The organism is Vibrio sp. Isolate33 (assembly GCF_022397895.1).
GTDB classification, from domain to species: domain Bacteria; phylum Pseudomonadota; class Gammaproteobacteria; order Enterobacterales; family Vibrionaceae; genus Vibrio; species Vibrio pomeroyi.
Map to the genome: position 1 here is coordinate 1 of NZ_JAKEUP010000008.1, position 57671 is coordinate 57671.

The 57671-nt window shown below is 44.2% G+C and carries 45 protein-coding genes, 1 pseudogene and 1 riboswitch (1 of these 47 running past the window's edge); of the genes and pseudogenes, 9 read left to right on the forward strand and 37 right to left on the reverse strand.

The window, feature by feature from the left end:
• Together L1D37_RS13020 and L1D37_RS13025 are read right to left on the reverse strand one after the other, a co-directional pair.
• Positions 1-292, reverse strand: a pseudogene (locus L1D37_RS13020) (IS110 family transposase); the annotation flags it as partial.
• A 110-nt stretch (positions 293-402) separates the two neighbouring features.
• Complete coding sequence (locus L1D37_RS13025; protein ID WP_123296866.1) at positions 403-1773, reverse strand: sodium:alanine symporter family protein; 1371 nt, start codon at positions 1771-1773, stop codon at positions 403-405.
• A 130-nt stretch (positions 1774-1903) separates the two neighbouring features.
• Positions 1904-2023: riboswitch (glycine riboswitch) on the reverse strand.
• Positions 2024-2625: 602 nt separating this feature from the next.
• Between L1D37_RS13025 and L1D37_RS13030 the strand changes: the two genes are divergently transcribed.
• On the forward strand, positions 2626-3360 hold the full coding sequence (locus tag L1D37_RS13030) for a chromosome partitioning protein ParA (protein ID WP_239848161.1): 735 nt from the start codon (positions 2626-2628) through the stop codon (positions 3358-3360).
• A 325-nt stretch (positions 3361-3685) separates the two neighbouring features.
• Entirely contained in the window at positions 3686-3862 is a 177-nt protein-coding gene (locus L1D37_RS13035; protein ID WP_239848162.1) for a hypothetical protein, read from the forward strand.
• Positions 3863-3978: 116 nt separating this feature from the next.
• On the opposite strand, the gene L1D37_RS13040 is transcribed toward L1D37_RS13035, so the two are convergent.
• The 6 genes from L1D37_RS13040 to L1D37_RS13065 all read right to left on the reverse strand — a co-directional run bounded on the left by L1D37_RS13040 (position 3979) and on the right by L1D37_RS13065 (position 11417).
• Positions 3979-5520: an alanine/glycine:cation symporter family protein gene (locus tag L1D37_RS13040; protein WP_123296870.1), complete on the reverse strand. Its 1542-nt coding sequence runs from the start codon at positions 5518-5520 to the stop codon at positions 3979-3981.
• Positions 5521-6103: 583 nt separating this feature from the next.
• Positions 6104-7291, reverse strand: a complete 1188-nt coding sequence (locus L1D37_RS13045; RefSeq protein ID WP_239848163.1) for an ABC transporter permease — start codon at positions 7289-7291, stop codon at positions 6104-6106.
• Positions 7288-8532, reverse strand: coding sequence for an ABC transporter permease (locus L1D37_RS13050; RefSeq protein ID WP_239848164.1), 1245 nt, complete (start codon positions 8530-8532; stop codon positions 7288-7290). Before L1D37_RS13050 ends, L1D37_RS13045 begins: the two co-directional genes overlap by 4 nt.
• Positions 8533-8539: 7 nt before the next feature.
• Positions 8540-9514: a biotin/lipoyl-binding protein gene (locus L1D37_RS13055; RefSeq protein ID WP_123296876.1), complete on the reverse strand. Its 975-nt coding sequence runs from the start codon at positions 9512-9514 to the stop codon at positions 8540-8542.
• 3 nt (positions 9515-9517) lie between these two features.
• Positions 9518-10975: a TolC family protein gene (locus L1D37_RS13060; protein ID WP_176681087.1), complete on the reverse strand. Its 1458-nt coding sequence runs from the start codon at positions 10973-10975 to the stop codon at positions 9518-9520.
• A gap of 214 nt (positions 10976-11189) precedes the next feature.
• Positions 11190-11417, reverse strand: a complete 228-nt coding sequence (locus tag L1D37_RS13065) for a hypothetical protein (protein ID WP_008220782.1) — start codon at positions 11415-11417, stop codon at positions 11190-11192.
• A gap of 633 nt (positions 11418-12050) precedes the next feature.
• Here L1D37_RS13065 and L1D37_RS13070 point away from each other — a divergent pair.
• From L1D37_RS13070 to gnd, 5 genes are all read left to right on the forward strand, one after another.
• Positions 12051-13703 carry a sensor histidine kinase gene (locus L1D37_RS13070; RefSeq protein WP_123296880.1) on the forward strand — a complete coding sequence of 551 codons (1653 nt, stop codon included), beginning with the start codon at positions 12051-12053 and terminating at the stop codon, positions 13701-13703.
• 69 nt (positions 13704-13772) lie between these two features.
• Entirely contained in the window at positions 13773-14468 is a 696-nt protein-coding gene (locus L1D37_RS13075; protein ID WP_239848165.1) for a response regulator, read from the forward strand.
• A 442-nt stretch (positions 14469-14910) separates the two neighbouring features.
• Entirely contained in the window at positions 14911-16413 is a 1503-nt protein-coding gene (gene zwf, locus L1D37_RS13080; protein ID WP_008220790.1) for a glucose-6-phosphate dehydrogenase, read from the forward strand.
• Positions 16410-17144, forward strand: a complete 735-nt coding sequence (gene pgl, locus L1D37_RS13085; RefSeq protein ID WP_239848251.1) for a 6-phosphogluconolactonase — start codon at positions 16410-16412, stop codon at positions 17142-17144. The genes zwf and pgl overlap by 4 nt, the downstream gene beginning before the upstream one ends.
• Positions 17145-17173: 29 nt before the next feature.
• Positions 17174-18622: a decarboxylating NADP(+)-dependent phosphogluconate dehydrogenase gene (gnd, locus tag L1D37_RS13090; RefSeq protein WP_017059712.1), complete on the forward strand. Its 1449-nt coding sequence runs from the start codon at positions 17174-17176 to the stop codon at positions 18620-18622.
• 133 nt (positions 18623-18755) lie between these two features.
• On the opposite strand, the gene L1D37_RS13095 is transcribed toward gnd, so the two are convergent.
• Complete coding sequence (locus tag L1D37_RS13095; protein ID WP_239848166.1) at positions 18756-19916, reverse strand: HD domain-containing phosphohydrolase; 1161 nt, start codon at positions 19914-19916, stop codon at positions 18756-18758.
• 389 nt (positions 19917-20305) lie between these two features.
• Between L1D37_RS13095 and L1D37_RS13100 the strand changes: the two genes are divergently transcribed.
• Positions 20306-20719 carry a VF530 family DNA-binding protein gene (locus L1D37_RS13100; RefSeq protein WP_061033489.1) on the forward strand — a complete coding sequence of 138 codons (414 nt, stop codon included), beginning with the start codon at positions 20306-20308 and terminating at the stop codon, positions 20717-20719.
• Positions 20720-20865: 146 nt separating this feature from the next.
• On the opposite strand, the gene L1D37_RS13105 is transcribed toward L1D37_RS13100, so the two are convergent.
• From L1D37_RS13105 to L1D37_RS13135, 7 genes are all read right to left on the reverse strand, one after another.
• Positions 20866-21057, reverse strand: coding sequence for a hypothetical protein (locus L1D37_RS13105; protein ID WP_017066914.1), 192 nt, complete (start codon positions 21055-21057; stop codon positions 20866-20868).
• A gap of 255 nt (positions 21058-21312) precedes the next feature.
• On the reverse strand, positions 21313-22071 hold the full coding sequence (locus tag L1D37_RS13110) for a sulfite exporter TauE/SafE family protein (RefSeq protein WP_239848167.1): 759 nt from the start codon (positions 22069-22071) through the stop codon (positions 21313-21315).
• A 216-nt stretch (positions 22072-22287) separates the two neighbouring features.
• Positions 22288-23808, reverse strand: coding sequence for a tripartite tricarboxylate transporter permease (locus L1D37_RS13115; RefSeq protein WP_176681091.1), 1521 nt, complete (start codon positions 23806-23808; stop codon positions 22288-22290).
• 10 nt (positions 23809-23818) lie between these two features.
• Positions 23819-24319: a tripartite tricarboxylate transporter TctB family protein gene (locus L1D37_RS13120; RefSeq protein ID WP_176681947.1), complete on the reverse strand. Its 501-nt coding sequence runs from the start codon at positions 24317-24319 to the stop codon at positions 23819-23821.
• A gap of 247 nt (positions 24320-24566) precedes the next feature.
• Positions 24567-25538, reverse strand: a complete 972-nt coding sequence (locus L1D37_RS13125; protein WP_239848168.1) for a tripartite tricarboxylate transporter substrate binding protein — start codon at positions 25536-25538, stop codon at positions 24567-24569.
• Between the two features lie 291 nt (positions 25539-25829).
• Positions 25830-29504 carry a response regulator gene (locus tag L1D37_RS13130; protein ID WP_239848169.1) on the reverse strand — a complete coding sequence of 1225 codons (3675 nt, stop codon included), beginning with the start codon at positions 29502-29504 and terminating at the stop codon, positions 25830-25832.
• A gap of 32 nt (positions 29505-29536) precedes the next feature.
• Positions 29537-30580 carry a two-component system response regulator gene (locus tag L1D37_RS13135; protein WP_239848170.1) on the reverse strand — a complete coding sequence of 348 codons (1044 nt, stop codon included), beginning with the start codon at positions 30578-30580 and terminating at the stop codon, positions 29537-29539.
• Positions 30581-30901: 321 nt separating this feature from the next.
• Between L1D37_RS13135 and L1D37_RS13140 the strand changes: the two genes are divergently transcribed.
• A complete protein-coding gene (locus tag L1D37_RS13140; protein WP_239848171.1) occupies positions 30902-32131 on the forward strand; it encodes a hypothetical protein in 1230 nt (409 codons plus the stop codon).
• Positions 32132-32302: 171 nt separating this feature from the next.
• Here the strand turns inward: L1D37_RS13140 and L1D37_RS13145 are convergent, their stop codons facing one another.
• The 21 genes from L1D37_RS13145 to tssI all read right to left on the reverse strand — a co-directional run.
• On the reverse strand, positions 32303-32956 hold the full coding sequence (locus tag L1D37_RS13145) for an AarF/UbiB family protein (protein WP_239848172.1): 654 nt from the start codon (positions 32954-32956) through the stop codon (positions 32303-32305).
• 82 nt (positions 32957-33038) lie between these two features.
• A complete protein-coding gene (gene tssM, locus L1D37_RS13150) occupies positions 33039-36431 on the reverse strand; it encodes a type VI secretion system membrane subunit TssM (protein ID WP_239848173.1) in 3393 nt (1130 codons plus the stop codon).
• 2 nt (positions 36432-36433) lie between these two features.
• Positions 36434-37636 (reverse strand): type IVB secretion system protein IcmH/DotU, encoded by a 1203-nt coding sequence (gene icmH / locus L1D37_RS13155; protein ID WP_239848174.1) that lies wholly within the window; start codon positions 37634-37636, stop codon positions 36434-36436.
• Positions 37636-38967 (reverse strand): type VI secretion system baseplate subunit TssK, encoded by a 1332-nt coding sequence (tssK, locus tag L1D37_RS13160; RefSeq protein WP_029223513.1) that lies wholly within the window; start codon positions 38965-38967, stop codon positions 37636-37638. Before tssK ends, icmH begins: the two co-directional genes overlap by 1 nt.
• Before the next feature lie 41 nt (positions 38968-39008).
• The gene (gene tssJ / locus L1D37_RS13165; protein ID WP_239848175.1) at positions 39009-39497 is read right to left on the reverse strand and encodes a type VI secretion system lipoprotein TssJ; all 489 of its coding nucleotides are present in this window, start codon (positions 39495-39497) and stop codon (positions 39009-39011) included.
• Complete coding sequence (locus L1D37_RS13170; RefSeq protein ID WP_239848176.1) at positions 39494-40444, reverse strand: FHA domain-containing protein; 951 nt, start codon at positions 40442-40444, stop codon at positions 39494-39496. Before L1D37_RS13170 ends, tssJ begins: the two co-directional genes overlap by 4 nt.
• A gap of 3 nt (positions 40445-40447) precedes the next feature.
• A complete protein-coding gene (locus L1D37_RS13175; protein ID WP_239848177.1) occupies positions 40448-41176 on the reverse strand; it encodes a transporter substrate-binding domain-containing protein in 729 nt (242 codons plus the stop codon).
• Positions 41163-42161, reverse strand: a complete 999-nt coding sequence (locus tag L1D37_RS13180) for an ABC transporter substrate-binding protein (RefSeq protein WP_239848178.1) — start codon at positions 42159-42161, stop codon at positions 41163-41165. Before L1D37_RS13180 ends, L1D37_RS13175 begins: the two co-directional genes overlap by 14 nt.
• The gene (locus L1D37_RS13185; protein ID WP_239848179.1) at positions 42158-44725 is read right to left on the reverse strand and encodes an MFS transporter; all 2568 of its coding nucleotides are present in this window, start codon (positions 44723-44725) and stop codon (positions 42158-42160) included. Before L1D37_RS13185 ends, L1D37_RS13180 begins: the two co-directional genes overlap by 4 nt.
• A gap of 10 nt (positions 44726-44735) precedes the next feature.
• Positions 44736-47348, reverse strand: coding sequence for a type VI secretion system ATPase TssH (tssH, locus tag L1D37_RS13190; protein ID WP_239848180.1), 2613 nt, complete (start codon positions 47346-47348; stop codon positions 44736-44738).
• A 46-nt stretch (positions 47349-47394) separates the two neighbouring features.
• A complete protein-coding gene (locus L1D37_RS13195) occupies positions 47395-48327 on the reverse strand; it encodes a type VI secretion system baseplate subunit TssG (protein WP_239848181.1) in 933 nt (310 codons plus the stop codon).
• 64 nt (positions 48328-48391) lie between these two features.
• Positions 48392-50143 (reverse strand): type VI secretion system baseplate subunit TssF, encoded by a 1752-nt coding sequence (tssF, locus tag L1D37_RS13200; RefSeq protein ID WP_239848182.1) that lies wholly within the window; start codon positions 50141-50143, stop codon positions 48392-48394.
• Positions 50136-50558: a type VI secretion system baseplate subunit TssE gene (tssE, locus tag L1D37_RS13205; protein WP_176681107.1), complete on the reverse strand. Its 423-nt coding sequence runs from the start codon at positions 50556-50558 to the stop codon at positions 50136-50138. The genes tssF and tssE overlap by 8 nt, the downstream gene beginning before the upstream one ends.
• Entirely contained in the window at positions 50558-51952 is a 1395-nt protein-coding gene (locus L1D37_RS13210; protein WP_239848183.1) for a type VI secretion system contractile sheath large subunit, read from the reverse strand. The genes tssE and L1D37_RS13210 overlap by 1 nt, the downstream gene beginning before the upstream one ends.
• Positions 51953-51990: 38 nt before the next feature.
• Positions 51991-53469 carry a type VI secretion system contractile sheath large subunit gene (tssC, locus tag L1D37_RS13215; RefSeq protein ID WP_017110738.1) on the reverse strand — a complete coding sequence of 493 codons (1479 nt, stop codon included), beginning with the start codon at positions 53467-53469 and terminating at the stop codon, positions 51991-51993.
• Entirely contained in the window at positions 53469-53972 is a 504-nt protein-coding gene (tssB, locus tag L1D37_RS13220) for a type VI secretion system contractile sheath small subunit (RefSeq protein WP_009846607.1), read from the reverse strand. Before tssB ends, tssC begins: the two co-directional genes overlap by 1 nt.
• Positions 53973-53991: 19 nt before the next feature.
• Positions 53992-54513, reverse strand: coding sequence for a type VI secretion system tube protein Hcp (locus L1D37_RS13225; RefSeq protein ID WP_086713379.1), 522 nt, complete (start codon positions 54511-54513; stop codon positions 53992-53994).
• Between the two features lie 32 nt (positions 54514-54545).
• Positions 54546-55991, reverse strand: a complete 1446-nt coding sequence (locus L1D37_RS13230; RefSeq protein ID WP_239848184.1) for a type VI secretion system ImpA family N-terminal domain-containing protein — start codon at positions 55989-55991, stop codon at positions 54546-54548.
• Between the two features lie 220 nt (positions 55992-56211).
• Entirely contained in the window at positions 56212-56511 is a 300-nt protein-coding gene (locus tag L1D37_RS13235; RefSeq protein WP_017110734.1) for a PAAR domain-containing protein, read from the reverse strand.
• 24 nt (positions 56512-56535) lie between these two features.
• Complete coding sequence (locus L1D37_RS13240) at positions 56536-57096, reverse strand: hypothetical protein (protein ID WP_239848185.1); 561 nt, start codon at positions 57094-57096, stop codon at positions 56536-56538.
• A gap of 68 nt (positions 57097-57164) precedes the next feature.
• Positions 57165-57671, reverse strand: the end of a protein-coding gene (gene tssI, locus L1D37_RS13245; RefSeq protein WP_239848186.1) for a type VI secretion system tip protein TssI/VgrG. 1476 nt of this gene lie beyond the right edge of the window; the window shows 507 of its 1983 coding nt (coding positions 1477-1983); the start codon falls outside the window, past its right edge; its stop codon occupies positions 57165-57167.

Consider the following 57671-nt stretch of genomic DNA (forward strand, 5'->3'; position numbering starts at 1 on the left):
TCGATGAAATCGTTTCGATGAAATCGTTTTTATTGCCTTTGACATAAGGCTTAACATACTGAGGAGGAATAAGTCGGGGTTGATGCCCAAACTCACTACACTTTCGAGCAAGCCAATGAGCACCGCCACAGGCTTCGAAAGCAATAGTTGTTGGTTCTATTTTACTAAGAAAGATTAAGAGTTGGTTACGATTAAATTTACGACGAAGCACCTCCACKCCACAACGGTTATGTGCGATAGCATGGAAGCAATGTTTACCTAGGTCGATACCTAAAATATGAATAGAAGACATATGGTTCACCTCATTCTGAAAGCCTACTCTAAGCTTAAGGGCTTGAGAGTGAGGCGGACCATATAATTAAGCCCGCATTTGAAAGCGGGCTTGTGTTCAATCAATTCTGATTATGCTTTAACAGCTTCACAATCGTTTGAAGACGTTAAAGGTTTGAAGAACAGCTTTGTTTCTTCGATAACCACGTGGCGTAGCAAGATAAGGCCGATTAGGTTTGGAATTGCCATCAGGCCGTTCACGATATCTGCCATTATCCAGATCATGTCGAGCTTCAAGAATGCACCAGAAGCCACCAACGCGATGAAGATGATCTTGTAAGGTAGGACTGCTTTTGTACCTAGCAAGAAAACAACACAACGCTCGCCGTAGTAGTTCCAACCTAAAATCGTAGTAAACGCAAAGAAGATTAGGCCAACAGAAACCAGCATTGGGCCAAGCGTGTCTGCGTTCAGACCAACAGCAAATGCATGAGTGGTCATCGCAGCACCTGAAAGGTCAGTCTGCCAAGCGCCGGTTAAGATAAGTGCCAAACCAGTCATCGTACAAATGATGATGGTGTCGAAGAAAGTACCTGTCATAGAGACAAGACCTTGCTTCACACATGAATCTGTTTTTGCAGCCGCCGCAGCCATGGGTGCGCTACCTAGACCTGATTCATTAGAGAATACACCACGAGCAATACCCGATTGGATAGCAAGCATGATGCTCGCACCAAAGAAACCGCCTGTTGCCGCTGTATTAGTAAACGCAGAGGTAACAACGAGGGTAATGGCATTCAGTAGTTGGTCTGCATTTGAAACCAGAACGCTCAAACACGCGACAATGTACATAACCGCCATGGTCGGAACCACTTTTCCTGCAACTTTAGCGATAGATTGAATACCACCAAGCGTTACTACTGCTACCAATATCGTTAGAACAACAGCAGACATCTCACGTGAAGCGCCAAATGAGATTTCAGTAGCGTCCAAAATAGCGTTAACTTGTGGGAAGGTACCAATACCGAAGCAGGCAACACCCAAAGCGAACACAGCGAACATTACCGCCAAGATTCTTGAGCCAACACCGTATTGAAGGTAGTACATAGGGCCGCCAACCATTTCACCATTGCTATCGGTTCTGCGGTATTTAACAGCGAGTAGACATTCTGCGTATTTGGTCGCCATGCCAAATACAGCGGCAAGCCACATCCAGAATAGGGCACCAGGGCCACCAATCTTGATTGCGGTCGCTACACCAACGATGTTACCTGTACCAATGGTTGCTGAAAGAGCGGTACACAAAGCGGCAAAACTGGATACGTCACCCGTACCGGATTTGTCTTTGCTGAATACCATTTTTAGCGCGGTTGGGAGGTGTCTAAACTGGAGTAAGCCTAAGCGAAAAGTAAAGTAGATACCTGTACCCACTAGCAGAATAAGCAGTGGTGGTCCCCAAACGAATTGGTTGATGGTTTGTAGTGTAGCTTGTAGGTGGTTCATAGATTCCCCTTAATAAATTAAAAAATTTAAGGAGAAGAGGGAAGGCAGTGCAGATCACAGGGATCGGTAGCACTACTTAATACATACGGATTTCTAGATAGAATTCTTTTGTTAATTAAGGCTTGTTGCTTTCCACTCCTCTGTCCTTTTGCCTGAGAGTTTCACTTAGCGAATCACTTATAGATAAGTAACGGGCACTAAGCTTGCTCCTTCGGCGACCGATCTAACGGTTCTCTCCAGAGGTTCCTCCAACGACAGTCCTCACTTTTCTGGATTTCTCCAGCATAAAGCACCTGAAAGATTTACTTCTTCGGCGGGTCAATCTAACTAAATGTTAAAATTTAGTTAAAAACCACTCTCCTGCAGTCTTCATCGGAACAATTACCTAAATAATTAGGTAATCTGTAGGCGTATCCTAGATCATATAAAATGTGATGTCAGCTACAAAATATCTGTTTGCACAAATGTTGTTCAACTAAATGATCAAACAACGCGACTCTGACGTAACTTGCTTATTTAAATGGTATAAAATAGGGAAACAAGGAGGAGTTATGACTCGACTAATAGCGATTGTTTTTTTATTGGCTTTGGCATTTGTATTGTTTCGTTACCGGACCAACGAAAAACTGCAAAAATGGGTAGTGATAGTTATCGTTAGCAGCTTCCTTTTGTATACTGCCAGCTTGATGATTTCGGAGTTAACTCGTTAGACTGTTTGTAAGAAGATGGGATGAACGTGTTAGTAAAGCTCAAGTGCTTCTGACTTGAGTGACAGGTTTAACTGAACCTACACAATCAGTATTAATGCCAGTGACCGCGTAACGTTAAACATATTTTTGGGAGTGCCCGCTAGTGAACCAGCAATCTGGACAAAGCGAACAAGATGAAGTGGTTGTTATTGAAGAACGCGATAAGCGCAGTCAGCTCTATATCGGCATTGCGGCGGTTATAGGTTTAGCACTGGGTGGCTTAATCGGTTCGACAGTGACGGCTTCGAAGTGGGAGTCCACTTATCAGGTACTTGAAACCCGTTATCAAGAAGTACGCGACAGTAAAACAGAACTGATGACGTCGGTTGAAGCTAAGGTGGCAAAAGTCGATACCGAGATCGACGCTAAAGTAGAAGTTGCGCTAGCTAAGCAGGCTGAAGAGCATCAAAAAGAACTTCAAGAATTAGCGAAACAATCTGCGGTTTTAGAGAAGGCGAACTACTCGTTAGAGCAGCAGTTAAACGATCAAAAGCAAACGCTAGACAAAACAGAGCAAGATAACCAAAAGTTAAACCGTCAAGCGGATATGCAGTCGACCTTGTTTGAACGCTCTCGTGAGCTGTTCCGTAAAGAATTACAAATATCTCAAGAGCTTGAAAAGCTTGAGAAGGAAAGAGACGAGCTTGGACAGAACCTTGGTTCACTTAAGAAAGCGTGTGATGTGTTCTTAGATGGTACTTCATGGGATGCGAAATCTGACGCGTGTGAGAAGCAAGACAACGCGAACTCTCGTCTAAGTGACATCAGACAAATGATTGAAGTTCACACCATGGACCTCAAGCAAATCAAAACGCTAACCGAAGAGATGGGTTTATAAACTCAAATCTTTAATTCATTCGTTTTTAGCTGTAACTATTCAAACGCCCACATCATGCAAATGGTGTGGGCGTTTTTCGTTCCAGTTGGTTTATTTCTGCTACTAATCGGTTTCGTAGCGTGGCTAATAACCGTTTTCACACCATTACCAAGCTATCCGTGATTAGAGCCGTAAAATGGTTTTAATATGTGATCAATTGAATATTTGGTGACTTTGCACGCATATTTATAAGGTTGAGAAACAGCATAATAGCGATGTTCTAGGATGAACACGCGGTCTGTTGTCATTCTGTGATGAGACCATCTCAATGGACAGGGATTAAACCATGAATGAATATCTGTGTGAGAACTGCACCGTCGCCTATTGTTTTGATGATTGTAATTCGCCATTAGCGCAACGCGAAATGATTGAAGTAGAAAAGCTGGTGGATCGTAAAAAAGTAAGCCAAGAACCTGAACAGCTTGAACAAGACAATCCAGATACAAAAATCCCTACGAGCTAAACTATTAGCCAGTAGGGATTTTAGGTTAATTGCAGTACTGTTCTCGCTTTCTCAAGCAAAGGGTATTACAAAAATTTTTAGAACAGTGTTATTTGACGATAAGCACCGAAGAGAAGTTACTTCTCGTAAGTTTTGATTTCGCCAGATTTCACGCGAGCAACAAATGATTGCAGTTCTTTCTTAACAACAGGCATCAAGAAGTATAGACCTAGGATGTTAAAGATAGACATTGCAAAGATAGCTGCATCAGAGAAGTCGATGACAGCGCCAAATTGAATGGTTGCACCAATCACAACGAACACACAGAACATCACTTTGAATACGAGTTCCGTTGCCTTTCCTTCACCAAATAGGTAAGTCCATGCTTTAAGACCGTAGTATGACCAAGAAATCATGGTAGAGAACGCAAACATGATAACGGCTAGGGCTAGTGTGTATTTGAAGAAGCCTGCAGTTTCAGTGAATGATGCCGCAGTTAGGGTTACACCCGTTAGGCCTGTACCATCGAATGGACCTGTGTTTAAGCCTGCGATAGTGATAACCAATGCTGTCATTGTACAAATGATTACCGTATCAACGAACGGTTCTAATAGTGATACTAGACCTTCAGTGATTGGCTCTTTTGTTTTAACCGCTGAGTGAGCAATAGCTGCTGAACCAACACCTGCTTCATTCGAGAACGTTGCACGTTTCAAGCCTTGAATTAACGCACCAATGAATCCACCAACGACACCTTCGCCAGTAAATGCACCTGTAAAGATTGCACTGAACGCAGGGCCAACTTGATCAAGGTTAGAACCGATAACAATCACAGCCATACCGATATATAGCGCAGCCATCCAAGGAACAACTTTTTCTGTTACCGATGCAATAGAAGGCATACCACCAACAATTACAGAGAAAACTAAAGCAGCCAGCACAAGACCAGTGATAACACCGTATTCGCTAGGAATATCAAAAGCGTAAGTTAACATTGCATGAGCTTGGTTGGCTTGGAACATGTTACCGCCGCCCAAAGAGCCCAAGATACACATTAATGCGAAACCGATAGCCAGTACCTTACCGAGTCCACCTAAACCTCTTTCACCAAGACCTTGGCTTAGGTAGTACATAGGACCACCTGAAACAACGCCTGACGGTAAGATAGTTCGGTATTTCACACCTAAGGTACACTCACAGAACTTAGAAGCCATCCCGAGGATGCCACACAAGATCATCCAGAATGTTGCGCCAGGACCACCAATCGCAAGTGCAGCACCCACACCAGCAATGTTACCTAGGCCAACTGTTCCTGAAAGAGCGGTTGTTAGAGCTTGAAAGTGAGAAACCTCGCCATCTTCTTTCGATTTAGGGTCGGTGTACTTACCTTTAATGATGTCGATAGCCATGCCGACACGTTTAAATTGAACGAAGCCAAAATAAACAGTAAAGATCAGTGCAGCAAGTAATAGCCACCCAACAATAATCGGGAAGTTGGCTTCACCTACTGGCACGCTTTTAAATATTAATCCAACGAACCATCCTGTGTACTCGTTGAAAAATCCATCAACACTTTGGCTTAAGTTGCTAATGGCTTGATTAAATGACCCTTCTTCTGCAAATGCACTGGAACTAAACAATAATATAAACCCAAAAAATAATTCTCTTATGTTTTTCATGGTTTTCCCTGCTTTTTATTAAATTATGTTTGTTGCTGTTGTGTTTGTTTTTTATTTCAATAGCTTATATATTTCTTTGGTAGCGACAAAAGCTCTGTTGCTAAGTCAAAATGCGAAATAAATATAACTACTAATCACGTTTTATATGGAGATCCTTTCGGTACGTCCATTAATCAGACTATGATATTCGGCCTATCAAGTCTTATTGATAACCCTATACATAAAAATAATGCCATCAAAGAAATTTTTACAATAAATTTACAATTATTCGGGTTTTGTCATCATTTTGGAATAAGTTGATGATTTTCGGGTTTGAAAAGGCATATGCAGTGATAGCAATAGCGGTAGGCGAATTCTATTAGGTAGGCGGTTTATTCTTGTTTAGAACGATTCCTTAGATCTTGAGGGGGGGATTTACGATCAAATCGCTTTAAACCTGATGGAAGAGAGTGAATGAAGTTTGAATACTTGATGTGTTTTTGGCGGCTTCTAACCATTCGATGGTAAATAGGCATCAAGTTTGAAGGCATTAAAAAAGCCCTTAATCAGAGCTTTTTTAATGGTTTTCGATGAGTCAAACAGCTCAATGACTGTTGCTGTTGCTGTGGTTGGTACTCGTACTACTGCTAACAACGCTTTTACTCGATTTGTGGTAGAGCTTAAGTGCCAGCAACGAACCCCACAGAGCAACTTGTCCCCATAACAGCGTCCATTGAGGTGCGACTTCTTGCCATGAAGCGCCCATCTGATTCAGCGCCAAGAAACCTTGAATTGCAGGGGTACTTGGAAATAGCTCTGATAGCAGTACTAACCACTGTGGCATCATTTCAACCGGCCAGATAAATCCAGACGAGAAGATAAGTGGCATTGAACTGATTAACACCACAACCGTGACTAGCTCTCTTCTTGGTACTAACTCACCGATAAAAATCCCGATCAAGCAACTGGCCAATAAAAAAGGTAGCAGCAGGGTTAGAATTTGAGTCGTAGAGGCGAGCAAGTTAATCCCATACATCGAGAAACTGGCACCGAAGTAGTACATGGACAGCAAATAATAAATGCCGACTAAGGTACAACAACGAGCAAGGATCAGTTTGGCTGGTGGCGTTTTACTCCAATAACCAAAGGTCGATTGAGCATTTTGTGTTGCGCCAACTAAACCAGAAGCCATGGCTAAGGTTTGTTGCAGAATCAACACAAATACAGCAGGCACAACATAATCGATGTATCCCATGCGACTATTGAAGGTTGGCTTTAGGTTCAAGCTAAACGCGCTGTAGCCTTTGGCTGCAGACTCTAACGGCACACCTTCGACTAGCAAATGGCTGACTTTAACTTGTGCGGCTAGTGTGCCTCCGGCTTTGGCTAACCCTTCAACAATGGTTCCGTACACCAAGAAGTAAGACGCATCGCCGGCATAAGAGAGCGTAGGGCTCTTTCCAAGAAGTAGATCTTTATAGAAATCTTCTGGGATGACGATGAAACCGCCAATCTCTTGGTTCAGCACAGCTTGTTTCGCATCTTCGATGGTGGAATCTCGACGAACCAGATCGATTTGAGAGGTCGCATCGACCATTCTCTCTAACTGGTAGCTGCTTTGGCTCTTATCCAAGTTCACCACGGACGCTTTCAATTGTTGAGGCACTTGATTTGCGTAAGGTAGCGGATACAAGAATGAATAGAAGACCACGCCACCAAATACGGTGAGCAAGACAACCGGGTTGCGAAGTACCGCTAACAGTTCTTGTTTTAGCAGTTGAGTAAAGCTCATGGTTTTACTCCTTGTTCTGCATCTTGTGCTTTAGCTGAGAGTGATGCTTTTGCTAGATGTTTCTTAATTAACAACATAACCACCAACGCTGGAATTGCATACCAAAACATAGAAGTGAGGCTGATTAACGATTGTGCTGCGCTCACGCCATAACTAGACTGAGCCGTTTGTACTTCGATGTAGTGACTGACCGGCAATAAGCTTCTCCAAACTTGAGCCGCCGTGTTCATGTCGGTTACAGGGAAAGTAATCCCCATGAAGGCAAAGCTTGGCGCTGTGAAGGCACCGGCGAAACTCATCGCCCTTGCTGGATCGAGTGTTAAAAAGAAGAACAAGCAACCCATGATGATACAGCTGATAACCGTAAGTAGCTGGGCAATAGTCAATGCCATGAAGCTGCCGTTAAATGGCCAGTCGAGTAGGCGATAGAACCAAAAGCTAAACGCAATACCAAACGCTAAAAACAGAGCCACGTAAGGGGTTAACGTTGAAACTAACGACTTCGCAGGAGAGTGTGACAACCAAGCTTTTAGCCCACGAGTTCGAACGTTTGCAGTCAAAACTAAGATCGTGCCGACCACAATCATGATTTGCCATAAAGCCGGAATAACAGCAGACACCAAGAACTGTGCATAGCTGGTGTTCTTGTTAAACAAAGGCGTGATCTGACTTTGTACAGTGACTGCTTGGCCTAATGCTGATTGCACCGTGGTATCACCGTGTGAAAGCTGTTTAACGACTTCAAGCTGAGCGTTAAAAGTCCCTTGAGCTTGTAACAGCGCTGAGTTGACCAGTTTACCTATCAAGATAAATTGACTGTTGTAGAACACAGACACTTGAGGGTTCAAACCTAGGTAGAGATCACGGTCGAAGTGTTTTGGTATCACAACGTAACCGTAGATATCGCGTTCAATCATTGCTTTAGCTGCTTCGCTCACTGAACTGTATTTCTGAGTCACTTGTAGGGTAGGTGACGCATCAACAAGACGAGTGAATTGTTGCGAGATTTGGCTATGTTCAAGATCAACCACTGCAACGGGTAAATCACGGGCAATGCCTTGCGAGAAGATCAGCCAGATACTTGCTGCAAGCAGCAAGGGTATCCAAGTTAGACACGACAACAACCATTTGTCTTTGCGAACTATCGCCCACTGCCTAAGCAAGGTACTCTTCGCTCTATGATGCTCAGGTGGTTGAGAGGCTGTAGATTGTGCTCCTGTAGATCGAAAGTTAGCAGACATAAGTCACCTAAAGCTCAACCACAAGGCTCATACCCATGCGCAATGTTTCGTCTGTGTCGACAGGGCGTGCTTCTACTTCGAATGTACGTAAGTCAAAGCCTTGCGCTGCATCGGTTGAACGCCAAGTCGCGAAATCGCCCATTACGGCAATATGAGTCACTTTAAAGGTCAGTGATTTGTCTAAAGCAGGAAGGTAAGCGTCAAACTGCGTGCCTTTTTCAAAGTGCTTCAACATGTCTTCACGAACGTTAAGTACCGCCCATGCGTCTTGAGTATCGATAACGGTGACAACAGGGAAACCTTGCGGCGCTAATTCACCACTGCTTAGCAATACTTGAGACACTTCACCACTGAACCAGCTGTGAATCTGTGTGTCTTTTGCGTAGGCTTCAACTTCTGCCACGGCGCCTGCAGCCATTAAGGCTTTTTGAGCAGCAGCAACTTTAGTTTCATCACGAGCACCTTCTTGTGCCAGTTGGTACATTTGGAAGGCAGCACTTTCTGTGTATTTCGCGGCTTGCCATTGTGTTTTGGCTTCATCACGTTTTTGTTCAGCGACAACACCATCGTTGTAAAGGTTATTTACACGTTGGTAGGTTTTGTTCATGAGGTCTGCAGCAGCTTTAGCTTTTAGCCATTGGTCTTTAGCGGCTTGGATTTGCTGAGTACGTGCGCCATTTTCGGCTTCTTGAGCTAATGCGCCAGCGGCTTTCTGGCCAGCTTTCGCTTGTTCTAATTTAGCGTCGATCTCTGGGCTAAGTAGAGAGAAGATCAATTCACCTTTCTCAACAGAGTCGCCTTTGCGCACGAATACTTGGTCAATTCGGCCTGGTACTTTAGAAGAGATGCTGTATTGCTGCGCATCGATTTGGCCTTGAAGCTTAACCGGTTGAGGCTGATACGCTTGGTAAAAACTGTATCCGACCCAGCCAATAATGCCGATACCAACTATAGATAGAAGAAGGGGCTTAATAGGTTTCATGAGTTATCCTTTTGACTGGCTAGCGGTGTCTGTTTTTGAGTCGAAATCAGACGTAACAGAAGAAGTTAAGTAACTTGAGTAAGCATTCATTTCGCTGGTGAGCGCCAAAAGCTTGTTGAGGGAGATAAGATATTTGAATCGCGCAGCAGATTGCTGTGTCTTAATGCTCGCAAGGTATAGCTCTGCATCAACCACTTCTAACGAGTTAGACAGCCCTTGAGTGAACGCTTTTTTTCGAAGAGATAGATTCTCTTGAGCTAACGACAAGCTAGAGTTGAGTCCTTGAACCTCTTCAATCGCTTGCTTTGCTTCAAGGTAGGTCTTTTGTACCAACACGGTTAAGTCTTGTTTGGCTTGTGACTTAAGGAATTGCACCTGTGAAACCGCACTGTGCGCAGCGGCTACCTTATCAGAGCGACCAGAGGTATCGATCAGCGGTACGTTCACACCAATGCCGACTAACCAATCCGGTTTCATTTCACTTGCTAGCGAGTCGTCTTCATAAAGGCTGTAATCACCGTAAAGGTACACTTCTGGGTAGTATTTGCCTTTTTCAGCTTTGATTAAGCTGCTCGCTTGTTTCTCTTTCGCATCAAGGATCTTAAGGCCGGGGTAGGTCATCAGTGTTTGGTCAATGAACACATCCATATGAGGCAGGTTCTTGTTGATAAACAGTTGCTCTGAAGGTTCAACACTCTGGCTTTGCCCAAGAATTTGAGTCAGTGCTAACTGAGCAATTTTGAGGTCATTCTCAGCCTTAGTACGTTCAACGACTGCTTTATCTAAAGAAGCATCCGCTTGTAGGCGTTCGACGCGTGCGATTTGCCCTTGTTGTTCCATCTTGATGGCGAAATCTCGGTGCTGAGTTAAGCCTGCTTCTACGGCTTGACGCGTTTTCACAACGTCTTCCGCTAAGATCACTGAGAAGTAGTATTTGCTTAAGTCTTCGTAGCGAGCCTGCTTTTCCATCAAGAGTTGGCTCTGCGCTTCTTCACTTTTACCTTCGGCTGCGGTTTGTGCTGCGTTAATTCGTCCGCCAGTAAAGATAGGCCAAACTGCGCGAATGGAAGAGCTGAAGATGTCTTGTTCGGTGATGGTGGAGGTGATACCTCCGAGAGATGAAACTAGCCCGGGAGCAATGGCTCCAATACCAGATAAGCCAGCTGGGACGCCACTTAGACTATCTGCAAACTGTTCGCCATTGATGGTAACGTCACTATCAAGGTGAGTGTAGTTAGCGCCAAGCGTCACAGAAGGTAAGTTAAGGCTTCCAGTTGCATTTTGAAGGTGTTGATAACGCTCAACGTTAGCTTGTTGAGCCGCAAGAGAGTTGTTGTTCTCTTGGAGTATTTGCCACGCCTCAGAAAAAGTGAGCGGGGCAGCATAGCTTGGCGAACTGATAGCACCGATAAGAATACTGGCAATCGCAAGGCGTCGGAATGTCGGTTTGGTCATCTGCATTAAATACCAAATTAGAGTATTAGCTCTAATGTTAACAGGGGGATAATCATTTGTCTTGAACAGATTACCTCATATGAACAATTAGCATAGCCGCTCGTTAATATAATGTGAATGCTATTAAGGGTTTAATGGCTGGCACGAAGAAACAAAAAGAGCACGACGAATCGTGCTCTTTAAGTTCAGTATAGAAGAGGTTACTACAAATTGATTGGCGCTATTTAAAGCTTGGACAATGGTGATCGGCGCGCCACACCAATTGTCTTGAACCTTGCATCGTTTGTAATAAATCTCTACCTGACATTTGCGGGAAAGCTAACAATACTTTTAGATCGAGCGGGGATGTCTCGTTCTTCTCATATGCTCTGACATGAGTGAAAGTAGATTGTAAGTTTTTGAACAACATAGCCTTTGTTAGGCAGATTCCAAAATTATCGCGTTTCATTGCCTGGTTTCCTTTTCAACAATGTTTATACGTTATGTTTTTTATCCTGTTTCTATTGGACGTTGCCACTGATCGATACTTCCTGCTCATCAATGCTTTATTATTGGATGCTGCTTTTATCAGTCACCTCTTCGTTGTCTAACTAGCCTGTTGTCTAACTATCCGAGTGTGAAATAGCGATGGATGAATAGGGGAGAATACTTAATCCGTTTGTTCATCATTCGTAACGGCGAGCGCGCAACTTTTACTTATCGATACGTCCAGTGAGTGAAGAGTTGTTGCTTTTGTGTTAACCGAAATTCCGGTTTAAAACGCTGTCTTAAAATTGCAACGTATAGCTTGGCAACAATAAACTCCTTCATATGCAACCATTATAATTGTATTTATTTTAAACAACCTAAAAAACACCTAAAAGCTTAGTGATCTAGCTCAATATTTATTCGTTTATTTGTCTTTTTAAGCTAATCCGTTCTAAAAGTGAGCGATTGTTTGGGCCGTATAACGTAAAGGAATATCAATTAATAATCTGGTCAATTATTTAGTTGAGTAACAGTCACAAATTCGTATCAGCGCAAAGGTCATAAGATTAACTTGGTGTTAACATTAATCGTTAAGCACTAGGGACGGTTTTATATGAAATGGAGTAGCATCAGTTTCCGTAAAAGGTTGCTGATTATCATGACGGTCACTGGCCTCGTTGAGCTGTTGATACTCTCAGCGGCAGGTTTTTCTTATATCAAACAATCTCAAGAGCAAGAGATGGGTTTGAAAGCGCTCGGCGTGGCTGAATTTCTCTCCGAATCACCGCTAGTCACCCGCATTATTCAAGAAAATGGAACCTTGGATGCTGATGGCATTCCTCACGTTTTATCTGAAGAGACCCAAGTAAAGTTTCGAAACCTCACGCAGTTAATTGGTGCGGCGTTTATTGTTGTCGGTGATGAGAAAGGCATTCGCTTAATTCACCCATACGACGACAGGTTGGGGAAACCCATGCGTGGTGGTGATAACCAGAAAGCATTGGTGTTGGGCGAGTCTTACGTGTCGACGGCAAAAGGTTCACTCGGGTTTTCAGTACGTGGTAAATCGGCCGTCAAAGACTCGAATGATGCTGTCATCGGCGTGGTATCGGTTGGTTATCTCTTAGATTCGCTGCAAGACAGAATTGAACCTTATTTAGCCTTTTTGATCGTGATGGCCTTGCTGGTGGTTGCGGTTAACGCATTGATTTCAAGCTATGTGTCTCGTCGCTTTCAGCGTGCTATTTTGGGCTTTGAGCCAGAAGAGATAGGCCGTTTATACGTTGAGCTCGATGTGACCATGAGTACCGTGAAAGAGGGTATTTTAAGTATCGATAAGAACGGTATTTTGCGTTCGATAAACAAGAGTGCCTGCGATATTTTATCTATTGATAGAGATAAAGCGCTCAACCAGCAACGCCTTTCTGATGTATTAGCTGGCAGTGATTTAGAGCAGCTGCTATCAACGGGTGATACCGACCATGATGTTGAGCTTTACCTGAATAACAAACGAATCATTGCTAACCGTAGTCCGATTATTGTGGCTGGTGAAGTGGTTGGTGCGGTGTCCAGTTTCCGTTTACGAGATGAGATTAACGACTTAACGGATCAGCTATCTCAAACTAAAGAGTATGCGGATCTGCTGCGTTCACAAACCCATGAACACCAGAACAAGTTGAATACCATTAGCGGTTTGATTCAAATGGGTGAATTGGAATCTGTTCAGCAGTTGATCGGACAAGAAACGGCTCACTATCAAAGCCTGATCGAGTTCTTGAGAGAGACGGTCAAAGACCCACTGATCGCGGGCATGTTACTAGGCAAAACAGAACGCGCACGTGAGATTGGTTTAGAGCTCAAAGTCGAAGAGGGTTCGAGGCTTGAGGCGCTGCCAAGCCGTTTAAATGCGGATGACGTTGTCACTATTCTCGGTAACCTGATTGATAACGCGTTTGATGCCACCATGATGGCGATTAAACAAGAAGGGCAAATTGCCCCGGCGCGCCGCGTGATTGATGTGTCTATCAGTGATTTTGGTAATGAAATCATCGTTGAAGTAGAAGATAAAGGCTGTGGTTTACCAAAACACTTGGCAACCAATGACCTCACTGAAAAAGGCGTATCGAGTAAAGCGAAACAGAACCGTGGTGTCGGTTTATATTTGATTAAGCAGTTAGCCGACCGTTATCAAGGGCAATTAGAAATGGTTGATAACCCTGACTTTGGTTCACGCATGACGGTTTATCTACCAAAAGAAGAACAATAATAATTAAGCACGAAACGATTGAGTGACGCTCATCGTGACAGGAATACAATGGTTAAAGGAAGAACATTAATGAACGCAATCACGAGAGTCATGGTCATTGAAGATGATATTGCGATTGCAGAGCTTCACCATCGTTATTTAGAACAGATGGGAGGCTTTGATGTGGTTGGTATCGCGACCACACAGTCTGAAGCCTTAATGCAGCTCGATATCTTGAAGCCTGATTTGGTGCTTTTGGATGTTTATCTGCCGGATGGTTGTGGGCTCGACATTCTCAACCACGTTCGTGGAAGCAATCAAGGCTGTGATGTTATCTTGATTACCGCAGCACGCGACGTCGACACTTTGCAGCAAGCAATGCGTGGCGGAGTGGTCGACTATCTACTCAAACCCGTGATGTTTCCTCGCTTGGAAGCGGCGCTGAAAAAGTACCAATCGCAGCAGCAAGAGTTTGAAAGCGTGTCTGACCTGAACCAAGGCTTGGTCGACAAGATGTTGCAAGCCAATGCGAAGGCAGACTCAGCGAAAGTATCGACGTTACCTAAAGGGATCGACGGTGTAACGCTCGATAAGATTCGTGCGATATTTCAACAAGCAGACGCGACGAATATTACGGCTGATGAAGCGGGTGAACGTATTGGCGCAAGCCGAACCACTGCCAGACGCTACCTAGAGTTCTTGATCACGACCGGTGAGTTGGTTGCCGATTTAAACTACGGCACCGTTGGTCGTCCTGAACGTTGTTATAACAAAGCGAAAAGATAAGGGCGCGCAAGATGCTCTCTTCATCCGAAGGTGCCTTTACATTCCAAATAAACTGTAAAACCAGTTGAATAAGCTGGTTTTAGTTTACCTTTTAACATCCACAAGTCACTCCACAGACCAGATGCCATTCTTTCTTGACTACAATGTTTGAGAATGCCGATTTGCTGCTATTTCTACCTTTGCGAACTGAGCTATCGATTAGAATTTGTTCGAAATGAGTCAATATTTAATCGATTGCTTTCACAGTGGTTGATGTAAATCAAATACTCATAGACAATACTGTCCCGAATAGAGGTGATAGCATTCACCCTCGTTTACCAAACGCATTCTCAAGTGTAATAGGCACTCGCTATTGATGTAATAGCTAAGACCTATTATCTATTTTCGTATGTCGCTGATACCGTTGGCGAATACTAAAAACCTTGTTTTTATAGGAAAGATGATGGTAATACCTGAAAACAGCAGCATCGTTATTTTTGGTGCGTCGGGAGATCTAACTTACCGCAAGTTAATTCCTGCTTTGTACCACCTGTATGCTAGCAATCAACTACCAGAATCCTTTGCGATTCTTGGAGTGAGCCGTACTGAGTACAGCGATGAGTCTTACCGTGAGAAGCTGAAGAAGTCTCTTCAGGAAATGGAACAAACTGAACCTGAGACGCTGAATGCATTTATTGAACATTTGCATTACCAAGCGATCAACACTTCAGATGTCGAAGATTACGCTCGTTTAGCACAACGTCTAGACAAGCTTGAGCAAGACTACCAATTCGAAAACCATAACACACTGTTCTACTTGGCAACGCCGCCAAGCCTGTACGGTGTTATCCCAGCAAACCTTGCTGCGCATGGCCTAAACGATGAAACGAATGGCTGGCGCCGTCTTATCATCGAGAAGCCATTTGGTTACGACTTAGCTTCTGCTCAAGCGTTAGATGAAGAGATCCATCATCACTTCCAAGAACACCAGATCTACCGCATCGACCACTACCTTGGTAAAGAAACGGTACAAAACCTTCTAGTGCTTCGTTTCTCAAACGCGATGTTTGAACCACTGTGGAACCGTAACTTTATTGAATACGTAGAAATCACAGGTGCTGAGTTCCTTGGCGTTGAAGAGCGTGGCGGATACTACGACGGTTCTGGTGCAGTTCGTGACATGTTCCAAAACCACCTGCTACAAGTGTTAGCGATGGTTGGTATGGAACCACCTGCTCAAATCAATGCTGATTCTATTCGTGACGAAGTCGTTAAAGTACTTCAGTGTCTGAAACCTCTTGAGGAAGATGACCTGCGTAAAGATCTCGTTCTTGGTCAATATACAGCTTCAGACGTTCGCGGCCAGCACTTGCTAGGTTACCGTGAAGAGCCGGGTGTAGCAGACGATTCTCGTACTGAAACGTACATTGGTCTTAAAGCTCACATCAACAACTGGCGCTGGAATGGTGTTCCTTTCTACGTTCGTACGGGTAAACGCTTACCAACGCGCGTAACGGAAATCGTGATTCACTTTAAGAACACGCCACACCCAGTATTTGGTCAAGATGCACCAGAGAACAAACTGATTATCCGTATTCAACCGGACGAAGGTATTCAGATGAGCTTTGGCTTGAAAGAGCCGGGCGCAGGCTTCAAAGCAAAAGAAGTGAAAATGAACTTCTCTTACTCTGACTTGCCTGAAACTCAAATGCTAACGGCTTACGAGCGCCTTCTTCTTGATGCACTAAACGGTGATGCAACTCTGTTTGCACGTACTGATGCAGTGGAAGCATGTTGGAAGTACGTTCAACCAATCTTAGACTTCAAACAAGATCCTCAAGCACTGTTTGGCTATGCTTGTGGTACTTGGGGCCCACAGGAAGCGGATGAACTTCTGCAACGTGATGGCCGCGCATGGCGTTTCCCATGCAAAAACTTAACAGACACGGATTACTGCGAACTATGATCAATCACAAGATCTTTGCAACGCCAGAATTGGTTGTTGAAACTCTAGCAAACGAAATGAAAGCGTACAGCGAGCAGGGTAAACCTGTTCACATTTCATTGTCTGGTGGCAGCACGCCCAAAATGCTTTTCAAGCTTTTAGCTCAAGCACCATACGCAGAAGGCATTCAATGGAATAACCTTCACTTCTGGTGGGGCGACGAACGTTGCGTGGCACCAGACGACGCTGAAAGTAACTTCGGTGAAGCTAACGCGCTGTTATTTTCGAAACTAAAAGAGTTTACTCAAGTGAACCTTCCTGCTGAAAACATCCACCGCATTCGTGGTGAAGATGAGCCTAAAGCAGAAGCTGAGCGTTTTGCAAAAGAGATGGCAGACGTAATCCCAACAGAAAACGGCACGCCAGTTTTCGATTGGATTCTGCTAGGTGTTGGCGCTGATGGCCACACAGCTTCACTATTCCCGGGTGCAACCAACTACCAAGATGAGAAACTGTCTGTACTGGCTTCTCACCCTGAGTCTGGTCAAATCCGTGTTTCTAAAACCGCAAAAGTTTTAGAAGCAGCTAAACGAATCAGCTACCTAGTACTGGGTGCAGGCAAAGTTGAGATCGTTAAAGAAATTCATACTACTCCTGCTTCAGAGTTGCCTTACCCGGCAGCGAAAATCCAGTCTAAAACTGGCGAGACAGAGTGGTTCCTAGATTCAAATGCAGCAAGTGCTATCGCATAAGTGCGAATAGCCGCAAGGAGATATAAATAATGAAAGGTGATATCGGTGTAATTGGCCTAGCAGTAATGGGTCAGAACCTTATCCTAAACATGAACGACCACGGCTTCAAAGTTGTGGCTCACAACCGTACTGCTGCGAAAGTAGACGAGTTCCTAGAAGGCCCAGCTAAAGGTACTAACATTGTTGGTGCTTACTCTTTAGAAGAGCTAGTTGAGAAGCTAGAAGCGCCACGTAAAGTGATGCTTATGGTTCGTGCTGGTGACGTTGTAGACACGTTCATCGAAAACCTAATCCCACTTCTAGACGAAGGCGACATCATCATTGATGGTGGTAACACTAACTACCCAGACACTAACCGTCGTGTAGCGCATTGTCGTGAGAAAGGCATCCACTTCATCGGTACTGGTGTATCTGGTGGTGAAGAAGGTGCTCGTTTCGGTCCTTCAATCATGCCAGGCGGCGCGGCTGAAGCTTGGGAAGCGGTTAAGCCAATCTTCCAAGGTATCTCTGCAAAAACTGACGCTGGTGAGCCTTGCTGTGACTGGGTTGGTAACGACGGTGCTGGTCACTTCGTTAAGATGGTACACAACGGCATCGAATACGGTGACATGCAGCTTATCACTGAAGCATACCAGTTCATGAAAGATGGCCTAGGTATGTCTGCTGACGAGATGCAAGCAGTATTCGCTGATTGGAACAAGACTGAGCTAGACAGCTACCTAGTTGAAATCACTGCTGACATCCTTGGCTACAAAGATGAAGACGGTGAAGCGCTAGTTGAGAAGATCCTAGACACTGCAGGTCAAAAAGGTACTGGTAAGTGGACTGGTATCAACGCACTAGACCTAGGTATCCCACTAACTCTAATCTCTGAGTCTGTATTCTCTCGTTGCCTGTCTGCTCTTAAAGACCAACGTGTTGAAGCTGAAGCTTTGTTTGAGAAAACAATCACTCCAGTTGAAGGCGACAAGCAAGAGTGGGTTGATGCACTACGTCAAGCTCTACTGGCTTCTAAGATCATCTCTTACGCTCAAGGTTTCATGCTAATGCGTGAAGCGTCGAACGAAAACGGCTGGGACCTAAACTACGGTAACGTAGCGCTAATGTGGCGTGGTGGTTGTATCATCCGTTCTGCATTCCTAGGCAACATCCGTGATGCGTACGAAGCAAACCCAGACATCGCGTTCCTAGGTTCTGACGAGTACTTCAAAAATATCCTACAAGGCAGCCTAGTAGCATGGCGCAAAGTAGCAGCGAAATCTCTAGAGTCTGGTATCCCAATGCCATGTACGATTTCTGCGCTATCTTTCCTAGACGGTTACACAACAGCACGTCTACCAGCTAACCTGCTTCAAGCTCAACGTGACTACTTCGGTGCTCACACTTACGAGCGTACTGACCGTCCACGTGGTGAATTCTTCCACACAAACTGGACTGGTACAGGCGGCGACACTGCTTCTACAACTTACGACGTATAATCGTTAGTTAGAATCAGTAAGAACACGTTTGTTCTTTCAGCTGAAAACTAGAAAATAAAAGGATGCCAATTGGCATCCTTTTTTGTTGGTTATTGGTAATTGTTTAGCACAAACCATTCGAAACTCACTTAGGCTAAGCCATCATGGCTTGGGGTTTTACATCGTCGTTGTATTGCTCCCGAATTGCCATAAAGCCTTCTAGGTTCTGTTTAAGCGCCTCAACACATTCAGGGTCGAACATCGAACCGTTGTGCGCTTCAATGTATTCCATGACTTCACTCAGTGACCATGCATGCTTGTAGGCTCTTTTACTCATCAGCGCATCAAACACATCCGCGAGCGTTACAATTCGTGCTTCAAGTGGAATCGCAGTATCACTCAGACCATCAGGTAACCCCGAGCCATCAAATCGCTCGTGGTGGTGACGCACAATATTCTTAATGAACTGAATTTCATCAGAACACATAGAGCAGTGGTGGGAGAGGGACACCACATCGTTAATCATCTCTTCACCATACAAAGTGTGATTGTTCATGATGGCTCTTTCTTCTGCTGAAAAACGACCGGTGCTGAACAATACGTTATCAGGGATTCGATATTTTCCTATGTCGTGGAAGGGGGCGTATAAACGAATACGATGAATGAACTGGTGTGTGATTTCATTATTACTCTGGGACATCGTTCTAGCGATCTGTTCACTGTATTTCCCCATGCGAATCAGATGCTCTTTGGTTTCAGGGTCGCGAGCGTGTCCCATGTTTAAGGCGATCGCTAATGACGACTGAAAGTGACGTTGCCTCTCAAACAGTTGAACAAACAAACTCGAGATAAGCTGAGAGATGTAGGCAATATCACACTGGATATAATCGTTAGCAAAAAAGCCCGTTGATGATGCGTTGATAAACACAAATCCAAGATTACTTTCTTGATAGTGAATGGGCGTTGTATAACTGCTTTGGTGTCCAAGCTGAAGTAAGTGTGAAATTTGCTTGGTCGGTTTGAGCGAGGTGAGATCGTGGATGATTCGAGTATCGAGAGATTCAGCCATTCGAGACAAAGCTGATTCTGGTTTTAGTTCTTGTTCTACGTAGCGATGTTCTGCTTCTTGGCACAGCGTGTCTGAAACAAAGTAATTCGATGCTCTGTTTTCACTGCATAGTACAACGGAAAGCCGAGATAATATGGGGTAATGTTCACGAGCTAGCCGGAAAAGGTCATCAACAATGGCGATAATGTCCTTATCTTCAGCGGCTACTCGGTTGAGCTGGGAGTAGTCAAACATGTTACAAATCAACCTTTATTTATAGTTATATCATTGTTTATTCGAGTTATTTTTTATTTTAAGTATCGATTAAAACATAGCATTGCGTTCTGATAAAATGCAATATCATTACGAGATAAATGGTTATTTCATTGCATTACCCTCATTTTTGTTAACTGGTACTTTTATAGGTTCTTGGATCTGAAAAAAGGGAAAGAAGTTGATGATAACTCAGGCGTTAAGTGACCATTTTGAAATTAAATGAAAAGATAAATAGGATAACGTACATGCTTTATGCCATCATAAAGGCATAAATAAGGGCAATGGATGTAATGCCTAAGTGATTGAGCTAGAAGCGGTCAGTGATGACGGTGTTCTAGAGTATATTCAAGGCCGTGAGCTGCCTTGAAAAAGGTAATGTTATGACTGAAGAAGAAAGAATCGAACTGCAACAAAATAACCCTCTACACGGCTTAAAGCTTGAGACCATGATCACTGAGTTAGTGGATCACTATGGTTGGGAAATTTTGGATGCAGCAATGCGCATGAACTGCTTTAACACTAAGCCGACTATAGCAAGCGCTGTTAAATATCTGAAGAAGACGGAATGGGCTCGTGAGAAGGTTGAAAACTTCTACCTTTACCGTTTTAAGCGTATGCCTAAAGCATCAGACATCGAATACCAGATGCCTCCGCGTTCACGTACATTCCGTCACGGGTTAGAGCCTCGTGAGCCAATGGAATTAACGGTTGAGTCTATCCAGGCTTCTCAAGCTAAAGCGGCATCGGCATTTAAAGCTCGTCGTGGCGGTAACGGTCGTAACTTTCGTCGTTAATAGGAAGGCGTCGTTAGCAAGAGAAGTCGTTAATAACGCCGTCTAATTAGCTAAAGGGATAAGCATAAAATACAAAAGGAGCCTAAGTGCTCCTTTTTTAACGTGTGTACTTTGTTCAAGCGTGTACAGCTTGTTGTACTTGAGTCTTAAGCTTCGCGGTTCTTTCTTTGATTCTTCCAAAGATCGGTGACATAAACGATGGCACTGATAAGCAAGAAGAGCGCTGACACAGAAAACAGAGCGGGCATTTTGAGAATCCACGCGAATGTGGCAGCGAGAAAAGCGACAAAGCAAATGAGTCGACTTGATGACATGACATGACCGAGTTTAATGTTCATAACGCCTCCTGATGAAGTCTCACTTTCGACAGGAGAATTATCCCACTTTCCACAAAAGAAAGGCTAAAAAACAGTCTAAATTGTTATCAAATTTACTAATTAAAGGACTCGTCTCACATATATCGACACGGTTATTTTATAAGCAATAAAATAGCGACATAGGTAATGTGAGAGTCAGCTTTCCCGCTATGTATTCCAGTTAGAATCAGATTCAGTCTCGGGTTTAATTAGTGTCAAACCGACTTAGCATAAAACTTAGTTGGTATAAAAAAAGTAAGCGGTGATTAAGAAACTCGCGATGATCACTGTGTTACGAACATACTGTTGTGGGATTCGGCGAGAGATTTTTGCCGAGTAATAACCACCAACTAGTGTCCCCATCAAAACGGCCATGCCGGACGGCCAATCAATCGAGCCATTCACGATAAAAAACACGATTGCCGCAAGTGATGCACAAGCGGATACAAGCAGTTTTATACCATTCATCACGTTGATATTGGTGTAACCCGCCAGAGCCAAGTAGCTCAATGTGACGATACCCAACCCCGCATTAAAATAGCCGCCATAGATACATACGATCAAAAGCAATAATGCTGAAAAGAAGGCGCCAGCGTTGGTGGCGTGTTTATGTTTTGCTGTCGCTTGTTTCAGCCATTTATTCAACGTTCCACCAAAGGTGAAAAGAAGGGCGGCGAACAGTAACAACCAAGGTACAGATTGAGTAAACAGTGCCTCTGGCGTGTGCAGCAATAAGAAAGCCCCAATACCACCGCCAATCACACATAAAGCAATCGTCAGTTTAAGTTGTTTGGTACCCGATTGGATCTCATGACGCAGTGCATAAGCGCCACTGATGTAGCCTGCACAGGATGCAAAGGTGTTGGTCGCGTTGGCTGCAATAGGAGGCACACCAGCAAACAATAGAGCGGGGAAAGTGATGAAACTGCCTCCTCCAGCAATAGAGTTAAGCACGCCACCAATTACGCCTGACAAGAATAGAATCAACCAATCCATAGTTTTAGAATCCAATGCGTTAAATGACTGGTTACCTTACTTGATTTTGTTATGAATATCAGAGCTGTGAGGCTGGAAAGTGCGAGTTTGTGAGTTCGCTACCATCTTAGAGTCGTGTTCATTCTTGAGAGCAGGTACGAAAAAAGGAGCCTGAGGCTCCTTTGGGATTTCGAATTGTGTTCAATCTATTTTATGTGTTCTAGAGCTGAGTGTTGATTACACTTCGACAGGTTTCGCTTTAAAGCTCTTGAATAGCTTAACCAGAATCGGGCTAGAAAGAACCAATACCGCCAAGATAGTGAACGTCATGGTGATAGGGCGTTCCCACAAGAAGCTAAGCTCTCCATCGCTGATCATCAGCGCACGTCTCAAGTTCTCTTCCATCAATCCACCCAAGATAAAGCCAAGCAATAACGGGGCGAGTGGAAAGTTGGCAAGCCTTAATGCTATCGCTGCCATCGCCACTAGTAGCATCACAAATACGTCCATCGTGTTAAATGACACCAAGTACACGCCTGTGATAGAGAAGAAGATGATCATTGGCAGTAACACTGTTCTTGGTACTGCCAGCAACTTAGAGATGTAAGGAATAAGCGGTAGATTCAAGATAACCAGTACGATGTTGCCAAAGTACATAGAGATAATCACCGACCAGAATACATCTGGGTGCTCAACGAACAGGCGAGGACCCGGTTGGATGCCGTAAGCGATCAATGCACCTAGCATGATTGCGGTAGTACCAGAGCCCGGAATACCCAGCGTCAGTAGCGGAACGAATGAACCACTTGATGCGGCGTTGTTTGCAGATTCTGGAGCAACAAGACCACGAATACTGCCTTTACCAAACTCTTTCTGTTTGTCTTTCGGTGCAAGGCTACGCTCCATGCCGTAACTTAAGAAAGCAGCGATGGTTGCGCCAGCACCCGGAAGTACGCCAGTAAAGAAGCCAAGGATTGAAGAACGAATTGAAACCGGAGCGACTTCTTTAATCTCTTCTTTGGTCACTTTCATGCTGCCAATATCAGACATCTTTTTGCTTTCTTCAGCGCTGTTATCTTGCTCAGGCTTAAGAATACCCATCAAGGTTTCACCCAGTGCGAACGTTGCCATCGCCAGTAATAGGAAGCTGAAGCCATCCATTAGATCCGTGAGTCCGAATGTGAAACGTTCAACACCAACGCCTTTGTCGATACCTACCGTTGAAAGCATCAAACCTAAGATGGTCATCATCCACGCTTTGATAACCTGTCCTGGGCCTGCAAACGCCGCGACAGCTGATAAACCTAATAGCATTAGCGCAAAGTAGTCAGAAGACTGGAAGCTCAATGACACGCTTGCTAGAGCGGGTGCCGCGATCAAAAGCATGATTGCTGAAAGTGTTCCGCCAGTAAAAGAAGAGTAAGCAGCAAGGGCCAGTGCTTTACCTGCTTGGCCTTTTTGCGCCATTGGGTAGCCGTCGAATGCTGTTACCACAGTAGAAGAACAGCCCGGAGCGTTGATTAGGATTGATGACGTTGAGCCACCAAATACCGCGCCGTAGTAAACACCGGCCATCAAAATAAGACCAGAAGATGGGTCTAGGCCGTAAGTGATAGGGATCATTAGAGCAATGGCTGAGATTGGACCTAGCCCCGGCAGCATCCCGATGAAGGTACCTACGAAACAGCCCACGATTACCATCATGATGTTCATTGGCATCACAGCGGTCGAAAGTCCTTGTAAAATTCCGTCTAACATAATGTTATCCCTACCAAAGAGTGAAGATTAAACCAGGCTCTAGGTAGATATCTAAGCCTTGAGTTAAAAGAAGAAAGAACGCGATAACGAAAGGAAACGACGCGCCAAACAAGATAGATTTACGGCGCTCACCCAGTAGGTAGAAGCCCGCCAATAAGAAGAAGCTTGTTGCTAGAACGAAGCCAAGATATGTCAGTCCAACGCCATAAAATGCCATTAGTACTAAGAAACCAATCAGCAGCTTCCAGTTTAAAGGTGCGGTTTCACATTTGAGCTTTTTGTCTGGCTGACCAGTCACAAGCAGAATCAGCGACAACCCGATACCGATGAAAGTCAGCAGGGTAGGCAGTGTTCTCGCTGTAAAGGGTTCATATTCATCACCGGGAAACAGTGGAATCAGGGTGGTTTGGTAGCCGTAGCACAAGCACGCCAGCATAAAGATCAAAGCTCCGAGACGATCGCCTGAAAGCAAAGATTCTTTACTGAAAAATTTGGTTGGTAAGTCCGACATATCCAACTCCATTTGGGTGGTGTAGAAAAGTAAAAAACCGTACATGAGCGAGTCAATGAAATGTCTGGGATCACTAACCGAAGGTAAGCGAATTACGATGCTTGAGCTTAGCAAGCCACTTGCATTTACAATGAATCAGCAAGCGTGAGTAATACGTCTACGAATAAACAAAGGAGTTTGAAGTTAACTCATGTACGGCGAAACAAGGAAAGAGTAAGAGGGCACAAAGTCCCTCTATCGTTGTTGGTTATTTCAAGAAACCAAGCTCACGCATTAGGTCGCCCATCTGTTTTTCTTGATCTTCTAGGAAGGCGTAGAAATCTTTGTCCGCTTTGTAGTTATCGATCCAACCGTTACGGTCACGAACCACTTGCCACTCATCGGTTTTGTACATTTTGCCTAGTGCTTCATTCCACTCGTCGATTTTCGCTTGGCTAGTGTTTGGAGCCGCGAAGAATCCACGCCAGTTAGCAAATACTGTTTCGTTGCCGTATTCGGTTAGTGTTGGAATGTCTGGTGCTGCTTCAAGACGTTTTGGAGCTGTTACCGCCAGTACTTTTACCTGTCCAGACTTAGACATCTCTAGTACTTCACCAAGGCCAGTTGAAAGCAGTTGGGTTTCGCCAGAAAGCAGTGCAGCCATCGCTTTACCGCCCGCATCGTAAGCAATGTAGCGAACCTTTTTCGCATCAAAACCTTCGCCCTTGAACGCCGCAGCAACTACAAGGTGGTCCATGCTGCCACGAGCTGAACCGCCAGCAATTTTTACTTTACGAGGGTTTGTTTCGAATTCTTTTACCACGTCTTCCCACGTGTTGTATTTAGAATCTGCAGAAGCAACGATTGCTCCGTAATCGGCAATGGTTGCAGCAACAGGTGTTAGATCACGGAAAGACTGTGGGAAAATACCCGTTAGAGAGCGCACAACGATAGGTGTTGAGTTCACCATCAGCGTGTCTTCTTGGCGTTGAGCCGTTTCAATTAGGTGTGCAATGGCTTTACCGCCGCCGCCACCAGATAGGTTTTGGAAAGAGACATTTTCTACGATGTCTGATTTCACCAGTACATCACCAGTACCACGAGCTGTCATATCCCAACCGCCGCCCGCGCCACCAGGGATTAGGAAGTGGATTTTCTCTACGTCAGCAGCAAAAGTGTTGAAAGAAAAGGTTGCTGCGATGATAGAAGCCGCAAGAGTAGGTTTCAGTGCCTTGAACATGGTTCACGTTCCTTATGTAGGGGATCTCTTCAATGGAGAGAAACTTATGTTTATATCCAGCTACTAAACACACGAGTAGGGTATTGCTTAGTAGATGAAGCTAAAGTTAACGGTGTGTTAACGAATTGTCTGCAATGCGGCGATATTGAGGATAAAGAACATTGGGTGAATAAAGTTCATAAAGTTCACGGCGCGGTGATGGTGACGCTACTGTCAGAGGTAGATAAAAAAGAGAGCCACTTGGGCTCTCTTTAACAGTTTGTAACTTATGACATATTTAGTATTTAAGGCTCATGATGAGTTGGCTAGTGTTGAGCCTTTTAGCAGTTCAGTCGCTGTATCGAAGTCAAACTCTTCTAGCGAGCTTTCCAATCTCTTGAACTTAGAAGGTGTTAACCCAACCTCGGTGCCGTCTTCAATGTTAAGAATGATGTTGAGTGCTTCAGTGTCATCATTGGCAACGGCTTCTAACAACTGATGGTACAACTCAGTATCTCGCTGATTCGTTGCTGAGTCAGCACCTGCATCTTGTTCATTGGAGTTGTCGGTTGTGGTTGATGTTTGGAATACTGCGTTGGAGATCCTCTGACTGATCTCAATCGTAGTTTTAATAACGTTCTGTTTTAGTTCGTCATCGGTAAGTTCGGACTCGAATTTTTCACACAAGCTATGTAAATCGCTCGCACCTAGATTACCAGCCACACCTTTAAGGGTGTGCAAGTAGCGCTGCTGAGCAGTGCTTGATAGCTCAGCAGTTAAGGTATCTTCGTCAGAATATGCTTCAACAAATCGCTTCAATAACTTCGTGTAGAGCTTGTGATTGTTACTTGCCCGCATCAATCCCATGTTGGTATCGAGACCGTTAATGACAGGCAATGCCTCTGGTTCACTCTCTGAACGGTTGTCATCTTGTGGAGTTGTACTCGACTCTTGCAACAAAGCATTGAATTGCACGGGGTTAGATGGTGAAACCCAATTAGCTAAGGTTGCGAACATAGAGCCGACATCAATCGGTTTCGCGATGATGTCACTCATACCACAGTTGAGCGCTTTCTCTTTATCTCGTTCCATCACGTTTGCGGTCATTGCGATGATAGGGGTTTGAGTGTCTTTTATCTCGTTACGAATATGCTCTGTCGCCTCATATCCGTCCATAATCGGCATTTGGCAATCCATCAAAATACCATCGAAAGGAATCTCGTCAGCGATGGCTTGCTGATAAAGCTCGATGGCTTGTTGTCCATTCTCTGCAATGGTGACTTTAATCTGTTGCCCTTCTAATAGCTCAGTTGCTAGCTCTTGGTTTATCTCGTTGTCTTCAACCAACAAGATGTTAGCACCTGCCAGTTGTTGAACATTAGCAAGCTGGTTCTGTTGTTCCAATTCGCTGCGAGATACACGGTCTGAGTCCAGTCCATAAAGGGATACGATAGAGTCATACAGGTGAGATGAAGTAATCGGCTTATCCAAAATACTTGGGACGTCGAATCCTCTTTGGGTAATCGCCTCGGCAAGCTCTTCACGACCGTAAGCGGTGAGCATCATTATTTTTGGCTCTTTACTCAACGATAAACCGTGATTGAGCGCTTCTAACAGGTCAACACCATCTCGTTTAGGCATTTTCCAATCTGAGATAACCAAATCAAAGGGCTTGTTGTTAGCATCTGCGGTGTGGAGTTCTACTAAGGCTTCATCGACAGAGGCACTTAACGTTGGAGTCAGCTTGAGAGACTCGAGAATATCACCAACGATCAAGCGCGCACTGGAGTTGTCATCAACAACCAGCACTTTCAAATGATTAATCGAAGCGGGAACCACTACTCGGTTTTGGGTAATTGAGTGACTAACGCGAGTCGCAATCGTAAATGAGAAGGTTGAGCCTTTACCAAGCTCAGTCGACACTTGGATGTCTCCACCCATTAGTTGGCTTAGTTCTTTACTGATCGCTAAACCTAAGCCAGTACCACCATATTTTCGGGTGGTAGAGCTGTCGGCTTGCGTGAATTTGTTGAACAGCTTAGCGGCTTGTTCTTGTGTCATACCAATGCCACTGTCTGAAACAGCAAAGTTGAGCTTGATGTCATCGCCATTTCTTTCTTCGACAGAGATTGAAATCTTCACCTCGCCTTTCTCTGTGAACTTAACGGCGTTGTTACTTAAGTTGATTAGTATCTGTCCAAGTCTTAACGGGTCACCAATCAGATTGGTTGGCACGTCTCGGTCTACTTGGATAAGGAGCTCTAAGCCACGCTCAGAAGCACGTAAACCAACTAGGTTGGTAATGTTGTCGAGTACGTTTTCAAGGTGGAAATCAACGTTCTCTATGTCTAATTTACCCGCTTCGATTTTAGAGAAGTCGAGAATGTCGTTGATAAGGCCGAGCAGGGTGTCTGAAGAGAGCTTTACTTTGTGAATGTAGTTACGCTGCGCCTTAGTTAAGTCGGTCTTCAATGCCAAGTAGCTCATGCCGATAATGGCATTCATTGGCGTGCGAATTTCGTGGCTCATGTTAGCGAGGAAATCCGATTTAGCATGGTTGGCCGCATCGGCTTCGTCACGTGCTACGGCTAAGTTTGTGGCAAAGTGCTCAAGGGCTGAGTGAGCTTTATTGGCGAGTAAGCCCATCAGCATAATGATAAAGAAGAAGATCAAGCCACCAATTGCTAGATGGGAAGAGACACTTGAAGAGTCTTTTACGCTGTCACTCTCTGCCATATAAGCTTCGACGACTAAGTCGTGCAGTTGAGTGAAGTTAGCGTTCATCTCCTTCAGAACTTGATGGCTGAGCAGTTGAGCTCTGGCTAGGTTGGTAAATTCTTCTTCGTAGAATGTTACGTGTTGATCAAACGCGGTAATTTTCATTTCTGGGGCGTATCGCGTTAACAATTCGCGCGCTTCAAGCGACACCGATTGCATCTCACCAATTAATGTAAAAACTTGCTCGGATATGATGGATTGGTCGTCCGATTTAGCTAACGAAAAATCACGATTCAGTTGCTCTGATTGGCTTAATAGCGTTTGAATCACCAACAGGTTTTCACCAATTGAAAGTTGAGACGAAAGGCGAGCTTGAGCATGCCCAATTTGTTCGTTGAGATCGGTTAACAGCCCTTGTTGCTGCTCATTAAGAGCCGTTGAAGCGCGCGATAATTCTATACCACTGCGAGACACTTGTTTGGTAATAGATGTTTTAAGTTGTATTGCCGAGCTCGACAAGCCTTGCAGTTGAACTAAGTTGGTGTAGTAACGGTTTTGAGCTTGTTGGACGGTTTGCAGTAATTCAGCGCCTTTAGGATCTTTGACTTCATTAGAAAGTTGCGAGATTAACGAAGCGATCTTCTGAATCTCAATCTTAGTTAACGTGTATATTTTTGGCGATCCGGTTAAAAGAAACTCTTTTTCTAAGTTTTGTACAGTGGCACTGAGTGTTGTCAGTCCGCCGATTTTCATCACTCGGTTAGCTTGTCCCTCACTTAATACTCTAAGCTGCTTCACGTCTTGGGTAACGGTATTGATCGTGTCTTTGTGAGAGCTTTGCATCTCAGTGAGAAGATCGGTCGCTGCCAGTGACTTTCGATTCATGCGGTCGCGAGCAGTGTCACTTAATTCAATTAATTCAGTGTATTGACTGAATTGGTCTAGATATTTATCGAGTGACAGTTGTGAATGCTGATCGTCATTATGCGCCGCAAAGGTTTCGACTAGCTGTTTCGTTAGCTCGGCCTCTTTGTTAAAGAGTTGCGCCGATTGAGGCTTACGCTCGTTACTAAAAGAGAGTTCGTGGACGCGAAGCTTATCAAGAGAGGTAAGCAGCTGAGTACTTACGGCGTAGTCCTCGATACCAACAAAGCGATTGTTTAGGTTAAACCACGCAGCAACAGCCACCGAAAACAGCACTATGGTGGCGACGATAAAAGAAATTAAGATCTTTTTAGAATCAGAGGCGAATCTAGAAACAGTATTCATAAAGTACCTGTGTGTATAAAGTACCAGCGTACTTAGTGTTCTTGTTCATCAGTAAAAGAGTCTTTGATGGTGAGCATCTCGTCGAGCTTACTAATGAAGATAGGGACTAGATTAGGGTCGAAGTGTTGGCCAGCTTGTTCTTGTATCAGTCCAATCGCTTTCTCAATCGTCCAAGCTTCTTTGTATGGACGTTCGCTGGTTAGGGCATCGAACACGTCTGCAATGGCAACAATGCGAGCACTTAGAGGGATGTCTTCACCTGACAGCTTATGAGGGTAGCCACTGCCATCCCATTTCTCATGGTGGTAAAGGGCGATTTCTTGGGCGAGTTTCAGCAATTTAGAGTCGTTGTCTCCAATAATATCCCCGCCAATGGTGACGTGTGTTTGCATGATTGCCCACTCATCCTCATCAAGCTTACCGGGTTTACCCAATATGCGGTCAGGAATACCGATTTTACCAATATCGTGCATTGGCGCTGCTTGGAATAATAATTCTACCCATTCTTCACTGACGTCTAACTGTTGGGCAAGAATCTTGGAGTAGTAACTCATTCTTACAACGTGCATACCGGTTTCGTTGTCCTTATATTCAGCAGCGCGGCCAAGCTTGCGGATAATCTCAAGGCGGCTCATCGCTAAGGCTTCCGTTCTCTGCCTAACCTTACGAGAGAGCGCTAGATTTTGGTCGTACAGAGAAATGTGTGTCACTACACGAGCTTTCACAATAGGTGGGCTGACGGGTTTGGTGATGTAATCCACGGCTCCGAGTTCGAAGCCTTTTTGTTCGTCGACCACATCGGTTTTAGCGGTAACGAAGATAACGGGGATATCGGATGTGACTGGGTCATTTTTAAGCCTGCGGCAAACTTCATAACCATCCATTTCCGGCATCATGATATCAAGAAGAATGAGATGGGGCTTTGGCGATGCGGCGGCTATTTTTAATGCCTTTTCACCGGATGTCGCCGCTTTGATTTTAAAGTCGTCGTTCAGGATCCCTGAGAGGGTATGGATGTTATCCGGGATGTCATCAACAACCAGAATAATCGGTTTTTCTGTCGTAATTTGATTCATTTTTCGTCCCTAAAAAATTTAATCAGATTGCTATGTTCTATGCTAGTAAAGCGTAGTGGAATTTGGTGGAAATGCATGATTTCTGGAGGGTTAATTGTTGGTTTTGGAATCTAAAAGGAAATAATGGCGAACCTTTCTATGAATAGATATTTTATATGTTAACCTTTATTTAACAAAGAATAACTACATGGATTGTGTAGTAGTGCGATCAAGGTTGAATAGTTCAGGTTTTAGTTCGCTAAGACCGAATGATTCTGAGGTAGTTAGTCGTTCAAGTAACTTTTCAAATCTATCGTGGACTTGTTACAGGGAGAACGTACGATGCCGAATACAGGGCTGACACTCATTCAGAAAGACATGCTATTGCTGTTTGCGAATGCTGATTTGGTGGGTGTGACTAAAGTAGACAAAGTTAAGATTGCAGTGGCCGCTGCAACAGAAGTAGACAGCTTAACAGGTACCATTACCGAGGGCGTCACAGGAAATGGAACCAGCCTCGCGGGTATGATTGAAAACATAACCGAGCAGATCAAAGAGAAATTCCTCGATTACGCTAAGAGCATAACCAGTATCGCGATGGATGACATTAAGGCGCAGATACTGAGTATGATTCCAAGCTTGGTTAAGCGGATTTTTGCAGACTTAGCGCCAGCTATTGATGACATAAAAGAAGCCGCAACTCGGATTTATTCTGCGTTGGGTAAAGCCGTAAACAACCACAAAACCCGTCATTTGAGCTCTATGAGCACAACGCGTGTTGGTGCTGATGTGATTGATAAAATCCGTGGCGAGATTCGAGCGGTTGCTATCCAAGACTCAATGATCGCATTGGCTCACGGTGGCGTGATTGCAATTAATCTTGCGAGCTCAGGTATTGGCGCAACGGTGACCAGTATTGTTAAAGCTGTACTTTCTATCTTCAATTTTTTCCGCGGTTTATACGACAAGTGGGTAATGGAACGTAAGTTTCGCAAGTTTAAGCAAGAGTGTGTGATGCTTAATCAAAAACGAGATGTTATCGGTGCGAACTTCTTCCGTGACTGGTTCAAAATGAAGATGGAAGAGATCCCTGTGATTGCTTCCTACATGGTTTGCATGCCTTGTTACAGTTCACCATATAACTTTTTATCTATCACAGACATTACGCCACCTCCTCCGAACATGAAGACGCGATTAACTCGAAGAATTAAGCGCAAGTTTGGCTTTAAGGTGAACACTGATCCTTCTGTTATCAAGTTGTCCTTCCAGAAGTCGACATTGAGTGCTTACGCTACTTTGCAAGAAGAAGCCAAGGCGTTTATTGCTAATAGTGAAATCGCACTAGAGAGTAATAAACCCGGAGTGAAGCAGGTGTTGAACGCAGCTCGTGGTGAGCCTAACTTTATACCGGGAACGGATGAAAAAGCGTTTACCAAGGCAGTAAGAAAGCAGCAGGTTAAGAATTTCTTCAACGGCACAACGATCAGAGAGAGTGTGAAAGAAAGCCTAGCGCCTAAAGCACTCGCAGCGACGGTTGCTGGTGGATTGGAATCACTTTTAGTGCCCGAATAACTCTTTGTGTCCGAATAACTTCTAGCGCCCTAAAAATTCCTAGTGCACTAAAAACTCAGCCACCAAGGCTCAAAGTAAGACTTAACGTTTTTAAAACGAATGCAAAAAGCGGATGATTGATCATCCGCTTTTTGTTGTCTGTAGATATGTAGAGCTGTAGATATGGTCGGTTTATCTATGCTGTTTTAATAGAATCTGATATCGACTTGGCAGTGCAATATCATCTAATAGTTCTTCTAATATGACGGCGAGGGCGAACCAATCATCCAGCTTGTTCGTCCCTGACTGGTGTCTAGAGAATCGAGGCGTGTAGCTGTCAAAGCGAAGCTTGTCTCTTTTAATTCCTATCTTGGTGACAGAGCCAAAGTCGATAAGTTGAGCTTGTCCTTGTGAGCCACAAATAATGTTGGAAGGTTTGATATCGCCATGAACGAAACCTAACGTGTGGACTTGGTTTATGACCTTTTCTAGCGCGTTAAGCCAGTGATAAATTAAAGGCTGTGTGGTATTTGAGTTAGTTTGCATTTCCAATAGTGTTTGACCATTAATGTAGGAAAGCACTAAGCAATCACTCTGATGGCTAGAAAAGTAATCACAATATTGCGGCCAGGTGCCTTGTTTATTAGAGTCGGTATTGAAATTAGTATTGGTATAAAGAAACTCCGCCTCTTGTTTTAGAAAGTGACGATGCTTTAGCTCTTGAGCGTACTTGATCGTTACCAGCCCCCAACTAGGGTGCTGGGCTCTGTAAACTCGAGAACTTAAACGAGTGAGTTCAGTGTAACCATGATGCAGGAGCACTTTCTGAAGTCGTTCATCGTTCAAAGCTCTTTGGTTAGAAGAGGTAACGTCTTTAGAGAGTTCAGCTCGCCTCGATAGGGAAGGCGAGCTATTTGAAGAAGCGTTGTTAGATCCCACTTGGCAGAGAGAATCCAGAGAAGAAACCTGGGACAAACGGATTCGATTGACCTTGAGTTTTAATGGTCAGCTTCACCTTGCTGTCACCATAAACAAACTCAACTTGAGTGTCTTGTGCAGAGGTAAAATTCACGTTTGGTTCGAACAAGCGGAACCAACTCCACGTGCCTTTCACGGTGTTCTGCCCAATTGTAGAGTCCTGCGCATTGAGTTGAACGTCTAGCTTTTCAATAAACTTCGCGTCACCTTGCCACGATTGTTGGCTCCATAGCGTTGGGCCATGACGATAGGTAAAGATCGGCTTATCTGAAATGATAGAAAACTCCGTGATGTTGGGCGTCATATCAACGGCTTTCAACTGGAAGTTAATCAGGATATTGGATGGATCGGCTAAGAATAGGGCGCTCTTTATATCAGCAGCCTTATCCATCATCGTCCAAACGTCAGGTGTGATCGATAAGCCCGTGCCTGGAAGTAGCCCCGGTAAATAAGGCGCTTCGTCGCTGTCCTTAACGAATCCATTCAAGCGAGTTTGAGAGAACTTGTCGACAATCCCGTTGGTCACGAAGAAGGCTTTAACATCGGCCACGCTGACATCCGATTTGGACTTTCGGTTGAACGGATAGAATGAAGCCAAACGCTGTTGATAAGGCTGATAAATTTCATTCGACCAAGCTGTATTCAGGTAGTCGTGAGCCAGCGACATCACCGTCTCATTGCTCTGGTGTACCACCTTATTAATCAGCTCTTCAGCGACCTCTAAGTGACTGTTGGATAGGCTGGAGAGTGAAGCAATAGGGTTACCAGCTTGCAATGTAACGGACAGTGTATCAAAGGCGACCTTTTGTGGCTCCTTAGTTTCGTAAAACTTGTCTCCCCACTTTTTAGCATTGATAAATGCCGTAAGAAGGTTATCTATTGGCTTTTTACCTTGGTCATTGGCCGATACCTGCTTCTTGTACGCTTGGAAGCTAAGAGATATTTGGCGAGCAGATTCTTTCTTATCAGGATCTTGAATCGGCATGCTTGCAGGATCTTGCTCTTTGTCATCCTTCGCAGGGATTTCAAGCTCCACATAGGTGTATTTAGCGATGGTCGAATACAAACTGACGAGCGGGTTATTGCTTGCTTCCGACAAGCTCGTTAAAGCATTTTTCAGTTGCGTTGGATCGGCTACTTCTTTGACTTCGACATTACGAACTAAATCACGCCAATAGTTGATGTAGTCGTTCTGGTAAGTCTGCTTTAACTCTCGACTGATGCGGTGAAGTTCTAATGCGCTAGGATAGGCTCCTGCCACGCCTTCATAGGACTGCAAAGCGGACTTAAGAGTAGGAGAGTTGACCGATAAATCGAGTTCGTTAAAGCCAGTTGGCGTATAGATATATGGAACCAAGTAGCCAGCGTAGCTTGGCGAAAATTGAAGTACAGAGCTGAAGTTGTCACCTAACTCACCGCGAATATCGACACGTTTGGCATAGGCTGTCGAACTTTGGATGTGTTCGTACAGCAGGGTTTCAATGCCTGTTTGAGTGATGACTTTCTTGGCAAGACTTTCTAAATCATGATTCGACTTTATTGGCGTCAGGTTGCGCGCAAAAATGTCATCAAGCAGCACATCTAATTGAGCAATATTAACGCTATCAGCTTCACCTTGATCTTGCAGAGTACGAACATAGTAGTTCTTAAGCTCTTGGACGTTGGTTCTGTCTTTGCTAAACAGTAAACGATAGTTATTAAGTAAAGAGAGAGTCTGTGACTGATCTTCTAAGTTCACATAGACGAAGAGATCTTTCTCGAGTGTGTTCTCCATAGAAGGAATCAAGACTTGTTGTAGCTCCGTGAAATACGCTTCTTCGACTTCTTCCTTGATACTTGGGTTTGGCATAAACGGCAAGCTATACCAAGGTTCAGGTTGATTATAAAGGTTGTAGATTCGCTGCAGTGAGAACAGATTCGGAATATTGTCCGCCATATTCTCGATGTCATAAGGCGACGCCGAGATGGCTTCCTTATAACGCTCCAACATCACATCGGCTCTGGTCTCGCGTTGATTCTGGAAATCGAAGTCGAACTTAATCACCAGCAATACTGCGGCAAGTAAGCCGATCCAAGAGAGTGTGAACAGCACTTGATTAACGAGTAAGGTGTTCTCTTTGCGTTTGTTTACGCCGACCAGTTCGTGCTCCGATAGGATCACGTGAGTCATTAGGTATTGAGCAAACAACGTCTGGTTTACCGGGATTTGCTCATTCTGCTGATAATGCTCGTGGCCGACAGAATAAGAGACAGCACTCGCCAATAAGTCTGATTGCGCTGAACTTTGACCATCATGAGTGAAGTAAAAGCCTCTGAATTGCAGTGCATCACTAAGCTGCTCTCCACGATACAAGCGATTTAGGAACAGCCAAAGGTTCTGTTTCAACAAGCCGAATTGGAAAGGGGCACTAGCAATAGAGTTTCGGTAATCTTGATTCAATTGACCCGCGAGTGCGTTACTCATGTTCGCTATCAGTTCGCTGATTAAGTGATCATATTCATCATTAAACCAGTTGGCGTCGATACCACCGTGTATCGAGTAAGGAGCGGTAGCACCGAATACTTCATCTCGTTTCGACTCATCAAAAGCGGAGAAAAACTGACAAAAGTCGCTGATGCTGCCCATGTTGGAGATAACGTTATATATCGGTAGGCTGACTCCAAATGCTTGATTAAACGTCTTTATCGTTGATTTCAGTTCGTCAGCTTGCTGTGTAATCTGTTCATTGTTTTCCAATAGTGAGGAAACGTCAGTAGTAAGTAACAAGCCATTGGCTGCTTGTCTTGGTCGCCACGCGGTTAAGGACTGACACAGTGTTTTCAGGTATTCAGGATGTTGGTCTTCCCCCATACTGATAGACACTAAAATTGAATGCTCACTGACCCAAAACAGGATAGGGAATTCGATGTCGTTACCGAAATCATCAAGTTTATAAGCTTCATAACCCATCTGCGTGATGATGCTTTTGTCTTTGTTTGGGTTTTGGCTTAACAGCAAATAGATAGGCTGGTCGTAACGGCTGGTTAAGCGAGTTTTGCGCTTTTGTCCGCTGATCATACGCTTGAAATGGTTTGCTAGTTGCTTTTGTCTTTTCTGAATTAGTTCTTTGTCTAGTGATTCTTCTTGTGATTTTGCGCTGCGCTTAATGAGCACCCAGTAACAAATAAAGCCGATAAGCGTGGATATAATGGCGACAGTCGTCAACGCCCACACCAAATAAGCATTGAGTGGTGTTAGTAGAATGACGCTAGAGGCGACGGTGAAAAAGGCGACAGAGGCTAGGGCAGAAATGCCTACTGTTTTTTTTACATTGCCTGACTTGTTTGATTTGGCATCCGGCATAATCAGTTAGACTCTTCCTTGTTTAAGTCATGCGCAGAAGTGCGAACAATAATGGCGTTTATTTGATCGTTTTCTACGTACCATGCTTTGGTCGTTCTCGCTTCTTCTGAGGTGTTTGCTCTCAATATCACTCGGTAGTATTTTTTGTAAGGCGAGATAATTGGCTCATAAGCGGACGGAGATAGGTTATTAATGAACGCTTGAGCATTTTTCTTACTTGAGAATGTCGCGAGTTGTACCAACCAATTGGCTGTGATTGGTATGAAGTTGGTGGTTTGTGAGGCTTCTACCGCGTCGGCTTTACTCGCGTGACGAGGTGGGCTCTCCAAGTCGTTATCTTGGCTGATGAAGACGATGTCTTTGATTTCACCAGACAAAACGTAACGCTGGCTAAAGTTCGGTAAAAAGGTGAAATCTCGAGCTCGTTGCTCATGAGTCTTGGTATACCAAAATTCCGTTAAGCCAATACTGGTCGCTATCAGGCAAAAGAAAAACAAACTGGTGATGAAGTAACGCTTACGTCTGGTCGGTTTTCTAACTTCAGGTAGCTTTACCTTAGTGCGGCAGTGAACGCCACTCGCGGTACGATATTGGCTGATGGTTTGTTCTAACTGATGAACGAACGCTTTGAGCTGTTCAGCACCGCCTTCACGGTATTGGCCTTTGAAGCCAATATTGATGAATAAATAGATGATCTCCAAAAGATCGATTAGCTTGTGTGGCTGTCTTGCGGCTTTTTCTGCGACAGAGAAGAAGAGCTCGCCACCGTTACGCATACCAAACAGTTCACTCAGCAGGGTTTTGTTTTCCCAGCCTCGTTTCTCTCCCCATTCGGTGTAGATGATGAATTCATCAATCACCACCGCATACAAAAAGCAGAGCTTGTCGATAACGGCTATAGGGTAGGTAAGCTCAGTCGCTTGAGCCTTTATATCGTTAATACCTTGGATAAATTGCTCTCGGAAAACGGTTAAATCTTCCGGTTCAGACAGTGTCGATATTTTGAGTGTCTTAGTCAGCAAATCACTACTGATGTTGATCAGCTGATTTTCTGCCTTATCAAAGTGACGCAGAAACTCTTCTTGGGTGCTGGTGGAGTGCACCGCAACTAATTTAGAAAAAGCCTGGTCAGACTCTGTATTGGCAGAGCCTTTTGACGTTTTATCGATGACCAGTGTTTCTTCGTCTAAATAATCCATAGCCATTATCTCAACGCGTATAGAACGACTTCGAGAGCAGGTATGCGAGCATCGACGTGCAGCGCAATCGCATCACGAGTATCAAGCATATCGAGCCAGTTTCTGTCTTTGGTATCGACCTCAAAATACGCGACGCCTTGCATCGGCTTCAGCTCACTTGGCGCGATAGGCAGTGGCGTTAACGAGATACCAGACAGCGAGCTTCGAACGAGTTCTACAATCTTGTTGTTACTGCTGAGCTTAGCGGAAATAGGGAACAGTTCATTTAGCTCTGTACTGCTGATGTCGGATTTAACACTCAAAACGAAACGGCGGTTATAAACGCTGCTTGGATCTTTGATTAGCGTGCGAAGTAGGCGACGTTTTTCAAATAGTGAGATATCCCACTTGAACTCAATAACCGAATCTTGTTGAACGAGTGTCAGTAAGTTTCTTAGGCTTGAAAATAGCGGGTTAAAGTTGTCGTAGAGCTTGTCATATTTTAATGGCTGACACTCATCAGGAATCGCCGGTGTTAACGCCATGACTTGAGCTTCAAACTGTTTCAATTTTGAATACAGTTCATGCGTCGGGTATTTGGTGTTACTGATGGTTAATTCAAACCACGGTAGCCAAGTGTTGAGCGTTTGAAGCCACAAGAAGTCTTGCATCATAGACTGAGGACTTTTCTGTCCTTGGCCAGCTTCGATACGTTTCAGAAGGTTTTGAGCTCGATTACTGACCAGCGCATGAATTTCTTTGACTCGTTCGCTAAGGAGAGTTGAGGCACCGTAATGTAAGCAAGCTGGAATGAAGGCTCTATCAAGCATCACTTCATCAGAGTCACTGATTTCTAAGATCTTAGCGACGGGAATTAGGGTGAATCCAGAAGTGTCTTCTCCCGCGAATTTTAGGCCGATATTAAGCTGAGCAACATCAACTTCGACACTGGCGTTTTCAGAAGTTGAGGTATCGAATACGTTGATTGAACGGGTGATGTAGCGGCTCTGTTCTTGACCGTCTTCACTGTAGTCATTGTTACCTTGCAAAGAGATTGGCAGAGCAAGATAAACAATGGTTTCAATCGTACCCTGCGGAATGTCGACGACGATTTCTTGCTTGAGATTAAACTGGGTTCCATCAGGGAACACACCAGAACAACTTGGGATAGACAGCTTACCGATCTTTAATAGATCGTGGTTCAGCACTAATTCGGTGATGCCAAAGAAAGGGGCAAAACCAGCCAGTGTTTCGATGTTCTGACGAATGTAGTTTTGCACATAGCGATCTTGCTGCTGAAAGTGCTGAGGCGCAATAAACATCCCTTCTTGCCACACTACTTTTTTGAAAGCGTCCACGTAAAATCCTTTTCTATTATTTTTATATATTGGCTTTTTTATTAAAAGATTTGCCACCAGCTGGAGTCAGGCTGTATCACGGCCAACTCTGCTTTCTTCCCTGTAATTGTTAACTCTAATGTCTGCTCCGGGTCGGAAGGCATCATCAAAACGGTTTTGGTCGTGCCGTTCTGGTAATCCGCGAATTCGACCAGTGCGGCAATGTACTGAGTGTTCTTATTGATATCTAACGTCAGTTTTTGTTCTGAGCTCGGAAGTACAATGGGTAATACCTGTTTTGAAACTAGGTTTGCTGCCAGTAACTGCAAGTCATTGTTGTATAGGTCAATAAACGGAAGTTGCTTAAACAGTTGTTGATCGGTTAATTGGTAAAGCCTAACCACTACAGGATTGGCTTGGTCGTCATTGTATTGGTTGACTGTCGCATCCGCTTTAACGATCAACGAGTATTGAGTGACAACAGGAGCAGGATCCGATGAAGAACATGCTGCGATCAGTAAACAAAGCGATAAGAGTATGAGACGTTTCATTCTCTCTCCTCACTTTGTTTTTGCATGTTCTCCATAAACAGCGCTTTGAACTGACGTCTGAAATCTCCGTTATCTTGGCGGTGTTGGAAGTGCTTTCTGTAGATCTTCCAATACTTTTTATCTTTGTTAGTAAAAATGCCGCTACTTACGTACTCGCTGAACTGGTTCTCAAGTTGCTTTGGTGCAAATTCATTGAGGAACTGATCAACCGTCTGTTCTAACGCGTCGAATAGTGCTTTTTGTTGTAGCTGTGGATTCTGTAAGTACTGTTGGTTTTTCTCGGTTAAGGTAATGAGCTTGTCGATCGACTCTTCTATACGCGTATTGTTATCAACATTAACTGGTAAGTACTCTAGTTCAGCAGAAGAGAGGGCGTTGCTATCGCCATGAGCAATTTCGTCTACTTCAATGTTGGGTATCACTTTGTCGTCGTCTAAATCTTCAAAAGGGTCAGACGAGAAGGGATCGTCACTCAATACGTTCTTTGACGAGAAGTTTGAGGCTTTCTTAACGGTTGAGACTTCTGGAGCGTCATCTAAAAAGTCTGTGTCGCTGTCGTCCAGTTTTAAGTTGAAAGGTTCTATAAAAGTATCATCCTGTGTGGTGTTATTGGTCGCGCTCACTTTTGGGTCACTTAATAGGCTCACTAACAGTGTGTAACCGCCCAGTTTGATGATGTCACCATCGGTAATGACGTACTCTTTCTCTTTCGCCAGTGATTTGTCGTTCAACGAAACGCCGTTGTTACTGATGTCTTTAATCACGTAGCCACGGTCAGTGGGGTAGAGTTGGCAGTGAGTTCGAGAGATCCATTTGGTTTGATCGGGTAGCGCAATATCACATGATGGGGAACGACCTAAGCTTCCGCCACTTTCTGGCAGATACGACACTCTTGAGGAAACAACCTCTTCAGCAGGTACAGAAATCATGTGGACACTGATGGACAATGGCTACTCCTTGCACTTGGATATGGCTGAGTTAAAACTATCTAGGAAACCTGAGTAGGTTTTAAGGAATCGATTCGAAAAATAGACCCCCATATCCTTGGTATCTAAATTCGTCGAATTGAAGTAATCGAGTGGTAAAGAGGCTTTATCCAATTCTCTTTTAAAGACCAACTCATCCTCTAAAACAACATCAATTTCCCTTTGTTTTAAAAGTCTTAGTAATACTTTAGCATCTCGTGGCTGCTTAACGACGTTAAATCCATTACGTTTTAGCCAAAACCATTTGTTTGAGCCAAATTTGGCAGAAAAGTTAAGGTTTAATTTTGACAATTCATCAACCTTCGGCTCCACTCCTGGGCCAAAATACCAGTTCAAAGTTTGCTTCGCGATAGGCGCAGAGAGCGTTGCGTATTCATCTCGCTCTGAGGTTTTGGTTGCCACGAAGAAACCGTGTTGACTGCCGCTATGAACACGCAATTGCGCATCAGACCAAGTGGTCATAGTTAGCTGATAAGGTTGTCCCATCATACCTAAGGCGCATTTAACCTTGTCTAAGGCGATACCTTGCATTGAGGCATTTTCATAGGTTTGGTACGGCGGCCAATCTTGCGTAGTCAGCATAAGGCGAGATGGCCCAATTTTGACTTGAGCAGAGGCACTCACCGACCAAAACGTCGAGATGAGTAGGGTGACTAACGATAATCTGATGGTAGAGGCTCTAGTTAACATCATTAGAGTGTCCTATCACTTCAGAGATCTTCAAGATTGACACTGGCGGGTAATAGTCGAGCTTATGTGCGGCCTCGATATTAACAATATAGGAATATTGGCTCAGTGACTCTATCGGAATGTCTGAAGCTTTTTGAGTTCCTTTCAATATGTTCTTCGCTTTGTATCCAGCAAATTGACCAACATTGTAGTAACGGCTGACAATACCAAATAAGGCCTTATGGTTTCTTATTGGGCTTTCGGTGGCCGAGAATGTGGGGATACCCTTCGAATGTAGCCCTGATACGACTTCCCCTCCTTGGGTGATGATGTATGAATCAGGTGGTAAATAAGCCATATCGACACCATCACGTTTCATATTGTCTATCGTGAGGTTAATTAAGTCGCTGTTTGACTTGCTTTTATCAATGTTTAATGGGTACAACATAACACGCTTGTTATAAATTTCCGATAACTCCATCATTTTATTTGCGGTGATAATCGAATTATTTTCGTCAGCGTTATATATAACCCCAAGGCTTGAAATGTTATTGAGCTTTTCTATCGCTTTAAACTGTATTTCATGGGGTACGATATGCGATACACCAGTAAAGTTTCTCTCTTTTGATGATAAATCAGCAATCAACTTTGAACCTACAGGGTCGGTAACAATGCTGAATACAACAGGCGTCGAATTATTCAGTCTAAATTCGCTAGGGTCAGCGTAAGTCCCTAATAAATTCAAGGTGATAGTGGTGCCGAACGAATAAATGAGATCAGCATCTTTATATTCTAAATCCCTAATATGTTGTTTGAGCTGTGCTTTATCTCTATTAGCATCAAGAATCGTAAACCTTACATCAACGTGTTGGGATAAATAATCCATGAAGCCTTGCTCGGCATCGGTTACCCCTCGCCATAATAAAAGAATGACGTGTTTTTCATCGCTTTTAGCGAATGAGAGTGGGGTCATTAAAATAAAGCTAAGAACGAACACTATAAATCTCATGATTGAACTCCTAGCTTTTGTTTATCCGACTTCAGAAATATTGAGAAAAACACAATTAAGCTAAAGGAACTTGCGAGTAGTGATGCACCGAATATAAGAATGGTTTGGTCGTAACCAAAGATGCTCAAACACACCCCGGCTAGCATTGGCCCTGCTATATTACCGATGCGCTCAGTCAGTCTAAAAATACCGATGATTTTTCCTTTCTCGATTCCTTGACCGGAAAGCAAGTCGATAACCAAAGGTATTTGTGGAGAAACACAGATGCCGTGAGCAATACCGATAATTATCACGATCAGCAGTAACCCTAATGTGCCTTGGAAGAAATAGAAATTAAGTAAGGCGAGGGATGAAAGTAGTCCACCAATAAAGATAAAGGCCATTTTGTTTTTGAGTTTGTCGACCAGAATGGCACTCAACGGCGAAATTAATATGATGGCGAGACCGTATGCCATAATCACACGCCCTGAAACAGAGCTGCTTTCGCCAAGGAATTGCAGGTAAACAGGGCAGATGTAGTAGAGGAATCCTGTGAGGACGATCTTCGCTGGTATCGCGCTGAATATCGTGATCAAGGCAAAATACTTATTGCTCAACAGCAGCTTAAAGTCTTTTAACTTAACGGGCTTGCTTGAATTACTGGTGTTCGATTTTTCGAAAAACACATACACGAGTAACACACTGAGTGTTGCCAATAATCCTGCAAGCATAAACGTTTCTGAATAGCCCAGCTTCTCAGCGAGAATCCCACCGATCGCAGCACCACATAACGAACCAGAGAAGAAGGCTGATAAGAAAGTCGCCATGCCTTTGGTGCGGTTAGTGTCGTTAGTCGTATCGGACACATAGCCCTGTGCTGAAATGAATACAATGCCGTAGCCAACAGCGGTAAAAGCACGAGCAACGAGTAAGAGTTCAAGAGACTGAATGAAAGCAGTCGCGACTAAGCCAATACAGGTGATGAGCCCACCTGTCATTAGCGAGTGTCTTCTGCCTACTTTGTCTGACCAGTAACCTGCAAACGGCAGCGAGATAGCCCAACACAGCATAAATAGGGAAATGGGTAAGCTAGTGACAAGGTTTTCAGGAATCCATCCGGTGGTGTTTTCCAGTGAAGAGACAAATCTAGGGAAAAAGGCCAGCGAAGATGCTTCAGAGAACACCAATAAAAACAGCGGTAGCCGAATGAATCGAAAGTCTTGTTTGTCGATATCTTGCGATGGCTGACTTGGGTTGAGCTTAGTGATCGCTTGATTGGTCAGGCTAAGCAGTTTGCCAATTTCATCGCGGGTCGAGATCTTCGCCAAATGATTCACAATGTCTCGATTCACCAACATGAACACTTTCTTTACTTGGTTCCATGGCGAGATAATCATGAAGTTACACATAAACAGAATGATTTCAGCCACCACAAGGCAAGAGGCAACCAACACGGTAATCATATCCATGACGCTCTCTTTGAGCAGATTGATGATCAGGTTATTATCAGTGGTGACGTTCAATTGAATCGTGTGGCTGTTGTTAAGTGAGAACGTTGATTCTCGAATAGAAGGGTGCACAACTTGTTCTTCAGGGTAGCGATAGGAAGAGCCTGACTGTCCTTCAAAGTTAATCGACAGAATTTCGCTATGGTGATCAACGAAGAAAGCAAATTCTTCTTCCAAGCCATGCAGCTTGTTGTCAGGAACTCCTTTATCGAGCAACCCTTTGATCATTTGATTTAATGAGTCGCCAATTAGGTTGGATTTCTGTTCTAGTTTCACTTCGTAGAGTTGGGAGAACTTGTCTAGGGATTGATACGAAACCCCAAGGTTGGCAATGATCGTCAGAAGGATAGCAAGTGAGATGATAAACACTGGGAAGTGTTTGGTTTTGAGCTTTTCAAACTTAGACAGTGAGTTCGGAGATTGCAGTGCTTTGTGAGCTTGAGTAATGGTCGGAAGCAACTCATCCGAATTCGCGGCGGATTCAAATATCGCGGTTGCGCCTTTTACTCGGCCAACAATGCCTTCTAATAGGTACTTCAAGGCAACAAATGCGAACAAGCAAGAGAGCAGTATCCAAATCGCCGAATAGAGAAACTGAAGTTTGAGTAAGAAGGTTTTTTGTTGCTCTAACAGAGTCGTGGAGTAGTAGAGCTTAACTTGGCCTTCTACTAATCCAAAGGAATTGGTGATGTCTAGTGATAGCTGACGGTCACTTTCTTGATTTCCCTCTCCGGTACCAAACAGTCGTTCACCCGACGTTGAGACGACCACCAAAGCGGTAATGCCATCGACGATTTTTAAACGGCGGTCCAACATGCTTTGGATGTTGGATATTGCAGAGAGCGGCAAGCCTAAACTGATCGCTTGATTGATGTCGTTATGTGTTTCTTCCAACACAATCTGATAGATGGAATCGGAGGTTTCAGTCAGCCTTTTTTCGAAATTGAAATAGTTTAGTGTTGCATTTAAGGTGATGGAAAACAGCAAAACCGCCATGATGGCCAGCATCAACTTAACCCGAAGAGACAGGTTAAGTAATGAAGGTTTGGTCAAGGTTTGGCTGGCTTTGCTGTTCATTGGTTAAGACCTACTTAATAGATAAATCGAAGTCGGCACTGTTGTTCGTCGCGCTAACAGTCACTTGAGTAATCGGTTCACTACGGCTGAGTCGACCAATACATTCTTCAGCCAATCTCGGCATCAATGAACGATTAATGATTTGCTCAACGGCACGGCCACCGGTCGTAGGGTCGGTATTACGGTCGACAACAAACTGAATGAAATCCGCATCCCAAGTGAATGAAGCTTGATATTGCTCCGCAAGTTTCTTCTTGATTCGATTTAGAGAGATCTCAGTGATCTTCGCTAGCTCTTCATCATTAAGCGGATAATAAGGAACAATGGTGGTTCGTCCTAAGAATGCAGGCTTAAAGTATTGCTGCAGGTCTGGACGAATGGACTCAAGTAGCTCGTCGTTGTCAATACGGTCTGTAGACTTAGCACACACGTCACAGATAGCTTGATCGGCGGCATTCGACGTCATAATGATGATGGTATTTTTGAAGTCGACGGTTCGGCCTTCACTGTCTTTGATATGGCCTTTATCAAAAATTTGATAAAACAAGTCATGCACGCCAGGGTGTGCTTTCTCCATCTCATCCAATAGAAGCACTGAGTATGGATTGCGTCGGATTGCTTCCGTTAACACACCACCTTCACCAAAGCCGACATAACCCGCAGGTGAGCCGAGTAACATAGAGATCTTATGTTCCTCTTTAAACTCGGTCATGTTGATCACGGTAAGGTCGTTGCTACCTCCGTAAAGTTGCTCCGCAAGTGCCATGGCGGTTTCGGTTTTACCCACACCACTTGGGCCACACATTAAGAACACGCCAATAGGTTTACGATTATCAGTTAAACCTGCTCTAGAGATACGAATCGCTTTTGCGAGCTCATTCTTCGCAACATCTTGACCAATAACTCGAGTATTAAGCTCGTCTTCTAAGGTTAGCAGTTTAGCGATTTCATCACTCATCATGTTACCGACCGGGATGCCAGTCCAATTGGCAATCACTTGTGCGATTGTGTTGTCGTCAACCATGGCATAAACCAAAGGTTCTTCACCTTGCAAGTCTGCTAATTCCGTTCGCAGAGTATCAAGTTGCTTCTGCTTAGTTGCATCGACTGCATCTTGTTCCTGTTCTTCAGTGATCTCTTGTTGAACCGTTTTGATTTGATCTACCAATTCAATCTCTTTTTCCCAACGGGTGTAATACGCAGCTAATGCTTGTTGGTTTTCTTCGATAGATTGTGCCAGTTCCTTGATGACTTCTGCGCTGTTTGAGAATAGGGCATCTTCTTTTTCGAGCGCTGATTTTTCATTTTCTTGGTAACGAATAGTTTGCTCTAGCGTTTCCAGTACCTCTGGTTTAGCACCTTGAGTCAGTGCGATTCGAGCACTGGCGGTATCAAGCAGGCTGATCGCTTTGTCTGGTAGCTGGCGACTTGGTAGGTAACGGATTGATAAATTAACCGCAGCTTCAATTGCTGATTCAGCGATAAAGGCACCATGGTGGGCTTGCAGTGAAGCGGCCACGCCACGCAGCATTTGCATTGCATCCTCGGCGTTTGGTTCTTCAATGGTTACAACTTGGAATCTACGTGTCAGTGCAGGGTCTTTTTCGAAGTACTTCTTATATTCTGCCCATGTTGTTGCGGCAATGGTTTTGAACTCACCACGTGCCAGAGCTGGCTTTAGAAGGTTGGCTGCATCGTTTTGTCCTGCAGCACCACCAGCACCAATAAGTGTATGGGCTTCATCGATGAACACGATGATCGGCACTTCAGAGCTTTTCACTTCGTTGATGACATCTTTCAGGCGGTTTTCAAACTCGCCCTTAACGCTTGCACCCGCTTGCAGTAGCCCTAGATCCAGAGAGTGGATTTGTACGCCTTGTAGTGCGCTTGGTACTTCGTCTGCTGCAATCCTTAGTGCTAATCCTTCAACAACAGCGGTTTTACCTACACCGGGTTCACCGACCATAATAGGGTTGTTTTGGCGCTTACGACACAAGATATCAATCGCTTTTCTGACTTCAGCATTACGGCCTGAAATAGGATCGATGTTTCCGTCGAGTGCTTGTTGCGTCAGGTTAACGGTATATTTGCTTAGCGCATCGTTACCCGCAGGCGTGGTATCAACAGAGCCGTTAGCAGAAGGCGAGGCAGTGTTACGTGCAATCGGAGTCTTCTTGATCAGGCCTTGTAGAGACTCTAGTGATACGCTGCTTAATGCTTCAAGTTGTAGTGTGCTCACACCGAGCACATTCTGTTGCATCAAAGCTTGAATAAGGTGCAAGCTGACTATCTCACCGTGGCCGTAGTTTACGGAAGCGATCATCCAAGCATCTTTGATTAACTCAGTTAAGCTGTGGCTCAATGTTGGCTGACCTTCATTGCCCTTCGGCATCATGGATATTTTCTTTGTCAGCTCATTTACTAGCGCGTCTAATGAAAGCTTTTGAGACTCGCACAATGCCATGATCTTTGGATCTTTCTGGGAGATAAGTTGCAGAATCCAGTGTTCTGTTTCTATCGCTCCAACACCTTGGTTCATCGCCGCGCCCGCAGACGCTTCCAGCGCTTGCTTAAGCTCGGGAGATAGCTTTCCTACTAAGTTAGTGAGAGTTACTTGTGTCATAGTCAATTCCTTGTATCTCTATAATCTATACATTCCGTATTACGAACTACAAAAGCAAAATCTTTACGGTTTCATTGGGGTTACGTTCAGGGGCTAGGTAGTCAATCTCACCCAAACGTGCAGCCATAGAAACGTTGCTTGATAAACGGGGTCTGATTAAATATGAACGCTTAACGTTCAGGTAAATGGCAACGGGCGTGCTGTCTTTTAAGTAATGCTGTGTCAAAGACAACACCGCTTTAGCAAACTGGTCATCTTGTTGAATCTCGAGAAACTCATTTCTGTTTTTTGGGGTAACAAAAATATTCAAATTGTTGAAATGGGCGAGGCAGGTTTTTCCAACTAAAAAACCTTGTCCTAGACGACTGTTGAAGTCGCGGTTAGTACCGATTCGAGTCAATGAGTCTGAAGGTAGAAGGCGTCGTTCAAAGGCTTTACATTCAACCTCAATCGAATAGGGAAAAAAGTCATTTAAGATCTTTTTCAATGTGGTTAGGCTGCGACTTTGTTGGCTCAGAAGAAGCGAGTATTGCAGATACTCTTTATGTTCTTTCCCTAGCGCAGCAAAGTGATTCAATAATGCTGTTTTCTTTGGGTTTTGTTCGCTTTCAACCAGCAACCAACGTCGTGCATTGGTTCGATAGGTAATTTCGAAATGTCTTTGGTTGAACACGTCCAGAAAATCTTGCAGAGAATGATCTTCGTTGTGTATCGCCGCTAATAGCTCTTCGTAAATATAATTCGGTATCACGCCTTTAACGCCAGAAAGCGCTTGTTTCGCTAGTCTGAGCTTGGCTTTATTTCCCTTTAACGAGAAATATTGAATCTCTTGAGGGTTGCCCGTCGGCATTGCCTCAGACTTCAATTGAATCTGTAACGGTGTGGTACTCTGGGACTGAAGTTGTTCCAACAATCTCATCGCCTGTGAGAAGTCATATTTCTCAGGCTGAGTCGCTAAATCTTCGATGAAGTGCTTCATATCATCTCCCTATGACCATCGATTTGGCTATGTATCGTTGATGGCGCTACCGATATTCGCTGCGTTATAGGCACAATTGACTACCGTGAATTTTCGGGTATTTTTTGACGATACCGTCTCGTCCGTAAATACGGATCTTGAGTTGGATGTATCGGTCAAAGCTACAAAACTGCTGGAAGAAACGGCTTAACACATCGGCAAATGCTAGGTAGGGTGATGTGGCATCAAGCGTCAATTCAATCTCAGTACCGGGAGAGAACACGTTTTTGCCCAACACACGAATAGCCGATACTTGGGAGTTAAATGTGATCGAGTGAATCATCTGAATTTCAGCACTTGATACCTGTTCTCGGCTGCACAAACTCAATATGTGTTTGAGGTCAGCCACTGGGCTGCTCGATTGCACCAAAGATGAAAAGTTGGTGTTCAACAAACTAATAAATTCCCAGTGGATGTTTTGGTCAACTTCCTTGGTAATGGGCGCTGAAGGTGGATAAATAGGTGAAAAATTACCAGGTAAGTCGATGCTTTCTAGGCATTCTAACGTACCGCTTACGCCACACGCCTGTTTACCATTCGTGCACAGTAGATTAGTGCCGAGCAGTTTACTAAATTCAGTATTGGGCGTTTCCGATAACGAGATTGCGATGCTCATTTCACCGAAGTGATTATGTTTACTTTGCCAGTAGTCGTATTGTTGATTGTGAGAATATTTCTCTTTAAAAAGCGGGACTAAAGGTATCTCGCCATTGGGCGTAATCTCATAAACATTCTGAATTTCAATGATTTCGATATTGTTGTCACTGTGTGCGTCGGCGTTGACCGGAACAGAAAGGGTTCTGTGATCGTAAGGGATCGGCTCCCCTGTTTGTTCGAACAAGTTAATTGCGGGCATCACATTCAGTTTGAAAACATCTTTGTTGAACAGGCGGATAAACTCAGACGGTAATGAGGACATGAACAAATTGATGACGATTTCAGATTCGTCAAATTGGCTCGCGTATTCGGCAAAGTTCTTAAGTCTGAAGAACTGTCGTTTCTCTTTGAAAAAGAAGAACTCGTTGAGCAGTTGATAGCCCGTAAATTGATTACCGTGTTCAGGCAGAAATTTGAACTCTAGGTCGCTGATTCGATTCTTAAGCTGGTGGCTATCGACAGTGACGTGTCGAGCGCATTCACTGTCTGAAATTGAAATCGATAAAGTATTGTTGAGAAGAAGTTCGACTAACGAATCTGCATTGTTCTCAAAGCCTTTGACGAAGAAGTCGAGATCGTTCAACTCCAAATGGCTGAAATGGACTTCAGGATCGCCAGTACTCAAAGAAATTTGAACAACGGCAGAGCTTTGATTAGCCGATTTCGGTCTGTTAAAGCTAAACGGTGCGCTTAAAGCTTTGATGTTACCTAAGTTAAACGGAGCTATTTTGAGTTCATCAACGGTTCTAAATAGGCATTCGTTTTTGGTGTTGGTGCTCGAAAACAACGAACCTTTTGGTAAGGTACTCGATTCAATCGGACCATCTTCGGCAAGCAACTCAAGATAGGCAACGCTTGGAACGGTTTGAATGTAAGAAGGGTAGAGGACACTTAAAATGCCTTCAATCACCTCAGGTAGTTGCTCTGAGAGCTTCTTTTCTACTTTCGCATTCAAAAGTGCTACGCCATCTAAAAGGCGAGCCATGCTTGGATCTTCAATCTTACCCTGATGAATATTGAGCTTTTCAGCGTGTGTTGGATATTCTTGACCAAACTGCCCCAATGAACGGCGCACAAAAGCCAGTTCTTGCTCGAAGTAACGCATAATAGGTTCAGTCATAGTTATCTTCTTCTAAAGAGGTCGTTAAGTCGCTCAATGCGATTTTTGAATCGAAGATCAGGTCTTGTTCGCCATGGCTGGTTTTTACCTTGGCAATGATGTTGAACGATAGCGAGTTGTCGCCTTCTTTACGCTCTCCGAGTTCGACAGAAATATCATGTAATCGCGGTTCAAAGCTCTTGATCCAGTTTTCTATGCGTAAAGTAAGCTGTGTTTTTTCTAGGGTTGCGCTGAGTAACTGGATATCTTCGATACCAAATTTCAAGTTAGAACGATTTACTTCGATCAATCTGTTATCGATATCTGTCAGTGACGCCTCGGCTTCTAACAGCTTGGTGAGATGGAACTTGATGTCTTCAATCTCAGCATCCTGATAAGGTTTTGAATCGCTAATAAAGGTTGTCCAAAAGCTCATTACGCCACCTCATTCAGGTCGGTAGTTAGAACTACTTCACCACTGAAGTAATCAAACTGGTATTGAGGAACGATGCGTAGAGTGCAAGCAAAGCTGCCAGCTTGAGCGCTAGACTCTGTGACACTCACTTTAGCGAAGCTTAATGGGTATTTAGATAATGTTTCTTCATTGGCAAACGACACGTTGCTTGAGAATTTTTCAATCCAGTGCGTCAAAAACAACTCACACTCTGTAGCATTGTTGAAGCTGCCAATCATCTCTCTGACCTGAACTTTTAAGTAGTGAGCGATTCGGCAAGACATCAGTGTGGTTTGAATCTGAGTAAGTACCTTGTCATTGTCGCTTTGCCCGCACTGCCAAATCGAGTTGTTACCATTGAAGTAGAACTTGTCGGTTAAAGGGCTTTTCGCTAATGGGATAAAACCGCTTTGCGCGTAGAAGTTCGATAGTTGCCCGAACAGACTAATGTCGGTGACTGGCTTTTGCAGGTGGCTATCGAAATAGTGGTTCGCAGGCAGATTGATAACAGCACCTTGAAGCTTGTCGTTCCAGCGAGATTTTAAAAATCCAAACCAGTTAACACGGTGAAACTCTCGCATGATAGTGGTCGCCAGTACCATATTAGCTAAACCCCAAGCGCCTTTACCTTGCTCGTTATAAATGAAGCCAGCTCGTCGGTTTTTGTAGGCATCACGAAGGCGCACTTGAGGAAGTGCCATGCCGATAAAGCGAGAGCTCGGTTTGCTGCGTAAATCCTGCCACGCTTTAAAATCGGGGCCGGAAAGTATTTTATTGATACGTTCAATGTCTGATAGCCAATCAGCGCCACTTTCGCCAAAGAAGGTCGAGACTGGGGAAAAGAGCATAGGGCATAGTGTTGCTTCGCCTAATTTACCTAATAGCTCTACGGTAAATAGATCGTCGTAATCGGCGTCAAAATCGATATCCATCGAGATAGGGTGACTAAACGTGATGCAACCAAACGGGTGACCACCTAAGGTATTGAGTTCGTTATTACCAATCTTGTTATACAAGTCACTGGATTTGGTCGAATAAGCTTGGTTGACGTCACTGGATATCTCCGCCCAATTCATATCGAGTAACTTTACATGAGCTCTTTGATAGCTGACGGGTAGGGATACGAGTTGTTGAAGGCTTAACCAGTTACGCTCTAGCTTTTGAAATTCAGGTTCATGCAAGATTTCATCAAGCTGCAAACTGAGTTCAGTATCGATTGTTGATATAAGTGTTGATATCAATGAAATTAGTGAGGATTTAGAGCTTAAGGAGTGTTTGTCTAACTCAGAAAACAGAGATAAAGCCTCTTTCATAAAGGTATTATCTGTGTCATCTAATTGATTGAATTTGTTTTGCCATTCTGTATTTAACTTCATACAAAATTTTTGGCCGGATTGCTCCGGCCAAATCCCTATTAGCCTGGAATCTTCGCAACCATTCGAACTGAAGTCGTCAGTTCTTCAAGTTGTAACCAAGGTCTTAAATGAGCGACAGCTGAGTATGCGCCTGGCTTACCAGGTTGCTCAACCACCTCGATGCGAGATTCACAAAGCGGGGTTTTCGCACGTTGCTCATTACCAATTGCACCAGCGTTGGTGTATTGGTCGATCCAAAGTTGTAGCTCGCGTTTGATGTCCGGAGCTTCAAGGTTCGAGCCTAATTTGTCTCGACCCATTACTTTCAAGTAGTGGGCGATACGGCTACTCGCCATGATGTAAGGCAGGCGGGCAGAGATTGCAGCGTTCGCCGTTGCATCTGGGTCAGTGAAGGTTTTAGGTTTCTGTGTAGTTTGACCGCCGATGAATACAGCGTAGTTAGAGCTTTTGTAGTGAACCAAAGGAAGGAAGCCAAGGTCAGAAAGCTCTTTTTCACGCTCATCTGTTAGGTTAACTTCTGTTGGACATTGCTGAAGTAGATCGCCAGCTTCAGACTTGTACGTTAGGTTTGGAAGATTCTCGACCTTACCACCGTTATCAAGACCACGGATAGAAGTACACCAGCCAGAAGCGGTATAAGCTTGAGTCATTTTAAGACCCAGATCATACGCTGCATTTGACCAAACTAACTGATCATTGCTTGTCGGCTTAGGGTTGCCATCCATATCAGTGCCTAGCTCTTCATAAGCAAAGACATCCGTGCTTAGGCCTTTGTCACCATAAGGTAGACGAGCCAGAGTACGAGGCAGAGTTAGTGTTACGTAACGTGCGTCATCACTCTCACGGAAAGAGTTCCATGCTGCGTATGCAGGAGAGTCAAAACCAGCGGCTACCGGTTTGCCTTCAGAGAAGGTTTGGAAGTCGTTAAACTCAAACATCTCAGCGTTTGCAGCGGCAATGAATGGTGCGTGACACGCTGCAGCAACTTCACCCATGTAGCGAAGTAGGGCAACATCTTCATCTTTAGCGCTAAACTCGTAGTCACCAATGAATGTACCGTAAGGTTCACCACCAGCAGTACCGAATTCGCCTTGGTAAACGGCATTGAACAGCGGGCTACGGTCAATCGCAGGCGCATCTTCAAATTGGTCTAGCAGTTCTTCTTGCGTGTAATCGACCATTTTGATCTTCAGATCTCGGCCAAGCTCGCTCTCTTTAACCAGTTTTTGCAGACCACGCCAAGAGCCTTCCAGCTTTTGTAGGTCTTTCTGTTGCATGACTTCAGATAGCTGTTGAGACAGTTTCTTATCAATCTCAGAGATTGCATTTTCAATGGTTTTTGTAACGTTCTTATCCCACGTCACCGTGCCAGAAAGTGCTTGCTCTGTAAGTACAGAAAACAGCTCTTTGGTAGTGTCTGCAGGAGTTTGAGTGGTTGCTTCAATCGCACGGTCTAGGAAGCTCAGTGAGCCTTCCGCCGCCTCCGGTTGCGCTTGATTCTCAGTTTCAGTACTCATTACTCAGCTCCTTCTTCTTTAATACCAAGCTCATCAGAAAGAGCATTAATCGTATCTGCACTTTGTAGAACTTCTTTAAGTAGTTTCTCTAGGTCGCGAGAACGATCGGCTTTAGAAAGAAGTACCTTCAGTTGATTACGGGTTTCGACTAGCTTCTTGAGCGGTTCAACTTGTTCGATGATCGCTTCAGGTTCGAAGTCTTTCATTGAGTCAAACTTGAGGCTCGCTTCGAATTGGCTGTCATCGCCTGCAAGTACGTTATCTACTTTTAGGGATAGTTCAGGGCCAACGCGCTTCATTACAGTGTCGAAGTTGTCTTTATCAACGTTATAGAAGGTACGATCTTCCACTTCTTCTTTGTCTTGCTTATGGCCTGAGTAGTCACCAATAACCCCAACAACAAAAGGGAGCTCTTTGGTTTCTACAGCGCCATTAGTCTCAACGTCATAGGTAATACTTACGCGGTTCTTACTTACGCGTTTATGTTGGGAATTTAGTGCCACGGTAACTCTCCTTGTTTAATTACTTAGCAGTTGAAGTAACTTTAGCTGTAGTAGCATCGAAGCCAACCTCAGGGCCTTTCTCGATCTTACCGCCGTCTGCTTCAATGTAGTAAGCCTTCGAAATTTCTGTGTAAGTTAGGCTGAAAGATTCGCTTGGCAGTGAACCATCCGTACCAGACATGTTGTAGCTAGACATACGAGCCATTTTTAGCGTTAAAATCAGGTATGGATCAGCACCAGAACCTTCGCGGTTTGGTTTTGTCATAACGATTTCAACAGTGCGACCTTCAGGGCCCGGCGCATATAAGAATGTGGTTAGATGCGGTGTTGCACCATCACAGCCACGAGTCATGTTGACTTCACCAAGAGCAACCATGCCTTGGTCCGCATTGTTTGCATTACCTACATCGATACCAACACCACGAACAGCGCTCCAAGAAATACTATCAAGAGCAAAGAAACCATCTTTGCCTCCGATTTTTTCTACAGTTGCCGCACCTTTTGGTGTCGTACCATCAATTCTCATAAAAATAGAAGCCATTACTTTCTCCTTGCTTGACGCATTAATGTGCTTTACCACTCAAAATCTTGCAGGCTGCTCGATGATGAGTCGGAAGTAGATTCAGATGTTTGGTTTGTATCTGTCGTGCTATTTGAACTATCGGGAACTGACGTTGCTGTCGCGGGCTCTTCAATAGTCGGTTTCGCTACCGGAGTTGTCTCCGGAGCGGAAGTCATTACAGGAACCGACTTTCCAGACAAGTCCATCTTGTCTAGGTTGTCCATTCCCGTCATTTGATTAATTTGGGCAATCACATTCTGTTCATTGCCAATCATTTCTTGTAGTAGCTCTGGGAAGCTCATGTAGCCCCAACGAATTGAACGCTCAAGTAAGAAGGCGATAGGGCTGTGAGGTTCTGTTTCTTTGAAGTATTCGGCGATTTTTCGAATCTCTTGAAACGCGTGATCGCGATTCACAATGCCGTTAATGCTCGATACATTCTGTACAACCGTTTGAACTTGACTCGAAGTTGGCTGAATACTTGGCGCATGAGATTGCGCTGGGTTTGCTAGGGGCTCTTGCCCTAGATCTTGGTTGGTTGCCGTCGCAGGATTAGCGTTGCTGGCAGCAATATTCGCTTGCTCTGATGCCGCAGGTGTTGAATCGCTTTGCACTGAGCCGTCTGCAGTGTTCTGAATAACATGGAACTCATCATCTAAAGGCCAAGGAGTGAACTTTTCTCCCACTAAGAAATGTATCGCCTTGATAAGATCACGTACATTAGTTTTGATGAAATTAAAACTGATTACGGTTGCACCAACGGTTTGGCATTTTGCCGCTAAGTTTTTTTCTACGACCTCCAATTCGCTGTAAATGCTAGCCAATTGAAAAAGTGTTTCTGAAACGCTTTGGTCAAATGCGCCTAAAGCTGACTCTTTTAATTCTGCAATATTGCCTTTGCGCTCTGCAGTGAGGTAGTCACCAAAAGTGATACCGGCACAAAAATCAATCATTTGAAAAGGAATGTAGACAGAACTTGAGTCAACAGACTCGCCAACCAATTGAAGTAGGGGTTTAGTTCTAAACTCAGTAATTTCTTTTGCTTTCCCTGCATCGTCAGAAGCTTTGAGTTTTGCCCCTGGTGGCATTGGGTTCAACGTGTCCCAAAATTGGTCGATGAAAAGGTTTAACGCTGGGACAGCACTAGCAAGGTTATGAAATGGTTGCGAAGTAAAGAGTTGGCTAGTGATATACCAACCCAATATCTCTAAGTCTTTCGATTGGGAAGTCAGGGTTTCTTCTGAAACTTTTCTTAGCTCAGCCCAATTGTCTGTATTGGCATCTACGATTGCGGGATCAGACGAAGCGTCAGGCGTTTCAACTAACTGTCTAAATGAAGATTGAGCACTGTTATAAACATTTCTCAAACTGCGATAGGCACTTCGATCTAACTTCAAATAAGTGCCTGACGGCGCATCATCTGAGATAGGAACAAGTAAGTGGTCGATTTCTGTCATATACATCCTGTAAAAAATCTATTTGTTATCCTGATCGCACAAAGTGTTATTTTTGATACATATTCCTTATGTTTCGTAAACACTTGTTAACATTTATCAATTCTAGAGCTTTTTCTTGAAAAGTCTCATGCAAAATAGATATTTACTTAAAACTTTGAACTTCATCTAAGAAAGTGGACCGATGTCACGGTTTTTTGAAACCCTATGAAATGTAAGGTATTTAACCTCCAATCATCACGGTTGGCATACCAAGAACAATCGTGCCGCCATGGCTCGTTGTATCACCCATACGCGCTGCGGGTTTACTCATTATGAGTACGGTAGCACTGCCCTTAATGATGCTGTCTGGAGGTCCGACACATACGCACATGTCACCAAGGGTTGCTGCTGGCATATTGCCAATAAGTACCGTTGGAACGCCGGGGCCACTAATCGGGCCGCCAACGTGGGGGATAGGTGGGACTGCAGGTGTCTGCATTGGGCAAACGTGCATGTCAGTTAATCGTGCGGCTAACGTCATTAGTTACTCCTGTCATCTTTAACTTTATGCTTTACTGCCTTTGGCAAGCTCAAGTGCAATGCCAATGGATTTCTTATAATACTCGTTGGTTTTATCCCAGTGAGGCAGTGCCGCGGAGTGGTTGATCGCGCCAGCTACCGCCTTAGAGTATAAGAAAGGGTCGGGCAGAACGTTGGGTAAATCTGGCGCTACAATGCTGCCAGAACCATTCCAGAATACGGCTTGAGCTAGCCAAGACGGGCCGCAATTCAGTTTGAGCTTGTTGGAAAAGAGTTCGCTCTTTCGCCTCTGTTCCTCTGAAGGAGACTTCACCCAAGCCTTGGCCGTTGAAATACACTGCTTTTGCATTGTAGACCACACATCATTTCTTGCATCGAGCGTATGTGCGCCCCACCAAATGGCTTCGCGAACAGGTAACCCGTGAGCAAGAAACTGAACCAAGTCGAAATAGAGTTCGTCTTTCAGCAAAGCTTCTATAGAATCAGCGACGTTGAGTTCTTCATCTATCAGAGCTTGGGCTTCGTCTGAGCTTGAAAACCTGTCGAGCAGTTGCCTGCCCGTTTGATATGGAATCTTTTTATACATCTTTTCGTTCTACCTAAATTTTGTTCGTGGTGGCTCATGAGCTTGATGAGTGAATTTACTTGAACGTATTAATTCACCTTCACGATCGCGCCTTTGAGTTCGCCCATCACACCGCCATCAAACGTACCTTTTAGTCCAGATTTAAACTCGGCACTCAATGAGCCTTCCGCTGAGAGAGTAGTATCTGCTTTGATAGCGACGCTGAGCCCTTTGATACTGTTGGAACTTGTTGCTTCGAGAGCTGTTGTGACACCTGAGATTTTGTTGGCCGATGTTGCTTTGCTTGTCACGTTCATCCCTTCGAGATTGAGAGCGCTACTCGCTTTAATATCAATGTTGCTGGCTTCAATACTGATGGAAGATGAAGACATGGTGATCTTACTGGAACCTACCGTTAGCTCTATTTTGTCGTCGGCTTCTAACGAGATGGATTTGCCTTTCTCACTGATCGCTTTGTCTGAGGTAAGTGTGTAGTTATCTTCTGTGGAAACCGTTACTTGCTTAGTCGTCTTCTGAAGCAGTTCACCTTTGATCGTTTCAGTCAGGTTGTTTTCTACTTCTTTAGTGAAGTCTTT

Excerpts from the sequence above, each read along its gene's own strand:
- gnd (WP_017059712.1), top strand. The coding sequence starts at position 17,174 with ATGAAAGGTGATATCGGTGTAATTGGCCTAGCAGTAATGGGTCAGAAC.
- L1D37_RS13075 (WP_239848165.1), top strand. The coding sequence starts at position 13,773 with ATGAACGCAATCACGAGAGTCATGGTCATTGAAGATGATATTGCGATT.
- L1D37_RS13230 (WP_239848184.1), bottom strand. The coding sequence starts at position 55,991 with ATGACAGAAATCGACCACTTACTTGTTCCTATCTCAGATGATGCGCCG.
- L1D37_RS13105 (WP_017066914.1), bottom strand. The coding sequence starts at position 21,057 with ATGAACATTAAACTCGGTCATGTCATGTCATCAAGTCGACTCATTTGC.
- tssE (WP_176681107.1), bottom strand. The coding sequence starts at position 50,558 with ATGAGCTTTTGGACAACCTTTATTAGCGATTCAAAACCTTATCAGGAT.
- tssM (WP_239848173.1), bottom strand. The coding sequence starts at position 36,431 with ATGCCGGATGCCAAATCAAACAAGTCAGGCAATGTAAAAAAAACAGTA.
- L1D37_RS13050 (WP_239848164.1), bottom strand. The coding sequence starts at position 8,532 with ATGTCTGCTAACTTTCGATCTACAGGAGCACAATCTACAGCCTCTCAA.
- tssF (WP_239848182.1), bottom strand. The coding sequence starts at position 50,143 with ATGACTGAACCTATTATGCGTTACTTCGAGCAAGAACTGGCTTTTGTG.
- L1D37_RS13065 (WP_008220782.1), bottom strand. The coding sequence starts at position 11,417 with ATGAAACGCGATAATTTTGGAATCTGCCTAACAAAGGCTATGTTGTTC.
- L1D37_RS13210 (WP_239848183.1), bottom strand. The coding sequence starts at position 51,952 with ATGAAGTTAAATACAGAATGGCAAAACAAATTCAATCAATTAGATGAC.
- L1D37_RS13115 (WP_176681091.1), bottom strand. The coding sequence starts at position 23,808 with ATGTTAGACGGAATTTTACAAGGACTTTCGACCGCTGTGATGCCAATG.
- tssC (WP_017110738.1), bottom strand. The coding sequence starts at position 53,469 with ATGAGTACTGAAACTGAGAATCAAGCGCAACCGGAGGCGGCGGAAGGC.
- zwf (WP_008220790.1), top strand. The coding sequence starts at position 14,911 with ATGGTAATACCTGAAAACAGCAGCATCGTTATTTTTGGTGCGTCGGGA.
- L1D37_RS13135 (WP_239848170.1), bottom strand. The coding sequence starts at position 30,580 with ATGAATCAAATTACGACAGAAAAACCGATTATTCTGGTTGTTGATGAC.
- L1D37_RS13225 (WP_086713379.1), bottom strand. The coding sequence starts at position 54,513 with ATGGCTTCTATTTTTATGAGAATTGATGGTACGACACCAAAAGGTGCG.
- L1D37_RS13070 (WP_123296880.1), top strand. The coding sequence starts at position 12,051 with ATGAAATGGAGTAGCATCAGTTTCCGTAAAAGGTTGCTGATTATCATG.
- L1D37_RS13035 (WP_239848162.1), top strand. The coding sequence starts at position 3,686 with ATGAATGAATATCTGTGTGAGAACTGCACCGTCGCCTATTGTTTTGAT.
- pgl (WP_239848251.1), top strand. The coding sequence starts at position 16,410 with ATGATCAATCACAAGATCTTTGCAACGCCAGAATTGGTTGTTGAAACT.
- L1D37_RS13040 (WP_123296870.1), bottom strand. The coding sequence starts at position 5,520 with ATGAAAAACATAAGAGAATTATTTTTTGGGTTTATATTATTGTTTAGT.
- L1D37_RS13240 (WP_239848185.1), bottom strand. The coding sequence starts at position 57,096 with ATGTATAAAAAGATTCCATATCAAACGGGCAGGCAACTGCTCGACAGG.
- L1D37_RS13235 (WP_017110734.1), bottom strand. The coding sequence starts at position 56,511 with ATGACGTTAGCCGCACGATTAACTGACATGCACGTTTGCCCAATGCAG.
- L1D37_RS13175 (WP_239848177.1), bottom strand. The coding sequence starts at position 41,176 with ATGATGTTAACTAGAGCCTCTACCATCAGATTATCGTTAGTCACCCTA.
- L1D37_RS13025 (WP_123296866.1), bottom strand. The coding sequence starts at position 1,773 with ATGAACCACCTACAAGCTACACTACAAACCATCAACCAATTCGTTTGG.
- L1D37_RS13195 (WP_239848181.1), bottom strand. The coding sequence starts at position 48,327 with ATGAAGCACTTCATCGAAGATTTAGCGACTCAGCCTGAGAAATATGAC.
- L1D37_RS13060 (WP_176681087.1), bottom strand. The coding sequence starts at position 10,975 with ATGCAGATGACCAAACCGACATTCCGACGCCTTGCGATTGCCAGTATT.
- tssH (WP_239848180.1), bottom strand. The coding sequence starts at position 47,348 with ATGACACAAGTAACTCTCACTAACTTAGTAGGAAAGCTATCTCCCGAG.
- icmH (WP_239848174.1), bottom strand. The coding sequence starts at position 37,636 with ATGGCTATGGATTATTTAGACGAAGAAACACTGGTCATCGATAAAACG.
- L1D37_RS13110 (WP_239848167.1), bottom strand. The coding sequence starts at position 22,071 with ATGGATTGGTTGATTCTATTCTTGTCAGGCGTAATTGGTGGCGTGCTT.
- tssJ (WP_239848175.1), bottom strand. The coding sequence starts at position 39,497 with ATGAAACGTCTCATACTCTTATCGCTTTGTTTACTGATCGCAGCATGT.
- L1D37_RS13100 (WP_061033489.1), top strand. The coding sequence starts at position 20,306 with ATGACTGAAGAAGAAAGAATCGAACTGCAACAAAATAACCCTCTACAC.
- L1D37_RS13055 (WP_123296876.1), bottom strand. The coding sequence starts at position 9,514 with ATGAAACCTATTAAGCCCCTTCTTCTATCTATAGTTGGTATCGGCATT.
- L1D37_RS13140 (WP_239848171.1), top strand. The coding sequence starts at position 30,902 with ATGCCGAATACAGGGCTGACACTCATTCAGAAAGACATGCTATTGCTG.
- L1D37_RS13185 (WP_239848179.1), bottom strand. The coding sequence starts at position 44,725 with ATGAACAGCAAAGCCAGCCAAACCTTGACCAAACCTTCATTACTTAAC.
- L1D37_RS13130 (WP_239848169.1), bottom strand. The coding sequence starts at position 29,504 with ATGAATACTGTTTCTAGATTCGCCTCTGATTCTAAAAAGATCTTAATT.
- L1D37_RS13125 (WP_239848168.1), bottom strand. The coding sequence starts at position 25,538 with ATGTTCAAGGCACTGAAACCTACTCTTGCGGCTTCTATCATCGCAGCA.
- L1D37_RS13120 (WP_176681947.1), bottom strand. The coding sequence starts at position 24,319 with ATGTCGGACTTACCAACCAAATTTTTCAGTAAAGAATCTTTGCTTTCA.
- L1D37_RS13180 (WP_239848178.1), bottom strand. The coding sequence starts at position 42,161 with ATGAGATTTATAGTGTTCGTTCTTAGCTTTATTTTAATGACCCCACTC.
- L1D37_RS13045 (WP_239848163.1), bottom strand. The coding sequence starts at position 7,291 with ATGAGCTTTACTCAACTGCTAAAACAAGAACTGTTAGCGGTACTTCGC.